The organism is Paenibacillus sp. RUD330, assembly GCF_002243345.2.
In the GTDB taxonomy this organism is placed as follows: domain Bacteria; phylum Bacillota; class Bacilli; order Paenibacillales; family Paenibacillaceae; genus Paenibacillus_O.
This window is the reverse complement of record NZ_CP022655.2, coordinates 770,001-827,671: the sequence shown is the minus strand read 5'-3', so window position 1 is coordinate 827,671 and position 57,671 is coordinate 770,001. Positions and strand designations below refer to the sequence as shown.

Here is a 57,671-nt window from a genome sequence, read left to right as displayed (position 1 = left end):
CATCGGGCCAGGGAAGAAGACGAAGCCTCCTCCGTCCTCCTTCAGCTTCCATTCCCCGCTCAGCACCGGGCTGTACTCCTTGCCCGCCTCGACGGCGATCGCCTTCAGCGTCGTCGTCGCCTTGAGCGTGATCGGCGCTTCATAGGCGGCGGACATCTCGCCGGGCTCGCTGCCGTCCAGCGTGTAGCGGATGACGGCTCCCGGCTCGGCCGCGAGCGCGACCTCGACCTTTTCCTTGAATTCCTTCTCCCCCGAGACGACGCGCGGAGCGGCTGCGGCCTGCGGCCAGCGCAGCTCCGGCGAGTTCAGGACGATGGAGCGGGCGAAGCCCCCGAGCTCGGCCTTCACCGCGACGGCGCCGCCGGCCAGCAGCTTGCCTGAGCCGGCTTGCAGCAGCGCGAGCGAAGCATCCGCGCTCCAGCGGAGACCTTCGGCCTGGCTGAGGCCGAAGCTGGATGTCAGGCGGTTCACCGAATCGCCTGCCGCCGGAACGGCAGCCGCGGCGGCCAGGCGTGCCAGCGCGCCGTCGGCCGGAGCCGGATAGAAGCCGGCTGCCGCCCTCCAGACGCTGCCGGACAATCCGGCCGGCAGCGAGCCGGAGGTCAGCTCGGCGCCGCCGAGCGCCCCTTCCGAGGAGATGGAGCCCGCGGCATCGTAGTAGGCGACGCCGCGCTTGACCATCTGCTTGTGGAACGAGGAGCCGCGGATCTCGCCGCCCGCCTCCAGCTTTCCAGCCAGGCCGCCGAAGAAGCTCCGGCCCGGCTGGATGGCGCCGTCTGCGGAAGCGACAGCCTCGCCGCCTGCAACGGAGCGCTCGACGAGTCCCGTCAAGCGGCCGGCGATGCCGCCCGCCCATGCGTGCTGCAGGCCGTCCGCCGTCGTCCGGCCGGTGGCCAGCGTGTCGGCGATGAGGCCCGCGTTGACGCCGGCCGCTCCGCCTGCGGCGGCTTCGGCGCCATGGGCGGATACGTCCGCCGCGCTGTACGAGCGCTCGATCGTGCCGCCCTCGCGGTTGTCGCCGGCCAGACCGCCGGCGCTTGCGGCGCTGTGCGCCTTGCCGGCTGCGCCCGACTGGGCGATGGCGCCTTCATTGACGCCGGCGATCAGGCCGGCGCTCGCTCCGCCGCTCACGCTGCCCTCGGCCGTGACGCCGACGAGCTCGCCTCCGGCCGAGTTCACGGCCGCGACAAGTCCCGCATGGCGGGAGGCGTTCACTTCTGCGCCGAGAAGCTGCAGATTTCGGATGCGGCCGCGGTTGACGAGCGTGAACGCCGCGTCGCCGCTTGCTCCCGCTTCGGCGCGAAGCCCGCTGAGGCGGTAGCCGCCGCCATCAAGCTCGCCGTCGAAGTCCTGGAGCGGCGTCCAGCCGAAGGCGGACAGATCGATGTCCGCCGCCAGCCGGATCTTGCCGCCCGAGCCGAGCGGAGAGGCTGCCGCCTTCCGGTCGAACAGGCGGAAGTAGGCGAGGCCGGTATCATTCCTCAGCAGCACGTAGCCGTCCAGCTGCTCCCGGCTGCCGATGACGATCTCGCCGCTGCCGGACAAGCGCAGAATCGAAGGGTCGACTGCGTTGCGCCAAGCGCCGGAAGCCAGCGGATTGCGGGCCGGGACCGCCTCGGCCGAGGCCGCGGCTCCGGCGTTGCGGCCGACAGCCGCGCCGCTGCCGGTATAGGCCGAGGCCGCAATGCGGCCGTCGCGGAAGTTGTAGCCGACGAGCTCGCCCTTGTACGAATCCGTGCCCTTGGCATTCGAGGCCAGCTCGCCGACGGAGGCATAGACTCCGTCGATGGTTCCGTCGTTGTAGCCGGCAAACCCGCCGGTATACGAGCGGGTCGTGCCCGCAAGTCCTGTCGTGGAGACGATTCCCTGGAGCGCGTACGAGCGCTTCACGGCGCCGGTCCGCTCCACGGCGGCGGCGAAGCCGCCCGTGCGCGTATCCTGGCCGGCATTGCTCACGCTGCCGGAAGCATAGCTGTCCTCGACGGCGAAGCGTTCGATCGAGCCGGCGAAGCCGCCCGCGTAGGAGCCGCGCTTGCCGGAAGCCTTCACCGCGCCGTCCGCGTACGAATAGCGGATCGAGCCGGCGCCTGTGCCGCCGTCTCCAAGCAGGCCGGCGAAGCCGCCCGCATACAGCGTCGTGTCGATGTTGGCATCCGTCACCTCGACCGGAATCGAGGCGGAGCTGCGCGTCACCTCCATGCGGTCGCCTTGGCCGACCGCGCCGCCCGCATAGGCGGCAGGCAGGTTCTCGCCGATCGTGACGGCCGTGCCGACGGCGATGACGGCCCCGCCCTCGGGCAGGACGCGGCTGTAATGGATCTCGCCGTCCTCGCCTTGGCCGACAAGTCCTCCGACCCTGTAGAGCCCGGCGCCGGAGGCGTCGATGCCTCCATGGGCGTCGGCATGGACGAGAACGCCGCTGCTGTAGCCGGCGATGCCGCCCGCAGAGAGCGTTCCCGCCGTGCCCGCGGCGATGGCCGCGCGGCTGTCCGACTCATAGACGGACGCCTGCAGCAGCCGTCCGACGAGGCCGCCGGCCAGCAGTTGCGAGTCGCCTCCGCCGGCAGCCAGCGCAAGCTTGCCGCTGTAATGCGTCTGGTAGAGGCCGCGATAGAGAGGATAGAGTCCGCCGAAGCGGAGCTCCGCGTCGCGATCCGACGCGCTCAGCTCGCCGGCGATGCCGCCTGCGGCAAGCGTGCCGGAAGAGCCCGCATCCAGCGAGGCGGCAATCGGTCCGGACATCTTGGCGTCCTGGATCGTGACGTCGCGCCCCGTTCCGACAGCTCCTCCCGCCGATAGGCTTCCGCCTTTGGCATTCAGCGAGGCTTCAATCTCTGCGCCATGCAGCGCTGCGCGCTCGGCGCGGCCGACGAGACCGCCGACCGACGCCTCCTGCGCGCCTGCCGGCGATGCGACGGTCAAGCCCTTGACCGTCGCCTGCCGGATATCCCAGGCTGCGATGCCGCGGCCTGTCTTCTCGCCGATCAGGCCGCCTGCGGAGCCTCCGCCCGTAACGCCCGGAGCGGACGATATCGCTTCGGCCTTGAGGCCGCTCAGCTCATTCCCCGCTTCCGAGATGCCGATGAGGCCGCCTGCAGCCGCTTCATCTCCTGCGGCGCGCACCGCTCCCGCCTCGCCGAAGAAGACCTCGAGCTTGGCGGCGGAGCCGTCCTGATAATGGCCGACAAGGCCGCCTGCGGCCGAGCCGGTGCCGGATGCCTCGACGACGAGGCGCGCCAGCTCCAGCTTCAAGCCCTCCGACGCGCCGCTCTGGCGGCCGATCAGGCCGCCTGCCGCCGCTTCGCCGCCGCTCGCCGCTATGCGGCCGGCGGCTTCGCCCGACGTCGTCAGCGTCCAGCTGCCGGAGGCGATCGCAGCGACGTTCTCGCCGACGATGCCGCCGGCCGCTCCGCGAACCGCCGCGCTCTCGACGCGGCCGCCCGCCAGCTCGACGCGCAGTCCCTCTGCGGCGCCTTCATTGCGTCCGACGATGCCGCCCGCGACGCCGCCGATGACGGCAGCCTGCTCCGGCAGCTTCAGCTCCACACCGTCGATGCGGCCGAAGCTGCGCCCGGCCAGAGCGCCTGCGTATGCAGAGCCATGGACGGATTTCGGCTCCAGCTTGAGCCCGCTCACCGAGCCTTTGGCGCCGATGACGCCGAACAGCCCTCCATGCTCGACCGTGCCGCTGACGGCATAACCGTCGATCAGATGGCCGCCGCCGAGCAGCTCGCCCTGGAACGGCAGCGTCTCGCTGACGCCGATCGGACTCCACTGGGCCGACTGGATATGGATCGGCCCCTTGATCTCGATGCTCCGTCCCTCGAAGCCGAACGGCTCGATGCCGACGAGCGTGCCGTTGACGATCGCCGCCAGTCCCGCCAGCTCCGCTTCGGTCCCGATCTGGAAGCTTGGCGCGTCTTTGTCCCGAAGGTACCAGTTCACATTCGTATTCACGCTGCCGCCGGTTCCGTCATCCCCGCCGCCGCTGCTCGCGGCTCGGTTCACTTCCGGGTACTGGTACTGGGCGCTCAGCGACCCGTACTTCCAGGCCGTCGCGAAGTCCCAGCCCGACAGCGCCGGGAACTCGCTGCGGTCCGCCAGCGTCGAGGAGAGGATCGTGCTCAGCCTTCCAAGCACGCTGAGCCAGCGGTACTGGCCGTCCGCGAAGTCCGGCAGGTCCTTGTTGAGGTTGAGCTTCTCGTCCTTGATGTAATAGCTCTTGTAAAGCAGCTCCTTGCTCGTGTTGTCGTACCGGCCGGCGAAGCCGCCGGCCCGCGCCGTCCCGCTGGCCGTCACCTCGGCCGCGGAATAGCTGTAGGACACCTTGCCGGAGGCGATGCGTCCGGCAAAGCCGCCCGCATAAGCGCCCGTGCCCGACGCCGTCACGCTTTTCGCGCTGTAGGCGTTTTTGACCGTGCCGCCCGACAGCTCGCCGATGAGGCCGCCGGCCTGGGCGTATGCGCCGGAAGCCGCCACCTTGGATGCCGCGTACGCCTGCTCGATGCCGCCGCTGCTGCGCCCTGCGAGGCCGCCGAGGAACACGGGCTGGCCGGCTGTGCCGTAAGCTTTCGAGGTCAGGTCGAGATCGGTGTAGGACGAGAGGATCCGGCCGGCGTTGTCGCCGACGAGGCCGCCGGCCAGCGTTCCCTGGCCCTCGATCGTCAGATTGGCGTTCGTGTAGACGTAATACAGCGTGCCGGTGCCGGCGTTGCGCCCGACGAGGCCGCCGACGACGGCGTCGGCTCCTTTGGAGGAGACCGGCAGCTTGTCCGTCACGCTGACATTGGCGATCAGGCTTCCGTTCTCGCCGACGAGGCCGCCGACCGTCATGCCCGGAGCGAGCGCCTGCACGCTGCCGGAGACGCGGCTGTTCGCGATGATGCCGAGCGAGCTTTGCGGATGCGCGGCCGGATCGCCGGCGCGCGCCTCCAGCCGTCCAGCGAGGCCGCCGACCGTGCTGCCGGCAGCGGAGGCATTCGCCTTCAGCTGCATCCCGGTGAACAGGTTGCCGCTGACAGACGGCTGCTCGCCGCCCTTATGCGTGCCGAGCAGGCCGCCCGCCTGCGCGTTCGGGCCGCTCAGCAGCAGGCTCGCGCCGCTGCCGACGAGACCGCGCAGCGTCGACTCCGAGCTGCGGCCCGCGATGCCGCCGGCCTTGGTCTCCGAGGCGGAGGAAGAAGCCGTCAGCAGCAGATTCTGCACGTTGATTCCCTTGCCGTCGCCCTCGATCAGGCTGTCCTCCGCGCGGCCGACGAGACCGCCGGCCTCGACGCCTGGAGCGCTCGCGGCAAGCGCGGCATAGTTCGGCGCTTCCGCCGATACGGCCGGACGGACGATGTCCGCACGGACGGCATAACCCGCCGCGCCGCCGATGCGCGCTGCGGCCGCCGTCGCCGTCACGGTCGTCTCTTCTCCGGCTGCCAGCGACGAATCGGTCAGGGAAGCGCGGCTGTCCGCCGCTCCCTGCAGCCGTCCGGCGATGCCGCCCGCTTCCGCGCCGGCGCCGCCTGCCTCGATCGCGACGCGGCTCGCCGCAACGCCGCTGATCGAGCCCCCGCTCAGGCCGGCCGCACCGCCGAGCCTGGCGTCGGCTCCGGCGGAGCGGATCGTGATATCCTCCGCCTCGCCGCCGGTCAGGCTGCCGAAGCTCTCGCCGGCAAGGCCTCCGATGCGTGCCGAGGCGCCGCCGGATTCGATCTCGAGGCCGCGGACGAGCAAGGCCGCCTGCACCGAGCCTTCCAGACGGCCGACCGCTCCGCCGAGCGCGGCGTCATCCGCCTGTGCATTCAGCGCAATGCCGGCGACGCGCACCGGATCGGCCGCCGTGCCGAGCACGGCATGCCCTTCGATGCGGCCCGCCGCGCCTCCGAAGGCATAACCCGCCTTGCCTGCGGGGAGGACGGCGGACAGCCGGTCCGCCCTGCTGCCGGCAACCGTCAGCTCGCCGAAGCCGCGGCCGAGCAGGCCGCCGGCAGTGAAGCTGTCGCGGCCGCCGGTCGGAGCGGCGATATGCGCCTCCAGGCGGATGCTGGACGAATCCTTCGCATCCGGATCGCCCGCCGAGACATTTTCGATCACTCCCGCCGCGCTGCCGGCGATGCCGCCGGCCGAGCTGTCCGAGGCGACCGCCTTCAGCACGAGATAAGCGGCCGAGGACTGCCGGATCGTGCCCTCGGCGCGGCCGGCGATGCCGCCGAGCTCGCCTTGCGCCGTAATGGATACGGGCGCCTCTGCCGTGCCGCCGGAGTGGACATCGTGGATGACCGTTCCTGCGGCTGCCCTGCCGGCGATGCCGCCCGCCTGCACATCGCCCTGCGCCGCCTGCGCTCTGGCGTCAAGCGAGCCCTTGAAGCCGGCCTGGCCGAGCATGCCGCCTCCGAGCTCGCCTACGATGCCTCCGGCGCGCACCTTGCCTCCGCCGAGGACATGGATGTCCCCGCTGGACGAGAATGCGCGGGATGAGGCTTCCTGAAGCTGGAGGCCGCCGTCCGCGGAGCCGAACAGGCCGCCCGCATAGACGTCTCCGCCGCCCTGCGCCTCGACCGGAGCCGACTGCGCATAACCCTTGGACCAGGACAGCATCGGGCCTACATGGCCCGCGATGCCGCCTGCATGGACGGTTCCGCCCGCATGGACGCCGACCGCTCCCGTCGCCGGCAGCGCCATCGTCACCTCGGGAAGCGATCCGTCGATCGAGCCCGCCAAACCTCCGGCATACACCTCTGCCGCCTTCGGAGCCTCCACCGTGACGGAGCCGCTGGCCGCTGTCTGGCCGGAGAACAGGACAGGAGCGCCGAAGCCGCCGGAGAAGCCCCCGGCATGCACGATGCTGCCCGCCGTAACCTGAACGGGAGCGGTATTTGCGATGACCGTATTCTGGTCGTTCATGATCAGAATCCCGGCCGTATAGCCGGTCAGGCCGCCCGCGTAGATGATTCCGTCCCCGCCGGACGTAACCGCCCCGCCGTTATGCGCCGTCTTCATCTGCAGGCTGCCGGAAGAAACATATCCGATCAGCCCGCCCGCGTAGGCGGAGCCTTCCGTCGTGACCGAAGCGCCGTTGGACACGTTCGCCACCTGGCCCTCGGCCGAGCCGACGATTCCGCCCGCATACGCGGTGCCGGCAAGGCTCTTGGCCCCGATGCCGATCTCGTTCTCGATGTCGTAGACGATGCTGTAGCCCGCCATCCTGCCGACCGCCGCGCCGGCATAGACGTTGCCGGTTACGGTGGAGAGGCCGATCGAGCCGTCTGCCGCGAAGCGGAAGCCGCCGACCGTGCCCCCTTCCATATTGCCGACCAGTCCCTGGTAAGGGATTCCGGCAGGAACGCGCATGCCGGAGATGCCGAGCATCGCCCCGTCCTTGGCGATCAGCGTGCCTCGGAACGGATGGCTCTCGGTGCCGATCGGCACCCAGTCCAATGCCGACAGATCCAGGCTCTGGTCCACTTCCAGAATTTTGCCCTTGAGACCGTCTACGCCTTCATCTTCATTGACGAGCTTGGCGATTCCCGCCAGCTTGGCCGGCGTATCGATCTTGAACGTGGTATACGTCGGATCGAACCAGCTCGTGTCCGCCGAGCCCGACCAGGTCTGGGCGTCGGCTCTGACCATCAGAGCCGTGCCGCCAAGCGCGCCAGCGAGCATGACCGCTCCGAGCGCGGCCGCTTTCCAGGCCGATTTCCTTTTTGCTGCCTTCATGTCCTGCCCCCCGCCTATTTTCCCGTCCTCAGCAGACAACCCGCATCACGCTTGGAGCATGATGCGGGCCTGCCGTCTGCTGCGGCCGATTATGATTTCATCCAGTCGTTCACCCGGACCGCGATCGCAGCCGCCTGGCTGCGCGTGAGCGGCTCGTTCGGGGAAATGCTGCCGTCGATGCCTTGAATGAGTCCTGCCTGCACGGCTGCCGCCAGCGCTCCCCGCGCCCAGGCCGGAACCGCCTTGGCGTCTGCGAAGGCGCCCAGCACGCGGGCGGTCTCCTCCTCGCCCAGCTCCTTGCCCGGCCGGGCGATCGCCATCAGCCGTCCGGCCATGACCATCGCCTCCAGGCGGGTGAGAGCCGCGCCCGGATCGTACCGGTCCGCGCTCTTGCCGCTGGCGAGGCCGAGGCCGGCGGCGATCGAGACCGTCCGTGCGTACCAGCTGTCCGCCGGCACATCCGCGAAGCGGGACGCTGCCGCCGGCTCGGTCATGTAACCGGCCGAGCGGAGCAGAATCGTCGGATATTCCGCCCGCGTCACCTTGGCGTTCGGAGCGAACTTGGCCGCCGACTGGCCGAAGACGAGCATTCTCGCCGAAGCCTGCCGGATCGTGTCCGCCGCCCAGAACAGCGGCGCAACATCCTGGAACGTCTTGCTGTTGCTTGCATAATAGAGGCTGCCGGAGCCGGTCAATACGACCTCTGCGGCCGCTCCGCCTGCCGCCGGCTTCCACGCCAGCGGCGTCCAGCTGCCGTCCGCCGCTCTCAGCAGCACCGCCGTCACATCCTTCGTCGTGACGCCCTCGGGCAGCGGCAGAACCGCGGCCGGAGCCGGCTTCCAGCCGGAAGCCGCGAGGCCCAGCTGCAGCTTGGTGCCTGCGCCGCCGCCCAGCAGCCTGAAGCCTTGGGCGAGCGCCGCCGCATCCAGCGCGGCACGATCGGCGTTGTCGTTCAGTCCGAACGACAACGTCAAGTCGTCCTTGCCGCCGCGCAGCTGCGAGGCGCCGAGCGAAAGGCTTGCCATCGGCAGCTCGATCCGCAGCGTCTTGCCTGCCGCCGCGAGCTTGTCGGCGAGCGCGCGGGCGACCGTGATCCGGTAGCCCTCAGCCGCTTCCGCCGAACGGAGCACAACGTCGGCCGAGCCGTCCGCGCTTGACGCATCGAGACGAATGACGGCAGTTTTGCCTTCCCATGCCGCATCGACGGCGCTGCCGTTCACGGTTGCCTGCGGCTTCGCGCCGGCAGCCGGCGCGCCGCCGCCTCCGAAGCCGAAGCCGCCCGGCATGTAGGTCCAGATGTTGGCCGGCAGCACCGCAGCCGCCATTGCCAGCTTGCCGGAGGAGGTTCGCTTCGCCAAGACGACGGCATCGCCGTGCTTGGCCTCGACGATGCCGCCTGCCGGCAGCACGCTCCATCCGGAGAGATCCTCCTTGAAGGCCGGCAGCTTGGCGCCCGCCCCATAGACGCGGTACGCCAGCTGCTGCCCGGTCATGTCTCCGGCGTCGGAGACGACGATGCGCGTCCTGTCGGCCGAACCGAGCACGCTTTCGGTCGAGGCTGCGAGCGACCCCAGCGAGGACGGCGCCGGCAGCGCCACGTCCGCGACGGACATCGCTTGCAGCGTCATGCCGTCCGAGACGCGGTAGCCCGCCGTAATCAGGCTCGCTCCGGCGCCAAGCGCCGTCAGCGTGCCGTCCTCGGCGAGCAGCACCGACTCGCCGTCCACGGTCAGGCTCAGACGGTCCAGCTCCTCCTTGCCTTGCAGCGCGACTTCCTTGAAGCGCGGCTTGCCGCTGCCGTCCTTGCCGTCCGCAACCTTCAGCACGGCCTGCAGCTTCACGCTCTCGCCCGGCTGCAGCTTCGGAATCGGCTTCAGCACGATCGCGCTCGGCGCCCGGAAGCCGTCGTTCGTGACGTTCACGACCGCCGAGTTCTCGTTGCCGGCCGCGTCGCGAGCCACGAACTTGAGCTCCGCTGCGGCTCCTGCGCCTTCCGGCAGCTGCACCTCGCTGTCGAAGCTTCCGTCCTCTCCGACCTTGACGGGCTGTCCGGCGACTGTGAGCGCGTCGCCGACAGTCGTCGTTCCGGAGACGCGGATGCGGCCGGCCTTGGTGCGCGCTCCGGTCGCCGGCCCGTCGATGTACAGCACCGGCGCGATCGTATCGACCGTCAGGTACAGCATCGTGACCGAGACGTCGCCGGTCGCTGTGTTGCGGGCTCTCAGCTCCACGGCGAACTTGCCGTCCGTCGAGAAGCGGTCCAGCTTCAGCGTGCCGCGGCTCGCGCCGCCCTCGGTGCGCATGTCCGCCTTGCCGACGAGCTCATCCCCGACATACGCCTCCACTTCCACATCGGGCTGGGTGGAGAGGAGCGTCAGATTCTGCTCCGTGCGGCTCGTCAGCATTTCCCAGAACTTCTTGCCTTCCGGCCTGGCCGGTCCGCCGCCGAGCGTCAGCTGCGGCTTCTGCGCGGCCGGCAGCAGCGTCGCGGCCGAGTCGGCGCGGTCCGCATAATGCGGATTGCGGTTTTTGTCATCCGCCTCGGTCGGCACAGCGGAGGCGCTCACGCCGATCGTGTAGACGTTCCCGGTCTCCAGGCCGGCATGGCCCGCTCCGCTTGCCGGAGCCGGCGTGCCCTCCAGACTGGAGGTGTTGACGGCATCCGAGGTCGAGACGGCAGCCCAGCCCCCGATCGGAATGCCCTCATAACGTCCGGAGGATGCGTTCCAATACGGCTTCAGCTCCGCTTCCGTCATCAGCACGGTGCCGAACGGCTCGTAGCTCTTCATCGCCTTGTCCTGCTCCTGCAGCGCCTCGATGACGTAGCTGCGCTCATAGGCCTGCTGGCCGGGTTTGACCGCGCCAGGCTTGAAGGACAGGTGGAAGTAGCCGTTGCCGGCCGGCTTCACGCTCACGCCCTCGACCTTGGCCGGAGCCATCGGGTCCTTGAGCTCGAAGCGCTGCGCCGACGTTTTCGTGCCGAAGGCGTTCTCCGAATGGAGCTCCGCCCGCACATAATAGCTTCCCTGGCGCAAGAGGCCCCGGATATCCTCCGTGCCTCCCGCCAGCGGGATGGAGGTCACGTCGATCGCCGCGCTGCCCGCCGCGGCCGGCAGATCCTTGGCGATCAGCAGTCCGGCGTCGCCCGTCTGCTGGACGAGCTCGCCGGTCGACAGCTTCTCCGTCTTGCCTGTCACCGCGTCGCTGGCCAGATACAGGCTGACCGTATCGCCCGGCTTGACATTGTCGACCTTCCAGGTCGCGCTGAACTTGTTGGCGTCCGCCGGATTCGGCGTCATGCCGACCTCGCTCAGCTGCGGCGCCGTCGGCACGTTCAGCAGCTTCGTCTCGACCGGCGCCTGCGCCGTCAGCGTCCATTTGCCGCCTGCGGCGGCTTTGTCAGCCGGCACGATGACGTAGGCCTTGCGCATGTCCACGCCCGTCGCCGACTGCTTCGCCGGCACGATCTGCGTGAACGCGTTCGCCGTCTTGTCCGTGTTCGTATTGTCGAACTTCACCGGATACAGCCTGCCGCTGCCGTCCTTGAGCGTAAATGAAGGCATGTCCTTGCTGTCGTATTCCATCTCGATGATGGCGTTGCCGCTGACTCCGCTCATCGGAATCTCATGCACGCGGCCGCCGTTCTTGACCGCGATGCCGCCGATACCGAGCGTCATGTCGCCGTTGTCGACGATCTGGACGCCCTTCTCGACCTCGCGGTATTCGACCGCCTGCGATTCCTGCTCGGAAGCAACCCTGGAATTCGCCACCGTCTCTACGCCCGAGCCGATGACGAGCAGGCGCGGTCCGCGCTCGGGATCCTGGATGACCAGATGCGCCAGCCCTTCCGGCAGCTGGTCGGTCGACGTGCCGAATTCCACTCCGCCTCCCCAGTAATACGTGATGCCCAGGGAGATGAACAGGATGCCGACGCTGCCCCACAGCTTGTCGTTGTTGACTCCGAGGAAGACGCTCGAGAGCGGCATGCCCCCGACGACCGGCACCGAGCCCGGAATCTGCACCTTGGAGCCGATGTAGCCCTCGAAGTCGGTGCGGTTCTTCTCCAGGTTCTGCCCGACGAAAATGCCGGCCTTGCCGACGATGATGTCCCAGCCGCCGATATCGACCTCGGCCTGAACGCGCACGAACCACGGCGTCACCCACTGCGCCTCCAGAAGCGCCTTGGTGATCATCTCGATGCGGTCATCCTCCTCGGCGTTGGCATCGGGCGAGTATTTCATCTGCCCCTCGATCTTGATGCCGGTCCGCTTCAGCGTCAGATCGATATCGCCGAAGAAATACGCCGGCGCCATCCCGAAGCGGATGCCGACGCCCGCCTGGATCGTCAGCGGGAACGGATCCTCCGCCGTGCCGCCGGCGATCGTGTCCGCCAGCTCGCGGACCGCGCCTCGGATCGCGGTCAGGTACGTCGCGCCGGTAATGAGCACGCCCGGGCTCTTCAGCTGGGTGCCGAAGGCGATCACATCCGGCAGGATGCGCCCGTCGTCGACCTGCTTGAGCGAGAACTCGATCGCGACCTCGGCCATGTTTTTCAGCTGCGCCTCGAATTCGAGGCCGTACTGGTTGTTGATTCCCTCCACCTTCTGCACGTAGTGGGTGACGCTGATGCTGCCGCTCGGCTTTTTCGGACCTTCGCTGTCCGCCTTCTTGTCCTCCTTCGGCCCGAACAGGCCGAGGCTTTCATTGAGATCGAAGCCGAGCTTGGCATCGATGCCGACAAAGCCTTTTTTGTTGTAGATGACATTGTTGATCTCCGCGTTCACGACCTTCAGCGACACGGTTCCGCCGAACGAGACGCCGCCCTCGCGGAGGATGAAGTCGTTCAGCGACAGGCCGAAGCCGTCGATGGAGAAGCTCGGCGCGCTGAACAGCGAGTGCTTGTTGAAATAGACATTCTCCAGCATGATCTGCCGGAGCGGATTGAGCCGGTCGCCGACGCCTCCGACCGCCCATTTGAGGCTGCCGTTCTGGCTGTCGTCCTCCGGATTCGTCCCGGACTGTTTGTTGGCGTCCTTGCTTTCCTCCTCCTCGTCATCGTCCTCGCCGCTGCCGGCGCGCGGAATGCCGTAGCCGTCCCCGCCGAGCGTCTTGTCGAAGCCGTTGAAGAAGTCGAGCGTCCATTCTCCCTTGTGGAAAATGAAGCCGCTGCTGGCGACGCTCAGAGTGCCGTCGCCCTTGACGAACATCGTATCGAGCAGCGGCAGCCCTTCCGGCTGCTTCATGCCCAGGATGTCGAGCTTGCCCCTCACGATGACGAGGTCCTTGCCGCTGTAGGCGACCGCATCGTTGATGATGGCGGGCTCGGTCTTCGTGTCGACGATGATCTGCTGATCGTCGCCGGTGCCGACCTGCTTGACCATGCCGCGCACGACGACGAGCGTCTCGCGGTCGATCTTGTCCTCTTCCGCCTGCTCCTCGAACGCCTCCAGATCCTCCTCGCTCTCGAAGATGCGGTAGTTGTAGAGCGGCGTCTCCGCCAGCGCCGATTCATCGGCGAACCCGCTCAGATCGAACTCGGGATCGACCGCCTTGCTGGCGGCTCCGATGAGCGCGCGCGTCTTTTTGTAGCTCGTCGCCGCGGCATGCAGGAAGCTGCCTTCCTTGAACGGATTGCCGGGGAACAGGCTGTTCAGCTGCTCGAGCCGCTCCGTACCGACCGTCGCGCCGTTGTCGAGGCCGCTCAGATCGACGACTTCCTTGTACAGCGCCAGGATGCCGGCCTCGCGGATGCGCGACTCGTCGTTGTCGGTGACGAGGACCGTCTCGCCCGCCGTGATGTCGTACATCGACGCGATCTCCGGATCGTCTCCGGCGGCCGCCTTGTAGTCGATCGCGATCTCGTACTCGCCGAGCGGCAGCTCAGGTCCGAGACCCTCCTGGATCACCTTGCCCGCCTCGTCGACCTTGTCGCCGCCCCGGTAAGTGATGCGCATATCGCCGGTCAGGCCGTCATCGGTCGGCTGCAGCAGCACCGATTCCTTCACCGGCACCCGGTAGCGGTCGCCGGTCGCCTTTTCGATCAGATACAGGTCGAAGTTCGGCTCCGTCCCCTCGCCGCCGGTCGTATAGGCCTCGATGTTGGACAGGTTGACCGTCATGTACTTCACATCCGTGCTGTACAGCTCCTTCGGAGAAACGCCGTACACATACGTCGGCGTCGCTTCTCCGACCGGCGGCAGCAGGATGAAGTTGGACTTGACGGACTCGTACTGGGCCTTGATGCCCTCGTCCTTCACGCCCTCCAGCTTGCTGAGCGTCTCCGGGCTGCGCGCCGTCAGCATGTACTGGCGCGTCGTCGGCCACGGCTTTCCTTTGGCCATCACCTTGAACGAAGCCGTCACCGTGTCGCCCGGCTTGTACTTCGGCTGGATGCCCTGCCGGGCTTCCTCCGGCGTCGCCTCCTTGCGGTACTCCACCTTCTTGCTGCTCACATTGTCCACGAGCGGCTTGCCGGAGGCGTCCCGCCTGATGTTGCCGCGCTCGTCGAGCTGCACGAAGCTGAGCCCGCTCTGGAGCGTCATCTCGAGTTCGATGCGGGAATGCTCCATGCCGAACGCCGGCAGGTTCTCGATTTCGGCCGTAATGTCGAAGATGCCCTCGTCCCGGTAAGCGCTGCCGTCGGCCAGCGTCGCGAGCTGCTGCACCGGATCGACGTAGCGGACCGAGAACACCTTGTCCGGAGCGACGATCTCGCCGAGGCCGTATACCGTCTCGAAGCTCTGCATGCGTCCCGGCTCGATCGCGTCCGGATTCCAGTAGAACGCCACGGCGGAGTCGGCGCTGCCGTAGTCGTTCGTATCGCGCGTGAAATCCAGGTTCGGATGGACCGTATAGTCCCATTTCGTATTCGCAAGGCCGTTCCAGTGGCCGACGACCATCTCGTCGACGATGTTGATGTTCTGCTCGGCCACATTGTTGAAGCCGTAGGCGACGACGTTCGTCGCCTGCGGATTTTCCAGGTCGAGCTTGTCGCGCATGACCCAGTAGGCCGGAAGCTTGTAGAGCGGGCGGTCCTCCTCGGGAATGCCCAGCTTCTCCGGCTCATGGGTGAGCCTGCGCTCCACCGACAGCGGCGCCTTGTACGCCGTGCCGACCTGGAACGCCGGGCCGTCGTTGCCGCCGACCATCGTATCGAGCAGGATGCGGCTGCCGACCTCGACCTTGACTCCGCTGCCGTTGACGACCTCGTAGCGGATGTTGACGTTGCCCGAGTTCGCCTTGTCCTTGCTGTCCGTATACAGCAGCAGGATCTGCTTGATCTGCACGCCCTTGAGCGTCCAGGTCATCTCCAGCTGCTTCGTGCCGTTCGGCTTCTCGAGAAGCACCGGCTCCGTCGTGCGCGACTCTTCGCGCCCGAACTTGTACTTGTTGCCGAAAATATAGTCCGTGCCGTCGATGCGGAACGTCGTGAACGACGTCTCCGGATCGTCCCCGCGGAAGATCAGGCTCACGTTCTGATCCTGCTTGCGGATCGGCTGGCCTTCGACCGTCCGGATGCCGTATCGTCCCGTCTCGTTGTCGACGGTCACCTTGATAAATTCATTCTGAATCGTCGTCGTGCGGCTCTTGCCCAGCTCGGCGGCCACTGCGTGGCCGCTCTCGAACAGGGCAGGAAACACCAGCACGAATGCCAGCAGCGACGAGATCGCGCGTTTGAGCAGCCTCACCAAGCATCCCCCAGTTCCTTCGTTCATGACTCTATTTGACCGATCCGACAAAGAAGCTCGCATACTCGCGGTCGCGCTCCTGCGTCCGCACGACGATCGTGTACCAGCCCGCTTTCGGGAAGGCGACCGTGTAGCCGCCGTCCGCCAGCTGCTGGTACGTCAGCTTGGACGCGATCGACTTCATCTGGCCCTCGCGGTACAGGCCCGGCTGGTACAGCAGCTCGAACGTGCCGGCCTCGTTGACCGTCTCCTTGCCGCCGACCTTCATCGTGTTGTAGCCGCTCACGCGGAACGTGATGCGGTTCGTATCGAACAGCGCCTGCTCGCCGGATGCGGCCGAGATCAGCGTGCCGTTGCCGAAGATGAGCAGGCCGCCGCTCTTGACGACGACGACGTCCTGGTAGGCGACCGCACGGTTGCCGACCTCGTCGATCGCCGTGTAGGCGACGCGCTGGCGTCCGAGCTTGCTCAGATCGAGCCCGCTGACCTCGACCTTGATCTTGTCCGCCGCCGACAAGTTGTCGGAGACGGCGTAGCCGCCGAGATCGGCCGCGGCGCTGAAGCCGGCTTTGTTCTGCACGATGCCGACCGTCGGCTGCTTCAGCTGGATCGCAGGCGCGGCATTGTCCAGTCCCGCCACCGTCACCGGAATCTGCGTGGCGTTGCCGAGCGCATCGGAGATCGACATCGCCGACGAGCCGTTCGTTTCAAAGATGCGGGAATACGAATAGGCTCCGCCGGCGCCGCTCACCTGATTGCTGTAGGCGCCCGGCGGCCCGATCGGCCTCAAGCCGGAGAAGACGGCGTTCGGCGCGGCGACCTTGCCGCTGAGCGTCACCTTCATCCTGCCGGCGGCGTACTTCTTGCCGCCGATCGTGACGATGCGGCTTGCCGGCAGCTCGGCACCCTGGCTGTCGACGAAGGCGTAGGAGACGCGCTCCGGCTGCGGGCCTTCGCTGACGACGCCTTCCACCTGCTCCTTGACGATCATCGTATTGCCGAGCGCGTCGCCGATCGTGAACGATACGGCGCCGTTTTTCGTCACCGCGACGCCGTTGTTCCGGCTGTGCACGACGAAGTCGCGCGCCTGGCTGTCCGCCTTGACGACCGACAGCGTCACGCCCGAGGAGAGCACGACGCGGCCGCTGGAATCGCGGAGAGTGCCGAAGCTCTGGCTGCCGTCCTTGCCGTAGGCGTAGGAGCGCACAATCTGCACGCGCGGCGGATCGCGGTCGATGTTCGACACGATTGCCGTCGCCTTGCCCGTGTTGCCGGCCGCATCCTTGAACTCGAATTCGAAGCTGCCGTTCTCCGTGAACGTGTAGACGCTCTTGCCGCCGTTGTTCGTCATGATGATCGGCTCCAGGCCGGTCAGCATCGCCGTCACATGGCCGTTCGTCTTGATGTTGTTGCTGACGGAGTATTGGATGACGCCCTCCGGCTTCACATCGTCGACGTTGTTCACGACGACAACGAGCGTCTCCTTGCGCTTCGCGTCGTTCAGGTCGGTCAGCTCGAACGTGTAGAAGCCGTTCTGCTTGACGTTGAACCGGTTGCCCGAGCGCGTCGGCTGATGCGGGTTGAGCTTGGAGATCGCAATCCGGATGCCCGGCGGCGGAGCGATCTCGAACGTCGCTCCATCAGCTCCGTTCACCGGCGTCAGCCCGGACATCGCCGCTACGGCATAGACCGGCTCGGCATCGGGATCGAAGCCCTTGGCGTCGACCGGATAGACGGCGCCGATCTTCCCGCTCGGCGAGCGGTATTTGACCTGCACCTGCAGCGCGGCAGCGTCGCCCGACGGCACCTTGAGGCTGACGAACGTCGTATATGGACGCCATTTCTGCCAGCTCTCGCCCCCGTCCGGAGAAACGGAATACTCATAGCCGGAAGGGTTGTCGGTCTGCAGCCCCAGCTTGACGATGGCGGTATAGCCGTCCGCCTCGTCGCCGGTCAGCCGGACAAGCGCCGATGTTCCCGGTGCGGCCGGCGAATCCTTGACCGGACCTGTCAGCTTGAACGTGCCTGTGGTGGCCGCGAGAGCCGTATTGCCCGCTCCATCGGTCGCCTTTACATACAGGCGGAAGTCCGCCGTCTCGCCGTCAGCCAGGACCTTTGCCCCTTCCAGCTCCGCGACACGGCTGTCTCCGAGAGACACCCAGCCGCCGGAGCTCTCCGAAGGCTCCGGCTCTCCCTCGCGCACCCACTGGTAGGAGGCGGTCAGGCCGCTCTTGCTGTACAGCTCGGCAAGCGTGACGAGCACGCTCTGCTTCGGCAGCGGATAGTTCAGGCCTTCCAGCCCGAAGCCGATCTGCGGCGGTTCATTGTCGAAATAGTACGCCCGCGAGTAATACTGCGTGCGCTCCCCGATTGCCGCCTTCACATGCACATAGCGGACGCCGCTCTTCTCCTCGTCCGGAATGGCGTACCCCGTCCAGCCCTCCTCGGCCGCGGCGTCCGGCTCCAGCGCCGCGAAGCCGCTGTCCGAAGGCCTCAGCGGGCTGTCCGACCAGACGTAGCCGACGTAGTCCGGCGACGCTTGGCCGATCCAGAACCTCACTTCGCCGCTGCGCGTATAGGCCGCGTTCGGCTCCGGCAGGAACCGCGTCGGCAGCGCCTGCTCCGTGCTGACGGCGACCGGCGCGTTCTGCGGCGTGCCGACGATGAGGTTGCCGGCCTGATCCTCGGCCTTGAGATAGAGCCAGTACGCCCCGTCCTCGAATACGTCCGTGTACGTCGACTGCGTCACCGTGTAGGACGGCGCCTCGTCTCCATATACCGCTCCGGCCACCGTCGCTGCCGGCTTCCACTCCAGCTCCTGCGGCTGGAAGCCGTCCTTGACCCACTGGTAGCCGATGCTGCGGATGCCGCTGTGCGGCTCCTCCACGAGCGCCTGCACGGTCACGTCCGCCGTGCCGTCGGCGGATACGACTGCCGGCTCCAGCTGCGGCTGCAGATTGTCGAGGCGCAGCACGCCGACCTCATGCGTCCAGTTGGAATCATCGTTTTTGAAGTCTTCCAGCTTCCATTCGTTCTTGTCGCCGTACTGGCCGACGGCCGCCAGCGCCTTGTTGTCGGCGTAGAAGGTTTTGTCCGCCTCCGAGCCGGGCGCCTCCGCCTTCCAGGCCTCATACTGCTCTGCGTGCTTGAGGACGTAGTCCTTCATCTTTTCGTATTGCATCAGCTCGCGCGCGGTATCCCAGGTCATGTCCGCCGTCCATGTATGGAGGTACCACTTGCCGCTGTTCTCCGGCAGCAGCGCCTCGGAAGGCGGGGAGATGACGTTCGTCTTGTTGTTGGCGGCCGATAGCTTGAGCCCGGTCATCTCCGGATACAGCTCCTCCGACGGCTGCTTCGCCGACAGGGAGTAGCGCTTCACAGCCGCATAGTTGTCGGCCTCCTTGCCCGCCAGCGGATCGGCCGGTGATTGGCTCCAGGCGTAATACACGAGGCCGATCGACGGCGCCGCCTCTCCCGTCATATTGCTCGGACGGTAGATGCCGCGGCTCGGGCGCTCCGCTCCCCGGTCCTGTACGGCCGGATCGAGCGCCGGGACGAGCAGGGACGGATCGTTGGCGTCGATCGTCACCTTGCCTGCCTTGGCATAAGCCGTGGCCGTCGCGCCTCCCGCCTCGTAGCGGTAGCCGACGAGCGGCTTCGTGTTGTCGATGAACAGATTCGCCCAGTCGATCTTGGAGTTCACGAGCGACGGCTCCACATCCATCGGCGCGTTCTCGAACACGCCGTCGTAGTTCGCCGGCTGGATGAGCAGGTTGCCCGCATAGTCCTGAATGACCGACAGGTCGGACAGAGCCGGCGTCTTGTTGTCATGAGACAGCGCGATCACCTTCAGCAGCGGCGTCTCCAGATCGACGGAATCCCCGATGACGGCGCGGAACTTCCAGACGCTCTTGCTGTATCCGGAGACGTAATACGCCCTCATGCCGTTGTTGAACAGCAGGTATGTGCCCGCTTCCTGGCCCTCCCAGATCCGGTTCACGACGCCGGGCTCCGTGAGCTGCACGCTGAAGTCGATGACGTCGCCTTTGTTCAGCGTCGTGCCGGTGAGAATCTCCGGCTGGATGCCGTTGCCGGACTTGGTGTACTTCGGCCGGACCGCATCCACGATGACCCGGTAGCCGCCGGCCTTGTAGTCGAACGGATCCAGCGTATGCCCTTTCACCTCCAGCAGGCTCGCGTCGCTTGCCTTGTTCGGGAAGCGCATCGTCGCGACGTTGCCCGCGGCGTCCGCCAGCACGGCCTGTTCCAGCTTCTCCTTGATCGACAGATCCATCGGAGCGGCGTTCAGCGTGCTTCCGTCGACCTTCGGCTCCAGCGGCAGGTTGCCGCTGTTGTGATAGGCCGAAGCGACGTACCGGTAGGCGATCTTGTCATGGTAAGTTCCGAGATTGGCCGCGCTGTAGGTCGTGTTTTGCAGATACTGCGTCTGCCCGGCCGCCGGCAGCCCGGTGCCGTCGGGATTGGTGAACAGCGGATGCCGCAGGAAGTAGTCCGAAAAGCCCGCCGTCACCGAGGTCGGCCGGACCGGCTCGCTGAAGTTGTAGGCGAGGTCGACGAATTCGTTCTTTTTCACATACAGCTCGGTCTGATGGATCTCATCGTTCACCCGCGTCGCTCCGTTGCCGGTGAATGTGTAGCCTTCCAGCACGGGACGCTCCTTGTCCTCGAACTTGATGTACAGGCCGCGCACGCCCGTCGGGCCGTCGTCGTCGTCCTGGCCGAAGATGCGGATCGTGATGACGGCGCCCGGCGTCAGCAGGCGTTCAACCGATTTGTTGTAGATCTGCGTGCTGCCGCTCGTGCTGTTCGTGTTGTAATACATGATTTCCTGACCGTTGACCTTGACTTCGATGCTGGAGTTTTCCGATCCGGAAAAAAACCCGTAGTTTTTTCGGAGCGTCCCGAAGCCGATCTTCATCGAAGCGTGGCCGCTCAGCGCCATCGCCGAGAGCAGCGGATTCTCGCCCACGCGCAGCGTATAGGTCGCTCCGGATTCATCCGTGAACACGTCGCCCGCGCCCCAGTCCGCGGACGTGGCCGAATCATGCTCCATATAGAAGCCCTTTTCCATGCTGTTGTAGAAATTGCCGAACGCATTCTGAGCCTCGTAGCTGAGATTGCCGATGCGGTTGCCGAATTTTTGCGTCACTTCCAGATCGGCCGCAGCCGCCTTGGCCGGCACAGCCCAGCCGCCGGATACGGCGCCGGCGAGCAGGCTCGCCGCCAGCAGCAGCCTCAATCCTCTTTTGCCTATTTTTCGCAGATGCACCACAGTGCCCCCCTTATCCCCTTGTCGAAGCCTGAACTCCAGACCTACCCCAATTTCGACATAATCCGAGTTCATTCTAGGAAAAAGGAATAAACGAAAAATAAACAAGTCATAAACAACACAAAAAAAAGCCAGGACTTTAGTTCCAAAGTCCTGGCTTATCGATGAAATTAAAAATGAGCGGCGTTCAGGAGCGAAGCGAACGAGCGGGAAGGAGCGGCTCCGAGATCGCGGGCGAGCCTCTCCTCCAGCTCCCGGTACTGTCTGGCCGCGTCATGGGTGCGGCCGAGGCGGATGTAGAGACGGATCAGCTCCACATGGATATCCTCCCGCAGCGGATCGAGCTCGATCATCCGCTGCAGCAGCGGAAAGGCGGCCTGAGGCTTGCTGTCCCGCAGCAGCAGTCTCGCCTTCCCTTCCAGCAGCTCCATCCGCTCCCGCTCCAGGCGCCGCGACAGCTCGCCCGCCCATTCGTACAGCTTGCCCGTCAGGAACGAGCCTTGCGCCGCGGCCTCCGCCTGGTCGAAGCGCAGCAGGTCCGGCGACGGCTCCGCACGGATCAGCTGGACGACGCGCTCGTACTCGTACAGATCGCAGTCCACCTGCGAGGCGTCGATCCGGATGTCGTAGCGTCCGGCCTGCAGCAGCGATTCCAGGCCGGCGTCCGACAGCGACCTGCGGATGTAATAGAGCGTGGAGTTGATGTTTTTGGCTGCCTTGTCCGGATCGAGCCCTTGCCACAGCGTATCGGCGACTTCCTCCCGGCTGACGGTCCCTTTGCACAGCAGGTAGACGAACAGCTCCTCGGTCTTGGGGCTGCGCAGCTTGATCGGCGCTTCCGCGCCCGTGCCGCCGCAGCGGAAAAAGCGGATGCCGCCGAACAGCCGAACGCCGAGCTTCGGCTGCGCAAGCGGCTCCCGGGACGGATTAAGGCGCTTCTGGAGACGTTCGAGCGTCTTGCCCAGCCGCTCCGCGTTGACCGGCTTGAGGACATAGTCCGCCGCGTCCTGCTCGAAAGCATCGACCGCGTACCGGTCGTAGCCGGTTACGAAGACGACCTCTAGCGACTGCTGCAGCTGCCTCAGCCGGGCTCCAAGCTCCATCCCGTCGATCTCGGGCATGTTGATGTCGAGAAAGGCGACGTCGACGTGATGGCTGCGGATGAACTCGCAGGCTTCCGCCGAACTGAAGAAGCTGCGGCGAATCTCCACGCCGCCGAGCTCGCCCGCAATCCGCGACAGCCGGCGTACCGACAGCTCCTCGTCATCCACGATAATCGCTTGCAGCATCGCGCTCATCCTCCTTTGTCATAACCGCGTGCGGCCCTGGCCGCGACCGGAACGCGGAAGGCCAGCCTCGAGCCTTGCCCCGCCCGGCTAGTCAGGTCCAGCTTCTCCCCGTACAGCAGCCGCAGCCGCTCGCTGACATTCCAAAGCCCGACTCCGCCGATGCGCTCCGGCTGCTGAAGCCGAAGCGACATCGCCTCCGCATCGAATCCGGCGCCGTCATCCTCCACCTCCGCATGCAGGAAGCCCTCCCGCTCGGAGATCGAGACCTTGACCTCGCCGCCCCGCCCTCTGGAAAGAAGGCCGTGGCGGATGGCGTTCTCCACGAGCGGCTGAAGCAGCAGTGGCGGGAAGCGCAAGCCCGGATCGGCGTCGCAGCGGAGGCTGACCTTCAGCCGGGAGCCGAAGCGGGCTTTCTCGATCTCGGCATACGCCTCGATCAGCCTCATCTCCGCTCCGAGCGAAGACAAGGAGTCCAGCTCCCGGAAGTCGAAGCTGCCGCGCAAATATCCCGATAGATGCAGCGTCAGCTTCTCCGCCTTCGCCGGTTCCTCGACGCACAGCTCGGCGATCGCGCCGAGCGCGTTGTACAAGAAATGCGGGTTGATCTGAGAGCGCAGGAAGGCGATCTCCCGCTCCCGCGCTTCCTTGACCGACTGCCGCAGGTTGACGAGGCTGCGCACTCTGGCGAGCAGCTCCTCCGCCTCGAAGGGCTTGGCGACATAATCGTTCGCGCCGAGATCGAGGGCGAGCTTGCGGTCCTCCTCCCGGCGCCGGCCGGTCAGCATCAGCACGGGAAGCTCGGAGGGCGAGAAGCGCTCCCGCGCTTCCTGAAGCGCTTCGTAGCCGCTGCCGTCCGTAAGCGACACGCCGAGCAGCACGAGGCACAGCTCCCGCTCCTTGCCGAGCGCCTCCCGCATCTGCTTCGCCGAATGGACAGCCTCGACCCGGAGGCCTTCCTGCTCCAGCAGCTGGGTGATGGCATGCAGGCTGGCGGCGTCGGGATCGGCCACGAGCACGGCCGGACGCTGCCTGCCGTCGCGGGCGGCCTTGAGGAAATGAACGGCGGCAGGCGGCTCTTTCTCTCCCGCTGCCTTCCGGGCCGGCTTGCCTGCATGCTCCGCCTCCAGCAGCAGGGCGAAGCGGAACGGCAGCTCCGCCTCTCCCGGCGCCGGCTGCAGCACCCGGCCTCCCTGCAGCTCGATCAGCCGGCGGGAGATCAGCAGCGCCAGCTCGGCGGCGTCCTCGCCGGGCAGGGGCGGATCGGCGACGAATCGCTCATCGGAGTGCATCGGCTTTCTTTTCCCGATGAACCGGATCGTCACGACCGCAAAGCCTCCCTGCTCCTCGGCATCGATCTCGATCCTGCCCTCCTCCGCCCGAAACGCGGCTTGTCCGACCAGGCGATGAAGAATCTGCACCAGCCGATCCTCGTCCGCATAAACGGCCGCCATATCTTCCCTTACCCCATTCAGCAGCAGAACCGGCCGGCGTCCCAGCAAGGACCGGTGCAGCCCAAGCACCGATTCCACTGCGGACCTCAAATCGAGGTTGCGCAGCTCCGGCTGGATGTCCTCATGCTTCAGCCGGGAGAAATCATGCAGATCCTGGACGAGATACCCGAGCTTGCGTCCCGTGCCGGCAATCAGCTCGAGGCTGCGCGCGGGTCCGGAGCCGGGCGGGATGGCCATGCTCTTGGCTGCGCTGTCGGCCAGGTGCACGATATCCTGCAGCGGCGCTCTCAGCTGATAGGTTGTCGAGGAGAGGAACTCATCCTTCTGGCGATCCAGCCGCAGCAGCTTGCGGTGCATATGGTCCATCTCGCGGAACGCCGAGTAGAAGCGGTAGACGATGATCAGAAAGACGACCAGGCTGAACAGAACGAGATAGATCTGGCCAAGCACCAAGGAGCCGAGCAGCGAAATCCCGAACAGCCAGCAGCAGATGGAGTACAGAATCAGCAGCAGCACCGCCAGAAGCAGCAGCAGCGCCTCATAACGCTTGGCGCGGGAGGCCCTTACGTAGCTCGCCGCCGCGCTCCACAGCAGCCAGACCATCAGCAATTGCTCGATGAAGATGACGACCCGGTAGACCGGCAAATACGCCTGGATGCTGAGAAAGGGGATGATCAGGAGGCCGGCCAGCAGCGACAGGCTGAACAGGCGCAGCCAACGGTTGGGGCGGTCTCCCTGCAGGAGCCGGAGCAGATAGACCGAGACGAGGAAGCCGGCCAGCGAACTCATATCCTTGATCGTATACAGCATCTGGAAGGGCAGCCCGTCCAGCAGCAAGGCAAGCGGCCTCTCTCCGAGCAGGCCGTTGAACAAGGTCAGGCACAAGCAGGTGAGGCCGAACAGCAGCAGCGGGTAGTCCCGCTGTCCGTACAGCCACACCGCGACGAACAGCACGAGATGGATAAGGCCGATGACAGCGAGCACGACCGCGATGACCGACTCGCCGATGAGGGTCCGCTCTTGGGCGGCTCCGACGGCCTCCTGCTTGCCGAAGTACAGCGGCATCGGGATGCCGGAGTCCAGATAGTCGTAATTGGATGCGTGCACGACGATCTCCGCCTCCCCGCTCCCCAGCTCGAAGGCGGCCAGTCCCGGAGAATTGCCCGGCTCATACTCATTCTCGCTCAGCGCGGGCACGCCGTCGGCCAGCACCTTTTTCCCGTTGACGTAAATCTCGCTGGCGAAGCGAATGTTCGTTTTCTTGATCGCGTAGACGCCGGGCTCCGGCACATGAAGAAGCCTCAGCCGGTACGTCGCCGCCCCGTAGGCGGGCTGCTCCTCGCCGCCTGCCTGGCTCCCGCTCCAGACGCCGGGCACCTCCATCCAGGACGGCGCTCCCTGCCGGGATGCCTCTCCCGGCGCAAGCAGCTCGTTCCAATAAAATTCCCACTCGCCGTCCAGCGCGACCCGTCCGGAGCCGTCCCAGCCCGCCAGGTCGAGCACGCCTTTTTCCGCCCGCAGCCGGTTCGGTTCCGAACCCCGCTCCGAGCTGATGCCGAGCGGTATCCAGATGCTTAGCGACACCACGAGGACGATGATGCCGACAACCCTCCGCATCAAAATATGCCTCCATCCGCCTACTTAAATATCAATATTTCTAGATTGTATTTATCGGTTGAAAAACAGCGTTCGTGAAGAGCGCGTCCGCTTCTCTATCGTTTCTTGGCGTCTTCCTGCTCGAATTGAATAAGATCGAGCACAAAAACAAAGCCGCTCTCTCCGCTTGGGAGAGATGCGGCTATGGAACAGCGTGTTCAAGCTAGGGGACAGGCTCCCCGATGAACAATGCCTGTCGGGCGCCTGCTCAGGTCAAGGGACTGTCAGCGGCGGCGGCTCAAACGACCGTATTGCTGATTACCTTCGAATAACCGTTCGAGACGGCCGAGTCCGTCAGCTTCGCCAGGGAATCTCTGGCTGTCTCGCTGAACGAATACCATTGGTCGCTCTTGGCGTCATAAATCAACACCTTTGCAAATCCTTTCAGCTCCTCAGCCGGGAAAGCCTCGACCAAAGAATAGACATCATACGACTTCACGCTGCTTCCCTTGCTGTCCAGAAAGTCATATTGCTTATTCTTGTAATAGGACCCAGGCACATCGATGTTGACCCTCCAAGCGAAGCTGGCAGGCGCATCGACCTTCTGGCCTTTGCCGCTTTCAATGAGCTTGTAGATGGAGCCGGCATAGGAATTCCCCGTGATCTGCTCGACGACGCCGCCCATGGTCATATGGTATTCGGTCTGAACGGTCTTTATTTCCCTATCCTCAAGGACCAGCGGCGGAGAATCGACCGTCACCGTGGAATGGCTGTAACCGACCGTGCAGCCGAAGGTCTCGGCTATAAAGCGAAGCGGAACGACAACTCGATTGTTTTTGACGTACGGCTTGGCGTCCAGCTGGACCTTTTCGCCATTTTTTACCGCAGTCGCGCTATTGGCCTTTAAAATCACCTTCATATCGTCCTTCGTCAGCGTCACTTCCGAATTGGACCACTCGACCGCAGCTCCCAAATTCTCGCTGATGACACGCAAAGGCACCATGGTGCGGTTGTTCTTCGTTTCAGGCTTCACATCCGAAGCGACCGCTACGCCGTCAACGTTGATGTGGCCGCTTGCCGCATGGGCTGCGTGCGGCGAGACGAGCACGGCCGCTGCAAGCAAGAGCCCGGGAAGTATGATCTTCATTTCAATCCATCCTTTATCAGTCAATTAGGACAAGACAGTCTTACAGACGGAACCCTTGAAAACAGGCTGCTCTCCGAGTCGTTACCCACAGACTGTGGATAATAACTCGGCTCCAGCTGTGGATAAGTTCGATTCGGCCTCAACAGGCCGGCCGCGCCGGATGAGAGCCGCAGCGTCTATTGCATGTGCGGCTCAATCCGTTCGAAGAGCCACTTTCTCTACCCAGTCGCTGTCATTCCAGATATCAGGATTGTCGATGCTCTGACTATGCCCGCGCACGATGGAATCGTAGCTATCCTTACCGCTTCCATACCAATCCACAATGACCGCCTTTCCATTTGATCGATGGACAAGAAACTCGGTAGGCTCCGCATAGCTGCCTACATCCTTTTCAACCCGCGCATCTAATTCCAAATAGATGTAGCTCTTGTCTCCTCCGGCGTACTCTGCCTTCCTGGCGCCAATAGCTACATTTGTCACGCGATTGTCCACAAGGCTGTTCTTGAGGAACAGCTCATATTGGGCTGCGATCTTCTTTTCCATATAGAGGTTAAGGCTGTTGTTGTCGATATAGGCGGCCAAATCGATTTCCGAGCCGTTCCAGACCGCCTTGTAATAGTCGGACAAAGCTTTCGCGCACAACTCATAAGCCGTCTCGAAATCCGAACCAGCCAGACCGCTTTCATCGACGGAAAAGCCGGGGGGATCTGTCGACCCCTTTTCCTTCGTGACGGGCAGTGCCGCTGCGCTTCCATTCCCCTTCGCGCTGCTGTTTTCCACAGAGGCAGAACTGTTTTTTTCGTCGCTGCTCTCACATCCGCACAGCGTAACCAAAAGCGCCAGCAGCAGGCAAGAACGTTTCATCGCGCTTCCTCCAGTCTGTGCAGCCGGATAGGCATGTTCACGGCAACCTCCCCTTTCTACTCAAGGAAACGAGTCGGAGCGTCCGGAAGGTTGCAAGTTGGCGGCCATTCGAATGAATTTATGGTGACCGTCCAGGTTGAATTGAAGTATGCTATACTAACCCCCGATAGAAAAAAACGGCATCGGCGGCCTTGTTTATTGGGAAACCAGTGAAGGTTTCCATAGGTTTCCTGTCCGTGGATAGGGCTCATCTATCCTTCATAGGAACGGCAATTGGCAACAGGAGGTTGTGAACAATGGCAAAGGCAAAGGTCCCTAAGCGTCCCACGAGAGACGAGTTCGTCCTGGAGGAAATAGGGAACCAAATTACCGAAGCGTATCAGGAGAATTCGGAAATCGTTCTGACGGTCTGGGGCCGGGAGGAGTTCGTGAGAGGGCAGATCGTGGTCATGGATTCCCGCACGGGCAAGGTTCATGTCCAGCAGGCACAGGATGTGGTCAAAATTCCGTTCATGGATATCATGTCCGTGGACTACCCAAGAGATTGAAGGACGGACCGTGATCAGAACCCAGAGCCATTTGGTCCTGGGTTTTTTGTGCTATGCGGCTTTCCCCGTCTCCTCCAGACATCCAGCCGCCGCTGGCTTGAGCTCGAAGCATCGCAAGCCAGCTCCTGACCATCAGACGATTCGGCTGGGCGAGATTCCGTGATGCTGCTTGAACAGCTTGATGAAGTAGCTTTTGTTATCGTACCCAAGCGAAAATGCCGCCTCTTCCACCGACTTTCCATTATCGCTGATGAGAGCCATCGCCCGCTCCATCTTCATCCGGTTCACGAACTCGATGAAGTTTTCTCCGGTCTCTTTCTTGAAGAGGCGGCTGAAATAACTGGGATTCAGATGCAGGTATTCCGCCGCCTCTTCGAGCGAGATCTTCCGGCTCAGGTGCAGCCGGATGTAGTTTTGCGCATCCACGATCTCGGTCTTTTTGCTGCTGCTCGCGATTCGTCCGGCCTGGGAGACGGCTTCCGCCAAAAACTTGGCCAGCCAGTCCCTGAGCTCGCTGACATGCATCATGCGGCCGATCTCCTGCTGCACCCTCTCCTTGTCGTAAGCCATTCCGAGCCGCAGCTTGAGCAGCAGGTCGAGGGCAAGCTTCCAGGCCAGCTGCTTGACGGCCGCAGGCTGGAACCGGCGTTCCGCCATCAAGCCGATGAACGCCTCCACGGCCGGGCCGACGTCGTCGCCCGTCTCCAGCAGCAGGCGGCCGAAGCGCTCCGCGTAGTGGAAATGATAGGCGAAGGGATCCTCCCGATTCCATTCCCGCTGCAGCTCAGCCTTCTTGACCGCGATCGGCCCTTCGGAATAGAACAGCCGCTCTCCGGCTTCCTGCAGCTCGATCAGCTGCCGCCTGAGGCTTGCTCCCGTCGAGGCTTCCTCTCCGATCGCAACGGAATACTCCAGCTTCAGCACGCCGGCGAACGCCCGCTGCAGCTTCCCGGCAGCGGAGGCGGCATGCTCGTAGGGATTGCGCGCCAAGTCTCTCCTGTACCCGTAGAGCAGGAAAAACGCGCTTCCCGCATGCCCCATGAACAGCATGTCCGGCTCGTCCCGCAGCAGCTCCTCGGCCGCATTCTCCACGATGAACCTGACGGCATCCTCCTGACGGTAGCGCTTCATCGCCTCCTGATTCCGGTGGGAGCGGAACATCAGCGGGATGAAATGTTCCAGGCGGGCGGGCAGTCCATGCTCCCGCAGCTGCTCCAGCAAAGTCGAAGGATCGGCATAGGCAGACGAGAGAACCTCTCTCAGCCACTGCTCCTTGGCTGCCGCCTTGCTCTTGCCCGCCTGGATGCTGAGCCGGTCCACCTTGATCCTCAGGCTCTGATCCTCTTCGATCTTGAGCTGAACCTTGCGGATCATTTCCGCGATGCCCTGACGGGTCAGCGACTCCTTGAGCATGTAATCCTGAACGCCAAGCTGAACAGCCTGCTGGGCGTAATGGAACTCATCGTGGCAGGACAGGATGACGAACCGGCTCTTGGCCCCCTCGGACTGCGCCCTCCGAATGAAGCTGAGTCCGTCCAGCTCCGGCATGCCGATATCGGTCATGATCAGGTCGGGGTATCCCCCTCGGCACGCATCAAGAGCATCCAGCGCGTTTCTATAGGTCCCCGCCAGCTCGAAGCCGAAATCCTCCCAAGGCACGAGCTCCTTGAGAAAGGCCAGCACGGCCACATCATCGTCCACCAGAATGGCTTTATGCATGGATGAGCTCCTCCCTGCCCTGCAGCGGAATTTTCAGGATGATTCTCAAGCCGGCTCCAGGCTCGCTCGTCATCTCCATCTCGAACCGGATTCCATACATGATCTGCAGCCGCTCCTTCACGTTCCTGAGGCCGATGCCGGACATCGGGGCGCCGCTGCGGAACCGCTCCAGCGCCTCTTCGGCCATGCCGATGCCGTCGTCGTGGATTTGAATGAAGAGCGTCGCCTGCCGCTTCCAGGAGGTAATGGCGATCTCTCCGCTCTTTTGGCGAAGGCCGTGGATGTAAGCATTCTCCACAAGCGGTTGCAAAGTGAACCGCGGAATCGACGCCAGCAGCGTGTCCGAGGCCAGATTGACGGTGAGCTTCGCCTGCTCATGATGCCGGAAGTTCATCAGCTGCATGTAATGCCCGACGGTAGCGACCTCTTCGTGCAGCGGAATATACTCGTTGTTGCGGTTGATCGTCATGCGCAGCAGCGTGGACAGCGAGCCGATTATGCCCCCGATTTCCTCTTCGCCCTTCAGAATGACCTGCATTCGGATGGAGTTGAGCGTATTGAACAGAAAATGGGGGTTGATCTGCGCCTGCAGAAGCTCGAGCTCGGCCATCCGCTTGCGGGTCTGCTCCTCCTCGATCTGCACGATCATGTCCGAGATGCGATCCAGCATGCGGTCGAAGGCAAGCCCCAGGAATCCGACCTCATGCCGCCCTCTGACGCCCGAGCGCTCGTCCAGAAATCCTTTCTCGACCTTGGAGGCCGTCCGCGCGAGCCGGATGACGGGCTTCGTCCATTGGCTGAGAAAATAGAGCAGCAGAAGGGCGAACAGCAGGAAGAAGGAAAGCTGCAGCACGAACGTCCGATTGAACATGCTGCCGATTCCGCTCGTGACTTTGTCGTACGGAGTGAGGCTGAGCAGGCTCCACCCGGCGAAGGGCAGCGCGTGGCTTACCGTCAAATAGTCGGCTCCGTTCCATTCGGAGCGGCCGTTCTGTCCCTGCGGCGGGGCTGATACCGGAGCCTTGGCCCCGATTTGCGACGGGTCGGTATGGGAGACGATCGTCCCGTTTTTATCCAGCAGCATCAGCACCGGGTCGCCTTCGTATCGAGAGAATATTTGCCGGAACTGGCCTTCGGGCTTGCTCAGGATGATATAGGCGCTCACGCCGTTGTTGTACAGCTGGAACTTGCGGATGATCGTGACCACATTCGGATATTTGTCGGCTTCCGATCGGATGTAGTTGCGCTGCGTGCCCAGCCAGGCGGTCGTGTTGCCCGGCTCGGCGGCCATCTCCTCCAGCCACTTCTCCTTGTACATGAAGCCAAGGCTGTTGTCGTAGGTCGAATAATTCGTGAAGTACAGGCCATTGGGCAGCAGAATGGTCACATAGGTCTCTCCGCCGAAAAAGGTGATCCGGTCCAGCTTCTCCGAGAGATGCCGGAACGAGAAGAAATCGACCTTTCCCGTTCCGTCCTGCTTGTATTTGTTCCAGGCGATGCGCATATCCGTAATCGTCTCGCTGTCGTATTGGATCGAGTTGAAAGCGTTTACCATATCCTGCATGATATTGGACGTATACAGCTCGGCCACTTCCAGCGACTGCTCCGCCTTCTCGACCGCCTTGGCCTTCAGCTCGTTTTTGGCATACAGCCCAAGCAGGATGAGGGTGATGACGGATGGCACGGCAAGACAGAGCAGAGACATTACGATCAGCTTCTGCCTCCAGCTCATCAACGGCATGCGCATAACGCCCTGCCTCCCGTCTGCGTTCCGAAATAAGGTTCATCGTCCCGCCCATTCAGACAGGATGTTTATAAGATGGAAAAGGGGATGCCGCAAGAGCATCCTCCCCCCCATTATAATTTTGGAGCTACTTGTTTGCATCTATAATTTTTTGCAGGTTCGCCTTGATGGAAGCCATCGTCTTATCGATGTCATTATTGCCGAGCATGTACGTGTCCGCTTCCGCAATATAAGCCTTCTCCAGATCGCCTGCGTAGGACACCGTGATCGGCGGGATCGGCAGCTTCGTCACGCTCAGGACGTTGATCAGCGATGCCTTGTCGATTTTGTCCGGCGACTGCGTCGCGCTCACGATCCGGTCGACCTCCTGGTCGATGTCGGCCTTCTTCCAAGCCGAGAACTGGTTGGTCAGCGCCATTCCTTCCGTCGACAGGTAGCGCAGGAACCGGTAGGATTCTTCCTTGTGCTTGGAATGGGAAGAGATGACGAGCGGATCGGCTCCGCCGAACGAGTAGACGTCGTCTCCGGCCGCGTTGGTCGGCCAAGGCGCGAATGCCGATACGAAGGTCGCCGGAATCTTGTCGGTGCCGCCGGCTTCGGCTACCATCCATGGTCCGGTCGGGAGCATGGCGGCTTTTTGCTGGAAGAACTGATTGCGGTAAGGGATCTTCTGCGTAATGACGTCCTGATAAGGCGTCGCTGACTTATCCGTCTTCTCCATCTCGTAGCGCAGCTCGAGCGACTGCTTCATCAGCGGGTTGTCGGCATTGAGCGTCTGGCCGTCGTCCTTCATGATGCCTTGATCCCTGGATGCGCTATAGAGCTTCAGCAGGAAATAATCCTTCCATTCATGGAAATGCGCGCCGTAGGTCTTGTTCGCGCCTTCGCCCTTGGTCAGCTTCTTGGCGTAGTCCCGGAATTCATCCCAGGTCCAGCTCTTCGGCACCTTGAGGTTCGCCGCGTCCAGCAGCTCCTTGTTCAGAAGGATCATCCACGGCCCGAACTTTCCCGGAAGGGAATAACGCTTGCCGTCCAGCTTCTGCTGCTCCGCCTTGTACTCGTCCTCATACTTGACGCCTTCCTTGGCCAGGTAGCCGTCCATCGGCTCGAGCATGCCGCTTGCGCCGCGCTGCGCGAAGGCTGGAGCCGAGTTGAGCGTGAAGACGTCGAAATCGTCGTCCGAAGCGTACATCAGATCGATCTTCTTGATCGTTTCGTTCGAATCGTTCTCGACGAGCGGAACATAGTCGACTTTGATATCGGGATTCGCTTGCTGGAAGGCGTCGATGGCGGGCTGATAGACGGATGCCTTCTCCCAGCCGAGGAACTTGATGGAGACGGGCTCCTTGGCGGCAGGAGCGCTGGAGCTCGGACTCGCGCCGCCAGTCTCCTTGGGCGAGGCTGCGCCGTTCGTGGATCCGTTGCCGCAGCCGGACAGCAGGCCTGTCGCCAGCAGCGCGGCCGCAGCGGCCGACAACCATTTCTTTTTCATTTTCCAACCTCCCGGTTCAGGTGCGTCTCTTTTTTGACAATCAAAACTTACCATAGTCCAGAGCGTGATCAGAGCTTCTATTTTGACTGATCCGGAATTATTTTTACCCTTTTACGCCGCCCGTCGCGATGCCTTCGATGACCTGCTTTTGCCCGATGACAAAGATGACGATGAGGGGCAGGATGGCCGAGACGGTCCCTGCCATGATTAGAGAATAGTAGACTCCGCTCTCCGAAGCGAATTTCTGGATGCCGAGCTGGATCGTCGAGAGGCGGTCGCTGCGCAGGAAGATGAGCGGATTGGCGTAGTCGTTCCAGGTCCAGATGAACCGCAGGATGCCGTATGTGGCCAGCGCGGGCTTCACCAGCGGCAGCGTGATCTGCAGGAAGATGCGGGCATGCCCGGCGCCGTCCAGCCTGGCCGCCTCCAGGTAATCCCTGTGGATGCCGAGAAAGAACTGGCGGAGCATGAAGGTGCCCAAGGCGCTGAAGGAGCCGATCAGGATGAGGCCAAGGTGGCTGTCGAACAGATGCAGCCATCGGAATAGGAGGAACTGCGGCACGATGATGGAATAGCTCGGCACCATGAACGTCATGAGCACGACGAGGAACATGACGTTCCTGCCCTTGAAGTCCACATGCGCGAATCCATAGGCGGCCATGCTCGACACCAGGACGGAAACGACCGTCGTAAGCGTGCTTACCTTGATTGTATTCCAATAATAGGTGCCGAAGGGATGCTCGCCGAACCACACCTCGCGGTAATTGGCGTAGATGTTCCAATGCTTCGGAATCCATTCGACCGGATAATTGAACACATCGATCTCGGGCTTGAACGAAGCCGAGATCATCCACAGGAACGGCGTGATGAAGGCGGCGCCTGCGAGCAGCATCACGATTGTGGCGGCCGTCCGGACGCCTCTTTGCTGTTTATCCATGCTTCACCCCGCTCAGTAGTTGACCCATTTCTTTTGCCCGTACAGCTGGAAAAGCGTAATCAGGAGGACAAATCCGAACAAGATCAGCGCCATGGAGGAGGCATAACCGGTCTTGAGATTTTCGAACGCCGTCGTATAGAGATAGTAGGTCACGACGGAGGTGGAGTAAGCCGGCTTCCCTTCGGTCAGGACCTTGATGATGTCGAACGCCTTGAAGGAGCTGATGAAGCCGGTGACGAGCAAAAAGAACGTCGTCGGAGACACCATCGGGAAGGTGATCCGGGTGAACCGAGTCCATGCGCCGGCGCCGTCGATGTCCGCCGATTCGTACAGATCCTTGGGGATGGATTGCAGAGCCGCCATATAGACGATCAGGCAGAAGCCGATTCCAACCCACACCATGATGATCATGACGGAAGGCAGCGCATAGTGGATATCCGCGAGCCAGGTGGGAGGGTTGCGCACGCCGAGAGAACGCAGAAATTGATTGATCGGGCCGTAGGAAGGCTGGAAGAGCAGCTGGAAGCAGATCGAGACGGCCACGATGCTGGAGATATACGGCATGAAGAAGACGATTTTGAAGAGGCCCTTCAAATAGACCAGCCTGTCGATGATGACCGCGAGGACCAGGGAAATGATCAGCTGGATAGGGACGACGAGCAGCAGGTAGAGGTTGTTCTTCAGCGATGTGAGGAAGACGTCGTCGTCGAACAGCCTGGAGAAGTTTTTGAAGCCGGTGAAGCTGAGCTTGTCGACGCCGGAAATAAAGCTCCAATCCGAAAAGCCGAGAATAAAGGTAAGAAGGGTCGGTAGGATCGTCAGAACCAGCAAACCCAGAAACATCGGTCCGATGAAGATGTAGCCCGAGAGCGTCTCCCTCCGCCGCGCGGCCGAACGGACGCGCGGCGTCCGCTTGGCCTTGGCCGTTTTTATGATCGTCTTGTCCATCGCTCGCACCCCGATCCCGTGATCTTGACTGCTTCCATCGTACCGAAGTTCGCCGATGACCATAAGATTGGATAATGACCGATTTGAAAATATTTTTACTTTTTAACGATGGGAATCATTGAGGCAGACTTGGCGTTCGGGCTTGCGGACACATCAAAACGGAGATGCGCAAGCGCACCTCCGTTCCCCGCAACATTTGTTTTTTTGATCTTCTTTACAGGAATAGATATGGCTTTTTAATGTAGTGAAGACGTTCAGCAGCAGGCGTTCCGGTTCCCTTCATGGCGGGAAAAGAATAGGTCTGCTCCGGATTTGCCGCGGTTTTTTAGTTTTGAAAATCGTCAACTTTTGAGTAGACTGCTTTTCTAATCCTATGAATATGCTTTTCAATTTTCAAAAACAAAGTATTAGACTAACTTTCCCTGGGCTCTTTTCGGATGTCTACAGTTTAACTAGCAAACCTCCATTTAAACCAATTAGTTCCCAGCATCTAAGAAATTAGGAAAGTATCTATAAATAGAATGATAGCGTTCAATATCCTTTTTAGGTATACCAATAGACTCTAAGTCAGTTAGATCACTTTGAGGAAATTGAGAGTTTAAATGCTTTAATTCTTTATATGTAAGCATAGGAATTTCAATTTTGAAGGGCTCTTCGTCTTCCTTTATAAAATTAAGATTTTGAAAACCACAAGAGGTAACCTTATCTGACTGCCCTTGATTGTAAAGAAGTCCTCCCACAGTTATCATTTTAGCACCATCAGAATAGTGAAAGTTATATAATTGCTTGTAACTCATTTTTTGAGTGCCAGGACGTGCCACATTTCTAGCTTGAAGGGCTTCTAGTATTTCATTGTTTATTATACGACGACAAACTTTTGCAAAGTCCCATCCTCTTAGATTTCGGTAAGTTACATCCGAAGGTAATTTATCCTCTCCAATTCGTTCCTTAAAACGCGAAAAAAATTTCGGGAAAGCCTGATCTAAATTTAATTCTCCTTCTTCATCTTGAAAGGATGGGGGGTCTGCTTTAACCGTCACGATTATTATGCTGCCAGAGCAAGATTTATTAGTTACTATTCGAATATCGTCGAGGATTTCTTTATTAAGATCGTAGTCATAATCCAACCAAGTTATCGTGCAAGTATCGTCCCAGTGAAATCGTGGTAATACATTAGACGACTCATCATAAAACATATTTATACAATTAAATGGTCTATTAAAATTTATTCTAATTTGTTCTTTTGGACTATTGGTATGTTCAATACTATTCATATCCGTTAAATTTAATTCTCTATGAAATAAACTGAAATCACTGAAGTATAGAGAACCAAATCCAATGTACCTATAAGACTCAATACTTTGAAACGTACTTAATTTCCTTAATGATTCATTTATCATTTTTCTTTCTATTGATTTAGCAGGCCTTAAATCGTAATTTATCTTGTTGTAGCTTGGCACTTAATCCTCACACTCCATCTTGAAGAAATAATCGAATGTTTTTTCTCCGATTTCGGTGTAGGTCTTTGCTTTCAGCTTTTTCTTTACAATTTCTAGTTCTTCTTTAGACTTTTCATACCTAATTTTTCCCATCTCAATTTTTATTATTTTGGATTCCGGTTTTGGTTGAGGGGCAATAAAAACTTGTTCAGTTTTAATTTTATCAACTTCAACAGTGACGGCTTTGTCCAATATAATTTCTAATTGGGTTGGGCTATCATCTTCTTTATTCTTCTTTTCACTTTCGAGTTTATTGAGAAAATCTATTATTGGCCTCATTAAATTTAACATTTCTTGTCTCGCAATAATAAAACTTTTTGATGTTACATCCAAACCAGTTTTAGTAGTGTTCCATGGCAACACTTTTGGGTCATCTGCATCAAATAAAATATATCCTCTAAATCTTGCAAATTGATTATGAAATCTTGGAATTCCGTCTTTCCATCCTGTAACTTCCGTTTTATCAGCCTCTAAAATAAGCCTTCCGTTACAATATACGTACCAGCCTGCCTTTTCTGGTTCTGATTTGCTTAAACCAGCGTAGATACTAACATTGAGAATTGATTCATCGATATTGAAAGTAGTACTCATATGTGCAGGTTGCAGATCCAAAGAACTAAGAAGACCTGTGGGTTCAAATGTCAACGGTATTCCATTTAACGTAATAACAAGACCGTTCTGCAAACTGATTTGATGGTCTGTTTGTAAAGTCATCTTAACTCTTTTTTCAAAATTCTCTAGAGCAAACTTTTCAGATACAGTTTCATGTAGCCGACTTACAATAATTGTCGTTCCGGTTTCCTCTCCCTCCCTTAAGGGAAAATTCTCTTTCATCTCTTTAAACTTAAAATCCCAATCTTCCTCGTCCTTAGCTAACCATTCATTAATATCTTCTTCAACCACAAAGTATGAATCTATAGTACGGGATTCGATTTTAAAATAATTTCCCATTTTAAATAATGCACGCTTCATTCCAACTCCAAAGTGACCAATAGTTCTTCCTTGTTTTTCTATAATACTTGGTCTTCCAAATCTAAAAGCATATTTTCGAGCAATATCTACGGGGATGCCACCGCAGTTGTCTTCAATCTTAAAATAACTTTTATTTAGTTCAATTCTAATATTCTTATCTATAAACTTACTTTCATTTGTTTCTTGAATTGCCCGAGCACCATCAACACTATTATCAACAAGCTCAGCAATTGCACTTTCAATTAAAATGTCTTTGGTTAGCATATATAAAAAGAACTCTTTAGTTGGCGAAGCTTTAATTCTCATCTCTTCATTTAGTTCATCCATTTTTTTCACCTCAAGAATGGTAGTAAATCTCATTGACTACGTTTTAAATAGATGTTCTTTTATACGATTCAAGATATGTTCCGCTACAATTGGGGAGACACTATTCCCAATCTGTCTAAAACTATGCCATTTGGTTTTATGAAACTGAAACCAATCAGGAAAACCTTGTAGTCTGGCCGCTTCTCTTGGAGTGATGACTCTATTCTGAGTAGGGTGTATGGGTCTTACTGCTTGATAAGAGCCTCTATCTTTATTAGTACCTGCTCTTAACGTAGGACAAAAGCCATCTTGTCTAAGCCTTGGAGCTCTAGAGACCTTATCAGTTTGTCCTTCCAATACCAACTCAAACCTCCGAATAACTTCTTCAGTATGCCTTGTTCCCACCATGCCAGATATTTCAGACTTAATGAGAAAACGTTCAATTGATGTTGGATCCCCTACTCCTTCAGGAATTAATTTTGAGATTTTAGTACTGTATGAATCCTGATGCTTCTCAGTATTAACCCAATTCTCTTCATTAAAATTAACTTCGTCCGTCAATCCAAAAAGCGCATCTCTTACGTAATTGTATTTTTCCAACTGAATTCCAAATTCAATTTTTGGTGCAGGCAATTTATAACTTTTTTTAATCCCAATAAAGAAAACCCGAGTTCGAGTTGTTGGTGCTCCAACATCTTTTGCGCTAATCATCACAGGTTGCAAAACTGTATACTTCTTTTTCAACAATGCAAACGCGTCTTCCCTAATTTTATCATATTTGGAATCAAGTATACCAAGGACATTTTCTGCAACAAAAAAGTCAGGTTGTAATTCGCTAACTATTCGGAAATAATGAATAAACAAGGAGTTGCGCGGGTCTTCAATATCTCTTCTCCCCATTGAACTAAACCCTTGGCATGGAGGACCACCAATTATTCCAATAGGCTCTCCACGATTTAATTTCAATTCGCGTCTTAAGTCGTCTCCGGTCAAGCTAGTTACATCACATTTTAAGTGAGTGCTCTTAGGAAAATTTAATTCGTGCGTTTCTATTGCGATTGGGTCTAACTCCACAGCACCGGCCATTGAAAACCCGGCCTTTGTCGCTCCAAGACTCATGCCTCCGACACCAGCAAATAAATCAATTACTTTCAAAGCTAATTCCACCTTATATTTTTCTTAATCGTACATTTAGTTGAATGATTTGTCGATCGCTAAATTATGAATAATGTGAGGTGCGCTGTAGTATGAGCGATCACGTTTCTAAAGAAAAAAGGTCGGAGATAATGCGTTCCGTTAAATCAACCCACACAAAACTTGAAGATCGCATAACCAAAGATCTATGGGCACAAGGATTACGTTTTAGAAAAAACACTAAAACGTTACTTGGAAAGCCAGATATATCGATTAAAACTAAAAAGAAAGTTGTTTTCATTGATTCCTGTTTTTGGCACGGTTGTCCACTTCATTTCAAATTACCAAAGTCTAATGTAGACTTTTGGAAGAACAAAATTAATAAAAATATCCAAAGAGATATAGCGTTTACCGATTTCTATAAGTCAAATGGGTGGAGTATATTGAGAATTTGGGAGCACGATATTAAAAGCGACTATCCGGCTACTCTAGAAAAAATCTACTTGTTCCTTCGTAACTAATTTCGACAAATCATATCGATTCCCTATCATAGTTAATAGTAAAATTATTTTCCCATCAGTCTATGGCCCACTCTTTGTTTGTATCACTTTGATAGTGCCCTACTCATTTAGCTATATTGATTGGGGATATCTGAACAACGGACATGTCCTTCTCAATCCATTTGAACACACAGAAAATCGTTTACCGGCGGCACTCTTAGGACTGACATTTTTATGCTTACTGAATAAAAGGACTTTAAAAACTCAATTATCTGAACGAATTGCTAAAGTCCTAAAGCATCATTAGCAGGAACGGTCTCCAAGGTTTGAAAATCAATAGGAAGAGTATCGCCTCCAACCATCCTATCTTGAGTGCTAACTCCCTGATTCCTTCGGATTTCTCGCCCTTTCCTGAAGATACAACCACTTAAGTTCCAGTGTTTGAAGTTCTGACATTAAGTTGACGAGTCTCCACCACAGGATAATTGATAAAATTCATAATCGTAGGTGGAGTTTCGAGAACGTCCTGGTTAATGTCCTCTTTGGCATTTCCACTTTGATCGTTGAGGACATTGTAGTAATTTTGAACTCTGTCTGTAATTTGAACTGTCTTATCCCCGGAATTCCATTCACGTTTTTTCTCAGAAAAATGCCGATAGAGAGAATTTCTTCTGACGATGCTGGGATCCACCAATAGCCAATATCTCTTTTACCAGAATATAATCAATTGAACTGAACTCCACGAACATGCAGTTCAAGTGGTCCGTTATCAGGTAGAGTGATTTCGCGCTTACGTTTGCCAAGACGAACACCTCCGAAATAAAAAAACGAGGCTACCCGAAGGAAGCCCCAATTAGATTCTGGATGTCGGCACATTAGACAGTACAAGAGGAGGTCAAAGCCGTCTCGCCTTCCTTACTCCACCGTCACGCTCTTCGCCAGATTCCGCGGCTTATCCACGTCGTTGCCGAGGGCTAGGGAAGCGTGGTAGCTCAGCAGCTGGAGAGGAACGACCGACAGCGCAGGCGTCAGCAGCGGAAGCGTGCGAGGAATCGAGAACACCTCGTCGACCGACTTCATCACTTCCTCCTCGTAGCCTGCATTGGCTACGCCGAGAACATGAGCGCCGCGAGCCTTGACTTCCTTGATGTTGCTCAGCGTCTTCTCGTACAGCTCTTCCTGCGTCACCAGAGCGATGACCGGAATGCCTTCCTCGATCAGCGCCAGCGTGCCATGCTTCAGCTCGCCAGCCGGGTAAGCCTCGGAGTGGATGTAGCTGATTTCCTTCAGCTTCAGCGATCCCTCTTGGGCGACGGCGAAGTCGAGGCCGCGTCCGATGAAGAACAGGTTGGCGTGCTTCGACACGGATTCGGCGACAGCCTTGAAGATGTCCGCCTGCTCCAGAATCTGCTCGACCTGCTCCGGCAGCTTCTGCATGGCGGCGATGATTTCCGCTGCCTGCTCCGCTTCGACAGTGCCGCGCTCTTGCCCCAAGTACAGGCCAAGCAGGTAGAAGGCGATCAGCTGCGAGGAATACGCTTTGGTCGAAGCGACCGCGATCTCCGGACCCGCCCAGGTCGTGATGACATCATCCGCATCGCGGGCGATCGAGCTGCCGACTACGTTCGTGATCGTAAGCACGCGCGCGCCGTTGCGCTTCGCTTCGCGAAGAGCGGCCAGCGTATCGGCCGTCTCGCCGGACTGGCTGACGACGATAACAAGCGTATCAGGTGTGATTATCGGCGAACGGTAGCGGTACTCGGAAGCGACATCGGTCTCGACCGGAATGCGAGCCAGGCTCTCGATGACGGTTTTGCCGACGAGACCGGCGTGGTAAGCCGTTCCGCAAGCGACGATATGCACGCGGGAGATGCCGCGGATCTGCTCCGTCGTCATGCTGATCTCCTTCTTGAGATCGACCGACTTGCCGTCTTCGCTGATGCGGCTCATCATCGTGTCGCGGTAAGCCTTCGGCTGCTCATGGATTTCCTTGAGCATGAAGTGGTCGAAACCGGCTTTTTCCGCGGTGACGAGATCCCAATCGACATGGAATATTTCCTTGGAAATAATGTCGCCCGAAGTCGTCATCAGTTCGACACCGGAGCGCGTCAGAACCGCCATTTCGCCATCGTTCAGAATGTACACGTTGCGCGTATATTCCAGAATGGCTGGAATATCGGAGCCGATGAAGTTCTCGTTCTCGCCGATGCCGATGACGAGCGGGCTCGCGAAACGCACTGCGACGAGCTTCTCCGGCTCATACTCGGTCAGAACGCCGAGGGCGTAAGCGCCTCTCATTCGTTTCACGGCACGCTGCACCGCTGCGACGATGTCTCCGTCGTACTCGTCTGCGATCAGATGGGAGATGACCTCGGTGTCGGTTTCCGACACGAAGGTATGACCTTTCGCGCCGAGCTCTTCCTTGAGGTCCATATAGTTTTCGACAATGCCGTTGTGCACGACCGAAAACTTCGACGAGTTGTCGGTATGCGGATGGGAGTTCACATCGGATGGCTTGCCGTGCGTCGCCCAGCGCGTATGTCCGATGCCGACGGAGCCTTGAATCGGCTCGCTGACGAGCTTTTCCTCCAGGTTCGCCAGGCGTCCCTTGGATTTGCGGATTTCCAGACCATTGTCTGTAAATACGGCGATGCCTGCGGAGTCGTACCCGCGGTATTCCAATTTCTTGAGTCCTTCGATCAGAACTTCCTTCGAGTCACGATTGCCGATATAACCAACGATTCCACACATAGTGAAATAAACCTCCGTATGCGGCGCCGGCCGCCCGGTTGGATGCCATAAGGACGCAGGCTTCCCCTGCGCCGATTCCGTTTTTGTCGAATCAGTGGTGGTGAGGCAGTCCCATAGGACGCCGATGACCTTAAGCAGCAGAGAACAGAACCCTGGATGTCGCCATCCTTGGCCTAGTATCCGCAGCAGCCCGATCCCTCATGCGCTTGGCGCATGTTATTGACGGGCATCGCAAACCTTCAGGGCGGCAGACCCGTCCTGTAGTAGTGTTGCTTCCAAAAAATCTATAAGGTCCAAAAGCAAGACGGCTACGCTGCCGTCAATGCCCTCTACGTTCCGTTCCTGCATGGTGCCGTTCGTTTGTAAGACCGGTTGCCCGCGTCCTTTTGCGATAACGGCTGTCGATGTCATGCCCACCGGAAGGTCCCCGCCGAATGTTTCGAACACCTTCACCTCGTCAGCTTGCTTCGGGATGCCTCAGGAATCCAAAGGTCGCCGCTCCTCGCGAAGCCGCCCGGTCCTGCCGCTCTCTGCCTGGATCTTCTATCCGGCGTCGACGGCTGTGGACCGTGCCCGAATCAATCGGGCTATCCTATGCTCCCGCTCCGTGGCCGGGAGTCCTGCCGAAAACCGGCATCCTTTCTTGCAAGCTCTGGCGCTTATATTGCCTGATCCAACCTCGATCCTCGCTTTCCTTCCGGAATCAAAATCAAAACCAATACCCTATATCATATTCAATGCGAGCTTGGAATGCAACTGAATGTCGGCCATGCTTAGTCAGCGTAAGACATTAACCCGGGAAGCGCCCGGGTTAACCGTCATCTGCTTTTTTTTGAAAAGGCGTCCGTTCTTAGCCGAGCTCGGCTTTTACAACGGTCACGATCTGGTCGACATAGGCCGCTACCTGATCCTTGTCCGGGCCTTCCGCCATGACGCGGATCAGAGACTCCGTCCCGGATGGGCGCACGAGCACGCGCCCGTTGTCGCCCATCTCGCCCTCCACCTGCGCTACGGCAGCCAGAATCGCCTGATTGTCGTTGTACAGCGATTTGTCGGCCACCCGCACATTGATGAGCACCTGCGGGTATTTGCGCATCAGGCTGCGCAGTCCGCTCAGCTTGCCGCCCGACTTCACCAGCGCATCTGTCAGCTGCAGAGCGGTCAGGATGCCGTCTCCGGTCGTATTGTAGTCCAGGAAAATGACATGGCCGGACTGCTCGCCGCCCAGATTGAAGCCGCCGCGGCGCATCTCTTCCATGACGTAGCGATCGCCTACCGCCGTCTTGGCTGTATTCAGGCCGAGGGCTTCCGCCGCCTTGAAAAAGCCGATGTTGCTCATGACTGTCGTCACGACCGTGTCGTTCATGAGCTTGCCTTCGCGCTTCATGGCATCTCCCAGGATGCAGAGGATGAAGTCGCCGTCGACTTCCTCGCCGTTCTCGTCGATGGCGATCAAGCGGTCGGCGTCGCCGTCGAAGCTTAGGCCGAGAGCCGCTCCGTGGCGAAGCACTTCCTCGCGCAGGTATTCCGGATGGGTGGAGCCTACGCCTTCGTTGATGTTGCGGCCGTCCGGCTCCGCTCCTACTGTAATGATCTCCGCCCCCAGCTCGCGGAACACTGCCGGTGCGAGTTCATAAGCCGCTCCGTTGGCGCAGTCGAGAACGATTTTGAGCCCCTCGAAGCGGGAAGATACGGTCGTCTTGAGGAAGTCGATGTACAGACGCTTCGCATTCTCTTCGTAGCTCGCCGTGCCGATATCTCCACCTGTAGGACGCGGCAGCTCGTCGGTCTCGGCGTCCATCAGGCGCTCGATCTCGTTTTCGGTCTCGTCCGACAGCTTGAAGCCGTCGCCGCCGAAAAATTTGATTCCGTTGTCCTGCACCGGGTTGTGCGAAGCCGAGATCATGACGCCGGCATCGGCCTTCAGCATCCGGGTGAGGTATGCGACAGCCGGGGTCGACACGACTCCGAGGCGTACGACGCTTGCGCCGATCGAAAGAAGGCCGGCGATGAGCGCCGACTCCAGCATCGGGCCGGAAATTCGGGTGTCGAGGCCGATGACGACGGTCGGCTTGTGTGCTCCGGCTGTCAGTACGTAGCCGCCGCAGCGGCCGATTTTATATGCAAGCTCCGGCGTGAGTTCGCTGTTCGCTACTCCGCGAACGCCGTCGGTTCCGAAATATTTGCCCATAGTGAGTGAAAAGCCCCTTTTCTGTAAGCTTCCTTTTAGCAAGCTTTATGATAGAAATGATCAAGGAGAAGAATGGTATTCATTATAAAGGGTTTATCCCATTAAAACTATCGCAACCTTATGCCATGGAAAATGGCTCCGGAATTCATCATACGCAGACCGAGCCCAGTTGGGTTCCGAATTGCATGACTGGAAAAATAGGGAGCATCCAGCGAGGCTTGGATGAAGGGCTGCTTCCCCTGCTTTGCCGCCGGCAATGTGCCGGCAATGATTCTTGCAAGCAGGGTATGTAGTCATGTTGCATATCTGTCATGTACATCCGGCTGTTGCCAGTCCAATTGCTCTGCCACAGCTTCGTGAGTCGATGCCAGTCATCTTAGTTTCGTGCTTGATGCACATCATCTTGTAATGTAGTTGGCGCAAGCCATCTTCGCAACTGCGGTTGATGCCAGTCGTTTTAGTAACGTAGTTGATTAACATCATCTTAGGAACGCAATATTGCAAGCCATCTTCATGACGACGAAGTTGGTGAAGTCATCTTATTCACGCAGTCCGTGCACAACATTCGTTAGTCATGCGCTCCATGGCTATGCCCCGTTTATAGGTTGCTGCTGAGCGTCCGCTGCTTCGCCGCTGCTCCGGTCACGGAGCATTGTTCCCTCCGTCGGCGGCATTGCCGTCAGCAGAGCCATCTCCTGCCGGATCGTTCCCCGCGCCGCCATCATTGCCGGGCGAAGGGCTGGGCGAAGGAGACGGACTGCTCTCGGGCAAGCCCGAGGCAGGCTCGCTGGCAACAAGCTTGACGGTCACGAGCGGCGGCTCGCCGACAGCTTGGACACCGTTCGGCAGCGTCAACGCGAGGCGCACCTCATGGGCGCCTTCCGAGAGATTCGCCAGGCTGGCGGCAGCGCGGATATCCGCGGCGGTCAGACGGCCCAGCACCTCCGGAGTCCCGCTTACCTGGATGTCTACGGTTCCGTCCCGAGGCGCCTCAAGCGTTGCATCCAGTCCCCTCGGCGTATTCTCGAAGGCGACAGGCACCTGGAGCGTCTTTGTCCCCGAAGAAGACAACGTAACCGTCACGGTGACTTTGGACGGCTCGACCGCCTTCAGTCCTTCGGGCGGCAGCAGTTCCAGCTCGACATCGCCGGAGCTGCGGATCTGACTGAGATCCACATCGGCAGCCAGCTGGTTGACCTCGTCGAGAAGCCCTCTCGGGCCGTACAGCTTGACCGTGCTCGACTTGGACTGGATTCCACCCAGCGTCAGGCCGCCGGGCAGACTGCCTTTATAACCGATCTGCAGAGGCACTTCCTTGCTTGGCATCGTCAGCGGCACCTCTACATCCAGAGTGCCGGGGTTCAGCGCCGCTCCTTTGATTTCATTGCCCGATTTGTCGAACACGGAGATTTTGGCCTTCTTCTCATGCACGGGCGCGTCTTCTCCATCGACATTGACGAAAACCTTGACGGAGCCGACGCGGGCAAGATCCTGAGCCGGCAGTGTGACCTCCACCGTGCTTCCCGGCTTGATGACAGGCGTTCCCAGCTCGTACCCTTCCGCCGGCTTGCCTTGCGTGACGACGCCAGCCTCGAACGTCCCCTTCTCCAGGCGGTCGATGACGACCTCCACCTGGCTCGGCGACAGCGTCACGAGCTCGATTCCCCTCGGCAGCTTGCCTACTGTCAGCGGTATCGTATATGTGCCCGGTCCCTTACCTTCCAGATTGACGCTGATGGAGTAATCGTCATTCGTCGTAAAGGCGAGCGCGGACCGGCTGCCCTTGACCATCATCTTGGCTACGCTCGGCTCCAGCAGCTTGAGCGAATACGCCGTTTCATCCAGACCGGTCGTCTGGATTTTCACGACATCGACGCTTTGGGTCTCGGTCGTGGAGGCGACTGTGTTGGGCGTCGATTCCGGATCGAAATGCACCACGGCCCAAAGCAGGATGCCGATGACGACCGACAGGATTTTGATGGCCGTCGGATGGCTGAGCCATTTATCCATTGGCATCGCCTTCTTTCTTTTTGCGCAGGCTGAATCTGGACCTCTGCTTCGCTTTCACGGAGCTTTGCAGCGTCAGCTCCTCGAACAGCTTGGAGATGAGAGACTCCTCCTTGATGTCCCGCACGATGATGCCGCCAACGGCAAGAGTAACCTGTCCCGTCTCTTCGGAGACGACGACGGATACCGCGTCGGTCACTTCGCTGACTCCGATCGCGGCGCGGTGGCGGGTTCCGAGCTCCTTGCTGATGAAGGGGTTCTCGGAAAGAGGCAGATAACAGGCGGCCGCCGTGATTTGCGGTCCCCGGATGATGACCGCTCCGTCATGGAGCGGCGTGTTGGGAGTGAAGATATTGATGAGCAGCTCCGAGCTGATGCGCGACTCCATCTTGATGCCGGATTCGATCAGCTCCGTAAGGCCGGTCATGCGCTCGAATACGATGAGCGCTCCGATCCGGCGCTTGGACATGAACTGAATCGCCTTGATCAGCTCGGTGATCCGCTCGTTGAGCTGATCCCGATCGGCCGACGAGGTGCGCGCGAACAGCTTGCCCCTTCCGAGCTGCTCCAGCGCCCGGCGCAGCTCCGGCTGGAAGATGACTAGCACCGTGACGACCCCGAAGGTGAACATTTGGTTCATGAGCCACTTCAAGGTGTACAGATCCAGCCAGGTGCTGATGGCCCAGGTCGCCACAAGCATGAAGATCCCTTTGATCAGCTGTACGGCCCGGGTGCCCCGTACCAGCAGAATTAGCTTGTATATGATATAACTGACGATGCCGATGTCGATCACGTTGCGGATCCAGCCCTGCCAAGTCATTTCCGTGAAAAATCCCATGTTTGATACCCCCGCCCGCTGCCTGCCGGATGTCTTTTTTTCTGTTGTCCGCAGGCTGACCCTGAGTGTTGTGCTAACCCTATTCTTTTCTAGTTAGCTTACCACAAATCCTTGTCAAGCAAAAAAAAAGCTCCCTTGCGCAGGGAGCGTGGCCTGTAGCCTTCACGGAGTGCTTCCGAAAGTCTGGGTCACCTTGTACCAAAGCCGGTCCAGCAGCTGGTCGATCTTGCGTGTCTGACCGGCGATGTGAGCCGTGGAGGCCGTCAGCAGAGAGCCGTCCACAACCGTGACGCTGCCCTGCACGTCTCCCCGCACGTCGGCGATGCCGTTCTCGACCGTCAAGCTGCCCTTCAGATGGGCGCCTTCGGGAACGATGACCGTATGGCCGTCGATGACGACCTGTCTCAGATCGTCGCCGCGCACGATTAGCTCGGAACCGTTGTTGACGGCGGGCGCGAAGCTGGCCAGCATGACCAGCACGAATACGGCCGCTGCCGTCAAGGCAGGATGTCTGCGAATCCATCCCGTCCAATCTCTATGACGAGCCGGAGGGGGAATTTGTTTTAAAATTCTTTCGGTGAGCGCCGCCGAAGCCGCAGGCTCAAGCATCGGCTCCCTCGGTTCCGTCATGGCGGAGGAGAGCAGCGCCTCGGTCTTCTCGAGCTGCTCGAAGCGTGCCCGGCATCCCGGACAGGAAAGCAGATGCTCCTTCAGAACGACGGCGTCCTCGCGGGGCAGCTCGCCGTCTATATAGTCATGCATCCAAACGATGGCGACATTGCATTTCATGGCAGCCAGTCCTTTCTTCAGGGAACGGGTCGTTTCCCGATGACTTTTGAAAAACGCGCTGATCGGCGCTCTACTTCATAGCTTACGTTGCGAGATCGGGTTGTGTTTCGTTTTTTTGAGCCTGTTATGAGGAGCCCTGCGGCTTATAATTTGTGCTCAAGCTTCTTGCGGAGGAATTCCCTTCCCCTATGGACGCGCGTCTTGATCGTCGTGACCGGCATGTCGAGCACATCGCTGATTTCCTGCAGCGACAAATCCTCCAGATAACGCAGCACCATGACGGATTTGTACTTTGGGGGCAGCGTCTCGATCGCCGCGCGGATGATCCGTTGGGTCTCCGACAGCAGCACCTCGTCCTCGGGGGATGCATCCTCGCTGGCGAACATGGAATAGCCGTCCAGCCCGTCATGCTCCGGCACCTCCGCGTCCAGCGAGAAGCCCGGCTTGCGGCGGCGCAGCCGGTCGATGGCCAGATTGGTCGTGATCCGGTAGATCCAGGTCGAGAACTTCATCGACTCGTCATACCGCTCCATATTGCGGAACACCCTCAGGAACGTCTCCTGAACGGCATCCTCCGCTTCCTGGCGGTTGTACAGCATCCGGTAAGCCAAATGGTATAACTTGTCCTGATACATGCCAACCAAATCCGCGAACGCTCGCTGGTCTCCCTTGAGCGCGAGCCGGATCAGGTTGGCTTCGATGGATTTCACTGCATTCATTCCTCCAGACTTGCCGGACTTTCCTTGGCGGGAACCTTCTGAGCCAGCGCGATGCCGGCCAGAATCGCCGCGATGCCTCCCAGCTGGAGAGCGCTGAGCGTCTCTCCTCCGATCAGCCAGGCCGCCGCTGCCGCTACGGGCAGCTCCATGGCCCCAAGCAGCGCGGCGAGGCTGCTCCCAATGCGCGGAATCCCGATCGTGAACAGCAGAGTGGGGATGACTTGCCCGAGCAGCGCAAGCACGGCCGCCCACAAGATGAGGCGGGGTTCTGCCTCTCCCGCCCATGCGCCTCTGCCGAACAGCGCCAGGACCAGTATAAATCCGAATGTGACCATAATAGCTGAAGCCGCGGCGGGATCGAGATCGCTCCGGAAACGTCCGGTTCCCGCCAAATACAGGCTGTAGGTGAACGCTGCGCCCAGTCCGCACAACAGCGGCAAGGCTGCGGCGTGCGGCCCTGATACTCCGCCGATTCCAAGCGCGAGCACCGTGCCGGCAACAATGACCGCCACGCATCCAAGCCTTCCCCAGCCCGGAAGACGACGGTTCCAGATACTGTCTAGCGCAATCGTAATCCAGGTGAACTGAAAAAGCAAGACGATGGCAAAGGAGGCCTTGAGCCCTTGCAGGGCTTGATTGTACAGCACCGTCGTCATCGCCAGTCCCGCCGTGCCGATGAGCGCAAGCCCAGCCCATTGTCCCAGCGAAAGGCGAGGGCTCAAGGAAGCGCTGCTGCGCTTCCTTGCCGCTCCGGCCGCGATCCACAGCATCGCAGACCCGGCAGCCAGCTGATGGACGACGACCTGGCTGAACGTATACCCGAATCCATACACATGCTTGATGAGCGGCGACATCACTCCGTAGCTGGATGCCCCGAGCAGCACGAACAGCACAGCTGTCCAGTAGCTCCCTCTTGCCCGTCTTCCCATAGCCTCAAGACGCTCCTTTCAGATCGGGCAAGGCAGCAAGAAGGCCGCAGCGCTCATAACTTGAGCAGTGCGGCCGCTTGCTGATTCGCCTTCAGATGAACTAGTCACCCTGGTATGGATGCCATGCTTCCGGTTCAGCCTATCAGCCTGTATTGCGGAGGCCTGAGGCGATTCCGTTGATCGTGAGCAGCACTTCGCGCAGCAGGTGGGCGTTGTCGCCCTCTTCCCGGCGCAGCTCCGTCAGCAGCTCGACTTGCAGGTAGCTGAGCGGATCGACGTAAGGATTGCGCAAGCGGATCGATTCCTGAATGACCGGAACGTTGTCCAGCAAGTCCTTTTGTCCCGTGATGTCGAGGATGAACTTCAGCGTCAGAGCGTATTCCTCCTCCACGAGACGGAAGATCCGGTCACGGACCTGTTCGTTCTGAATCATGCCGGCATATTCTCTCGCGATGATCAGATCCGCTTTGGCCATGGCCATTTGCAGGTTGTCGACGAGCGAGCGGAAGAACGGGAAGTCCTTGTACATCTCCTGAAGGGTCTGGAGCCGCTTCTCGTCCGCTCCGGCATAACTCCGGAACGCGGTTCCCGCGGCATACCAGGCCGGAAGCAGGTAGCGGCTCTGCGTCCAGGCGAACACCCAGGGAATCGCGCGCAGATCCTCGAAGCGATCGCTGTTCTTGCGCTTGGACGGACGCGACCCGATGTTGAGCTCGCCCACTTCGGACAGCGGAGTCGTTCCCTTGAAGAACTCCATGAAGTCCGGATCCCGGAAGATGAGATCCTGGTACTTCCGCTGCGCCGTCTCGGAGATCTCCTTGGCGATCTCATCCCACTCCGGATTTTCAGGAGCCATCTGCTCCGGATGCATCGCGAGCCGCGCCGCGGTCAGCAGCGCCCAAGTCGCCTGCTCCAGGCTGCGGTACGCGATCCCTTGCATGGAATAGCGCGACGAGAGCACCTCGCCCTGCTCCGTGATCTTGATTCCGCCTCCGATCGTATGCGGAGGCTGAGCGAGAATGCTGCGGCCGAGCGGCATGCCGCCCCGGCCCAGCGCGCCGCCCCGGCCGTGGAAGAACTTGAGCTTGACGCCGTATTGCGAGCCTGTCTCCGTAATGTCGTTGAGGGCCATGCGCAGCTCCCAGTTCGCCGTTACGACACCGCCGTCCTTGTTGCTGTCGGAGTAGCCCAGCATGATCTCATGCTGGTTGCCTCTCGCCTCGACGGCTTTGCGGTACAGCGGGAGCTCGAACAGCCTTTTCATGATGTCCGGCGCGGCATGCAGGTCGTCGATCGTCTCGAAGAGCGGCACCGACTGGAGCGTGCATCGCACCGAACCGTCCGCTTCCTTGCGGAAGAGGCCCACTTCCTTGGCGAATACCATGACCTCGAGCATATCGCTGGCGCCTCGGGTCATGCTGATCAGATAGCTGGAGATGCAATCTGTCCCAAACTCCTGCTGGGCGCGGTAGACGGTCTGATAGACGTCGAGGCATTCGCGGGTTCCTTCGGAATATTCCAGATGGCCCGACGTAAGCGGACGAGGATCGTCCAGCAGCTTGGCGAGCAGCCCGATCTTCTCTTCTTCGCCCAGCGCCGCGTAGTCCTCGACGATATGCATCTTCGCAAGAACCTCCGCCATGGCGTTCTCATGCTCCTGGCTGTGCTGGCGGATGTCCAGAGCAGCCATATGGAAGCCGAACAGCTCCACCTGGCGGATCAGCTTGCGGACATGCGTATCGGCCGTATAATCCGCATAATGCGAACGCAGGCTGCGGTCGATGAGCAGCAGGTCCTCCTTGAATTCATCCGGATTGCCGTAGCGCTTGGAAGAGCCGCGAAGGGAATCGTCCCCCGTATTGACGAGCTTCTCAAGCATGTAGCTGAGCTTGATCTTGTACGGCTCCTTTGTGTTGCGCCATCTGTCGGCGCCGCGCAGCTCGACGCTCTGCTGATCCTTCGCGATGGAATCCATCAGCTCCGCCGGCACATCCACGATGTTCGTGCTGAAGCTGAGGATCTCCATCCATTGCTTCAGGACGGTCTCATACTTGCGGAGCGCGAGCTGCTTGTGCAGCGTCAGCGTCTCCCAGGTCACCTTGGCCTTGACGGAAGGATTGCCGTCCCGGTCGCCGCCGATCCACGAGCCGAACTTCAGGTAAGTCGGCACATGCCAATGCTCTTCCGGATAATATTTGTGCAGGCAGCGCTCCAGCTCCTCGTAGACGTTGGGAAGAACCTCGAACAGCGTTTCGTCGAAATAGTAAAGGCCGTTGCGCACCTCGTCGATGACCGTCGGCTTGCGGTCGCGCAGCTCATCGGTCTGCCACAGGATGAGCACTTCATTGAGCAGCCCTTCGCGCAGCTTCTCCCGCTCCCGGTAGGTCAGGTTCGGATTGTCCAGCTCCATCATGCCGACAGCGATCCGCTTGTGGATGTCCTGCACGACGCGGCGGGTAGCCTCCGTCGGATGCGCCGTCATGACGAGCTCGAGGGAGATGTCGTTCAGCATGGATTTCACGTCGTCGATCGAGATGTGGCGCTCCTGCAGCCCTTGGACGGCCGCTTCGATCGAGCCCGGCTGCACCGCTTCTCCGGCTGAGCGCTCATAGTCCCTCTTGCGCCGGATCCGATGGTTCTGTTCCGCGATATTGACCAGCTGGAAATAGATCGCGAACGCGCGGACAACCTGATGGCGGATATCAGGGTCCAGCGTCGTAATCGTCTGCTTGAACTCATCGTACAGCTCCGTGACGAATTCGGCGCGCAGCGCCTTGCTCATCTCGCGGATTCTCTCCACGACTTCCAGCAGCTCCTTGCCGCCCTGGTGAACGAGTACATCCCCTAGAATATTTCCCAAGAAACGGACGTCGCGGCGCAGCAGGTTATTGGATTGCGGGCGATTCGCCGCTTGGGCGGTTACAGCCTGTTCCGACATTCTGTTCCTCCTCCAGGTTCCTTGCCCAAGGCGGGCGGAACCGCATCGTTAGCGTAGAGTGCATGAAATGGCTGATTTTGCAAACACGGCAAGCGCGGCTGCTCTCCTGCCAGCCCCGCTCCGGTTACCGGTACGCTGAATAACAAGGCGTCGTATCGAGGCGTACGGCAGGTTCATGCCATTACCTCAAACCCTTGCTGCTCAAACGTCATGTACGGCCGGACCTCTGGTCCATCTTACCCGCTAACCGGTGCCTAAAAATCGCTTTAATCATCATACTACAAAACCTTTTGGGATAGAAGACTGTCGAAGCCAGTATTTTTTGGTGAGTCACAGCGGTGAAGCAGCGGCATCCATCTCCGGAATGCAAGAAAAAAGCCTTGAGTGACTCAAGGCTTTTCGGCTTTGTTCCATATCGGCCGGCTGTCGTACCGGATCAGCTCGCTGACGGTAACGAACCGGTATCCCTGCTTTTTCAGGCTGGGGAGAATCTGTTTCAGCGCCTCGATTGTCTGCATGCTGTGCTCCACCCGGTCATGGAAAAGGATGATGTCTCCGCTCCGCACGTTCCGCATGACTTTATTCACGATGGCGCTTGTGCCCGGCCGAGCCCAATCGCGCGTATCCTGATGCCATGACCAGAGAATCGTCATCATCCCTTCTTTTTTCATCGCTTGCAGCATCCGTTCGTTGTAGATGCCTCCCGGCGGACGGAACAGCACCGGCTTGATGCCCGTAATGGCGGTCAGCACCGCCTGGCTGCGCTCCACCTCGCGGATCAGCTTGTCCACTTGAGGCGGCTGTCTCATCAGATGGGTATAGGTGTGATTGGCCACTTCATGGCCTTCCTCCGCTTCCCTTCTTACGACATCCGGATACTTCTCCGCATTTTTGCCGATGACGAAAAATGTAGCCTTCGCTTCGTATTCCTTCAGTACGTCGAGGATGAGTGCGGTCTTTACCGGGTCAGGTCCGTCGTCGAAAGTCATCGCGATTACTTTTTGATCCGATTTCACTTCCCATAACGCCTGGCCCGTCGACTCGAAATAGTCTCTGCCCTTCTCCCCCTGAGGCGCCGCGTACCCGGTACCGATAATCGCTGCTATGCCGAGCAGCATCCAGCGCGGCTTTTTCGCCGCACCGACAAATCTCTTCGTAGGCATCTTGCAACCCCCTTGCATGGGCTAGGCAACCCGATTCTCATTCCGATTCAGGTTTCCCAAGGGGGGCGCAATCCATCCCAAAAACAACAATCAAAACAAAAAATCCCTGCCCAAGGGCAAGGATCTGAAAGGTTATGTAAGATATGGAGCGGGTGATGGGAATCGAACCCACGCTATCAGCTTGGAAGGCTGAAGTTCTACCATTGAACTACACCCGCAAACTAAATGGTCGGGATGACACGATTTGAACATGCGACCCCCTGGTCCCAAACCAGGTGCTCTACCAAGCTGAGCTACATCCCGATATTTAAATGGCGTGCCCGGAGAGATTCGAACTCCCGACCTTTTGATTCGTAGTCAAATGCTCTATCCAGCTGAGCTACGGGCACACACTATGGAGCGGAAGACGGGAATCGAACCCGCGACCCTCGCCTTGGCAAGGCGATGCTCTACCGCTGAGCCACTTCCGCTTGTTGTCATCGCTTTTGTTCAGCGCGACAAGTAATAATATATCAGCTTGCCCAAAGGAATGCAAGTGTTTTTTTGAAATTGTTTTTCTCTCTTTTAAACCTTCTGCATCTCCCGGATTTCCTGGATCATTTTGTCGCGTTCGGAAGCTTTGAGCCTTGGACAAGTATAGCAATACTTCGCGAAATCCGTCATGTAAGCCAGGCAGCATGAGGCCCGCATCATGCTCTTCTCTCCGGGCTTGTACGGATTGTCCACGTATCTCATCGGAATTGCCAGCGGATTGCGGTCCAAGCCTACCTTCTCGCCAGGCATTTCAGTCAGCGCATAACGGAAGTCCGATTCCAAGAACATGAATTCATTGTCTGCGGGCGAGTCTGCAAGAAGTGTCGCCTTGGTATAGTTCAGGTTCGTCGCCATGAGCCGCCACAGATCGTTCTGGCGAACGCCGGACACATCCGCGAAGGTTCGGAAAATCGGTGCGATCAGCCCACCGTACAAACGGTCCATGACCGTCTGCGGGTCGATAGCCGAGCCGTCCCTTTCCACCGCGACAAGCGCGTCGGAGGAAGGCATGAAGCTGATGGAAGCGTACGCTCCCGGCTTGGCAAGCACGACGGTCCAATCCTGCGGATCCACCGACAGGCAGCCGCTGCGGCTGGCCAGAAGCCAGTGCACCGCGCTTGTGAGGCTTCTCGCCCAGGAACAGAAGTATGTAGCCGAAGGCTCAATCGATGGGGACGGAAGCAGGCCGGCATACAGCTCCAGGAACCGGGAGGCTGTATCTGGCCGCGCCAGCTCCTCTGCGGTAGCGGTCATATGAATTCCATCGGGAAGCTCCCAAAGCAGTCCATGCTTGTCTGAGAGCTTCTGCTTGATATCTGCGTTCATGGCTCATCCCTCGATTCCTAAACTCCGTTGCCTAGGCGTCCTAACGGCTCGAAACAGCCGCCTGCAACACAGGCTGCGGCTCCAATGCCGCTGCAGCTACCGATTCCATGCGTTCTTCTTTTGGCGCCAAAGCATATGGGAGGCACAGAGGCACCCCTGTACGGGGATCCGATACGATATCCGCCTCGATGCCGAATACATCCCTCATCACGGCAGGAGTCATGACTTCAGATGGCGCGCCCTCGGCCAGAACTCGGCCTGATTTGATCGCGATCATATGATGGGCGAAACGCGAGGCATGGTTCAAGTCATGGACGACCATGACGATCGTCCGCTTCGCCTTCCCGTTCAGCTCTTCAAGAAGCTGCAGAACGTCGAGCTGATGAGCCATGTCAAGGAATGTCGTCGGCTCGTCGAGGAAGAGAATGTCCGTCTCCTGCGCCAGCGCCATGGCAATCCATCCCCGCTGCCGCTGTCCGCCCGACAGCTGGTCCACAGGACGATCCGCGAACTCCGTCATGCTCGTCGCCTGAAGCGCCCAGTCCACGATCTCGCGGTCTTCCTTGCGCATGGAGGCAAATCCCTTCTGATAAGGGAAACGGCCGTAGGAGACAAGCTCCTGCACCGTCAGGCCGTCGGGAGCCGTCGGGTTCTGAGGCAGGATCGCCAATTCCTTGGCGACTTCCTTGGTGGCCTGCTTATGGATGGACTTCCCGTCCAGCAGCACCTGTCCGTTTTGAGGAGACATCAGGCGAGCCATCGTCTTCAGAATCGTCGACTTGCCGGAGCCGTTAGACCCTACCAGAGCCGTAATTTTCCCCTGAGGAATGCTCAGGTTGAGGTCACGGACAATCTGTCTCTTTTCATAGGCTATATCCAGCTGGCTGGTCGTCAATCGAACCATGGCTGCAAGCTCCTCTCTGCTTGTGCGGATCGCTGCGACCCGATTATTTGATAACGATTATCATTATACAATGTATGATAACGGTTCTCAATTGAATTGTCAAAGATTTATCGTTTCATCCGCACGCGACAATTCGGCCTAATAGACGGAAAAACAAAAAAAACCTTGATTTCTCAAGGTTTTGTCGATGCGCGTAGAGGGACTTGAACCCCCACGCCGAAGGCGCCAGATCCTAAGTCTGGTGCGTCTGCCAATTCCGCCATACGCGCAAATAAAAAAAAGTGAGCCATGAAGGACTCGAACCTTCGACACCCTGATTAAAAGTCAGGTGCTCTACCAACTGAGCTAATGGCTCGCAAATGGCTGGGGATTCAGGGATCGAACCTGAGAATGACGGAGTCAAAGTCCGTTGCCTTACCGCTTGGCTAATCCCCAACAGGCATATGGTGGAAGCTGAGGGGATCGAACCCCCGACCCTCTGCTTGTAAGGCAGATGCTCTCCCAGCTGAGCTAAGCTTCCTCAATAATTTGCCCAATGAACCATTTACTATGTAAAAACAAAAAAAATGGTGACCCGTAGGGGATTCGAACCCCTGTTACCTCCGTGAAAGGGAGGTGTCTTAACCCCTTGACCAACGGGCCACGCTTGTGGAGCTCTCAACCGGGATCGAACCGGTGACCTCATCCTTACCATGGATGCACTCTACCTACTGAGCTATGAGAGCAAATGGCTCCCCGAACAGGACTCGAACCTGTGACAACTCGATTAACAGTCGAGTGCTCTACCAACTGAGCTATCAGGGAATATGCGTTTGCATTCAAAGCTTGCGCCTTGAAAACTGGATCGAACCAATAGGATGGATGCTGAGTCCATTTGCTTTTTCTTACATGGCCAGTGAATCGTATTCGGATTCATTCTCGCCATGTCTCGCCCACGTTCATCGTCTTGCGACGATCTCCCGTGATGCTTGATCCATAGGATAAGCCCTCGACCGATTAGTATTCGTCAGCTGCACGCATTGCTGCGCTTCCACCCCGAACCTATCAACCTGGTCGTCTACCAGGGGTCTTACATACTGGGAAATCTCATCTTGAGGGGGGCTTCGCGCTTAGATGCTTTCAGCGCTTATCCCGTCCGTACGTAGCTACCCAGCGGTGCTCCTGGCGGAACAACTGGTACACCAGCGGTACGTCCATCCCGGTCCTCTCGTACTAAGGACAGCTCCTCTCAAATTTCCTGCGCCCACGACAGATAGGGACCGAACTGTCTCACGACGTTCTGAACCCAGCTCGCGTACCGCTTTAATGGGCGAACAGCCCAACCTTGGGACCTACTTCAGCCCCAGGATGCGATGAGCCGACATCGAGGTGCCAAACCTCCCCGTCGATGTGGACTCTTGGGGGAGATAAGCCTGTTATCCCCAGGGTAGCTTTTATCCGTTGAGCGATGGCCCTTCCATTCGGTACCACCGGATCACTAAGCCCGACTTTCGTCCCTGCTCGACTTGTAGGTCTCGCAGTCAAGCTCCCTTATGCCTTTGCACGCTGCGAATGATTTCCAACCATTCTGAGGGAACCTTTGGGCGCCTCCGTTACATTTTAGGAGGCGACCGCCCCAGTCAAACTGCCCGCCTGACACGGTCCCTGTACCGGTTTCACGGTACCAGGTTAGAACTCCGATACGATCAGGGTGGTATCCCAACGGTGCCTCCACCGAAGCTGGCGCTCCGGCTTCTAAGGCTCCCACCTATCCTGTACAGATCGTACCAAAGTCCAATATCAAGCTGCAGTAAAGCTCCATGGGGTCTTTCCGTCTTGTCGCGGGTAACCTGCATCTTCACAGGTATTAAAATTTCACCGGATCTCTCGTTGAGACAGCGCCCAAGTCGTTACGCCATTCGTGCGGGTCAGAATTTACCTGACAAGGAATTTCGCTACCTTAGGACCGTTATAGTTACGGCCGCCGTTTACTGGGGCTTCGGTTCACAGCTTCGGGTTGCCCCTAACCGCTCCCCTTAACCTTCCAGCACCGGGCAGGCGTCAGCCCGTATACTTCGCCTTACGGCTTCGCACAGACCTGTGTTTTTGCTAAACAGTCGCTTGGGCCTTTTCACTGCGGCCCCCTCGGGCTATTCACCCTACCGAGGCACCCCTTCTCCCGAAGTTACGGGGTCATGTTGCCGAGTTCCTTAACGAGAGTTACTCCGCGCGCCTTAGCATGCTCTGCTCGCCTACCTGTGTCGGTTTGCGGTACG

28 protein-coding genes, 11 tRNA genes and 1 rRNA gene (2 of these 40 cut by a window edge) are annotated in these 57,671 nt (G+C 59.4%); 2 read left to right on the top strand and 38 right to left on the bottom strand.

Annotation, left to right across the window (positions count from 1 at the left end; genetic code table 11):
* The 7 genes from CIC07_RS03740 to CIC07_RS03710 all read right to left on the bottom strand — a co-directional run.
* Positions 1 to 7,704: the 5' portion of a chitobiase/beta-hexosaminidase C-terminal domain-containing protein gene (locus tag CIC07_RS03740; RefSeq protein ID WP_076358596.1), read on the bottom strand. 879 nt of this gene lie to the left of the window's left edge; 7,704 of the gene's 8,583 nt are visible here — the first part of the coding sequence; it begins with the start codon at positions 7,702 to 7,704; its stop codon lies beyond the left edge, outside the window.
* Positions 7,705 to 7,793: 89 nt separating this feature from the next.
* Positions 7,794 to 15,392: an S-layer homology domain-containing protein gene (locus tag CIC07_RS03735; protein WP_159442445.1), complete on the bottom strand. Its 7,599-nt coding sequence runs from the start codon at positions 15,390 to 15,392 to the stop codon at positions 7,794 to 7,796.
* A 31-nt stretch (positions 15,393 to 15,423) separates the two neighbouring features.
* A complete protein-coding gene (locus tag CIC07_RS03730; protein WP_076358594.1) occupies positions 15,424 to 20,682 on the bottom strand; it encodes a hypothetical protein in 5,259 nt (1,752 codons plus the stop codon).
* Between the two features lie 170 nt (positions 20,683 to 20,852).
* Entirely contained in the window at positions 20,853 to 21,971 is a 1,119-nt protein-coding gene (locus tag CIC07_RS03725; protein WP_159442444.1) for a response regulator, read from the bottom strand.
* 5 nt (positions 21,972 to 21,976) lie between these two features.
* Positions 21,977 to 25,039, bottom strand: a complete 3,063-nt coding sequence (locus CIC07_RS03720; protein WP_076358593.1) for a hybrid sensor histidine kinase/response regulator — start codon at positions 25,037 to 25,039, stop codon at positions 21,977 to 21,979.
* Positions 25,040 to 25,316: 277 nt separating this feature from the next.
* Complete coding sequence (locus tag CIC07_RS03715; RefSeq protein ID WP_076358592.1) at positions 25,317 to 26,165, bottom strand: copper amine oxidase N-terminal domain-containing protein; 849 nt, start codon at positions 26,163 to 26,165, stop codon at positions 25,317 to 25,319.
* Between the two features lie 192 nt (positions 26,166 to 26,357).
* Positions 26,358 to 27,029 carry a hypothetical protein gene (locus CIC07_RS03710; protein ID WP_076358591.1) on the bottom strand — a complete coding sequence of 224 codons (672 nt, stop codon included), beginning with the start codon at positions 27,027 to 27,029 and terminating at the stop codon, positions 26,358 to 26,360.
* A gap of 296 nt (positions 27,030 to 27,325) precedes the next feature.
* On the opposite strand from CIC07_RS03710, the gene CIC07_RS03705 reads away from it, so the two are divergent.
* The gene (locus tag CIC07_RS03705) at positions 27,326 to 27,577 is read left to right on the top strand and encodes a YolD-like family protein (RefSeq protein ID WP_076358590.1); all 252 of its coding nucleotides are present in this window, start codon (positions 27,326 to 27,328) and stop codon (positions 27,575 to 27,577) included.
* A 132-nt stretch (positions 27,578 to 27,709) separates the two neighbouring features.
* Here the strand turns inward: CIC07_RS03705 and CIC07_RS03700 are convergent, their stop codons facing one another.
* The 8 genes from CIC07_RS03700 to CIC07_RS03665 all read right to left on the bottom strand — a co-directional run bounded on the left by CIC07_RS03700 (position 27,710) and on the right by CIC07_RS03665 (position 38,349).
* Complete coding sequence (locus tag CIC07_RS03700) at positions 27,710 to 29,296, bottom strand: helix-turn-helix domain-containing protein (RefSeq protein ID WP_076358589.1); 1,587 nt, start codon at positions 29,294 to 29,296, stop codon at positions 27,710 to 27,712.
* Positions 29,289 to 31,043, bottom strand: coding sequence for a cache domain-containing sensor histidine kinase (locus CIC07_RS03695; RefSeq protein ID WP_076358588.1), 1,755 nt, complete (start codon positions 31,041 to 31,043; stop codon positions 29,289 to 29,291). Before CIC07_RS03695 ends, CIC07_RS03700 begins: the two co-directional genes overlap by 8 nt.
* A 124-nt stretch (positions 31,044 to 31,167) precedes the next feature.
* Positions 31,168 to 32,532 (bottom strand): ABC transporter substrate-binding protein, encoded by a 1,365-nt coding sequence (locus CIC07_RS03690; protein ID WP_076358587.1) that lies wholly within the window; start codon positions 32,530 to 32,532, stop codon positions 31,168 to 31,170.
* A 103-nt stretch (positions 32,533 to 32,635) separates the two neighbouring features.
* The gene (locus tag CIC07_RS03685; protein WP_076358586.1) at positions 32,636 to 33,469 is read right to left on the bottom strand and encodes a carbohydrate ABC transporter permease; all 834 of its coding nucleotides are present in this window, start codon (positions 33,467 to 33,469) and stop codon (positions 32,636 to 32,638) included.
* 12 nt (positions 33,470 to 33,481) lie between these two features.
* The gene (locus tag CIC07_RS03680) at positions 33,482 to 34,417 is read right to left on the bottom strand and encodes a carbohydrate ABC transporter permease (protein WP_076358585.1); all 936 of its coding nucleotides are present in this window, start codon (positions 34,415 to 34,417) and stop codon (positions 33,482 to 33,484) included.
* Between the two features lie 476 nt (positions 34,418 to 34,893).
* Positions 34,894 to 35,877 (bottom strand): O-methyltransferase, encoded by a 984-nt coding sequence (locus CIC07_RS03675; protein ID WP_076358584.1) that lies wholly within the window; start codon positions 35,875 to 35,877, stop codon positions 34,894 to 34,896.
* Complete coding sequence (locus tag CIC07_RS03670; protein ID WP_076358844.1) at positions 35,878 to 37,215, bottom strand: ATP-binding protein; 1,338 nt, start codon at positions 37,213 to 37,215, stop codon at positions 35,878 to 35,880.
* Between the two features lie 36 nt (positions 37,216 to 37,251).
* Positions 37,252 to 38,349, bottom strand: a complete 1,098-nt coding sequence (locus CIC07_RS03665) for a DNA cytosine methyltransferase (RefSeq protein WP_083688500.1) — start codon at positions 38,347 to 38,349, stop codon at positions 37,252 to 37,254.
* Positions 38,350 to 38,441: 92 nt separating this feature from the next.
* Here CIC07_RS03665 and CIC07_RS03660 point away from each other — a divergent pair, with 92 nt between their 5' ends.
* Positions 38,442 to 38,849, top strand: a complete 408-nt coding sequence (locus CIC07_RS03660; protein WP_076358582.1) for a very short patch repair endonuclease — start codon at positions 38,442 to 38,444, stop codon at positions 38,847 to 38,849.
* A gap of 894 nt (positions 38,850 to 39,743) precedes the next feature.
* Here the strand turns inward: CIC07_RS03660 and glmS are convergent.
* From glmS to CIC07_RS03545, 23 genes are all read right to left on the bottom strand, one after another.
* Positions 39,744 to 41,579 (bottom strand): glutamine--fructose-6-phosphate transaminase (isomerizing), encoded by a 1,836-nt coding sequence (glmS, locus tag CIC07_RS03655; protein ID WP_076358581.1) that lies wholly within the window; start codon positions 41,577 to 41,579, stop codon positions 39,744 to 39,746.
* Positions 41,580 to 42,429: 850 nt separating this feature from the next.
* On the bottom strand, positions 42,430 to 43,770 hold the full coding sequence (gene glmM, locus CIC07_RS03650; protein WP_076358579.1) for a phosphoglucosamine mutase: 1,341 nt from the start codon (positions 43,768 to 43,770) through the stop codon (positions 42,430 to 42,432).
* A 642-nt stretch (positions 43,771 to 44,412) separates the two neighbouring features.
* Complete coding sequence (locus tag CIC07_RS03645; RefSeq protein WP_076358578.1) at positions 44,413 to 45,780, bottom strand: CdaR family protein; 1,368 nt, start codon at positions 45,778 to 45,780, stop codon at positions 44,413 to 44,415.
* Complete coding sequence (gene cdaA / locus CIC07_RS03640) at positions 45,773 to 46,615, bottom strand: diadenylate cyclase CdaA (protein WP_076358577.1); 843 nt, start codon at positions 46,613 to 46,615, stop codon at positions 45,773 to 45,775. The genes CIC07_RS03645 and cdaA overlap by 8 nt, the downstream gene beginning before the upstream one ends.
* Positions 46,616 to 46,777: 162 nt before the next feature.
* Positions 46,778 to 47,404 (bottom strand): zf-HC2 domain-containing protein, encoded by a 627-nt coding sequence (locus tag CIC07_RS03635; protein ID WP_076358576.1) that lies wholly within the window; start codon positions 47,402 to 47,404, stop codon positions 46,778 to 46,780.
* Between the two features lie 143 nt (positions 47,405 to 47,547).
* Positions 47,548 to 48,123, bottom strand: a complete 576-nt coding sequence (gene sigW, locus CIC07_RS03630) for an RNA polymerase sigma factor SigW (protein WP_076358575.1) — start codon at positions 48,121 to 48,123, stop codon at positions 47,548 to 47,550.
* Complete coding sequence (locus CIC07_RS03625) at positions 48,120 to 49,052, bottom strand: EamA family transporter (protein ID WP_076358574.1); 933 nt, start codon at positions 49,050 to 49,052, stop codon at positions 48,120 to 48,122. Before CIC07_RS03625 ends, sigW begins: the two co-directional genes overlap by 4 nt.
* A gap of 142 nt (positions 49,053 to 49,194) precedes the next feature.
* Positions 49,195 to 51,990, bottom strand: a complete 2,796-nt coding sequence (gene ppc / locus CIC07_RS03620) for a phosphoenolpyruvate carboxylase (protein WP_076358573.1) — start codon at positions 51,988 to 51,990, stop codon at positions 49,195 to 49,197.
* A gap of 389 nt (positions 51,991 to 52,379) precedes the next feature.
* On the bottom strand, positions 52,380 to 53,153 hold the full coding sequence (locus CIC07_RS03615; RefSeq protein ID WP_083688496.1) for a polysaccharide deacetylase family protein: 774 nt from the start codon (positions 53,151 to 53,153) through the stop codon (positions 52,380 to 52,382).
* Positions 53,154 to 53,297: 144 nt separating this feature from the next.
* Positions 53,298 to 53,371, bottom strand: a tRNA-Gly gene (locus CIC07_RS03610).
* Positions 53,372 to 53,379: 8 nt separating this feature from the next.
* A tRNA-Pro gene (locus CIC07_RS03605) sits at positions 53,380 to 53,456 on the bottom strand.
* A 9-nt stretch (positions 53,457 to 53,465) separates the two neighbouring features.
* Positions 53,466 to 53,542, bottom strand: a tRNA-Arg gene (locus CIC07_RS03600).
* A gap of 6 nt (positions 53,543 to 53,548) precedes the next feature.
* Positions 53,549 to 53,623 (bottom strand) — tRNA-Gly (locus tag CIC07_RS03595).
* Positions 53,624 to 53,717: 94 nt separating this feature from the next.
* The gene (locus CIC07_RS03590; protein ID WP_076358572.1) at positions 53,718 to 54,512 is read right to left on the bottom strand and encodes a (2Fe-2S)-binding protein; all 795 of its coding nucleotides are present in this window, start codon (positions 54,510 to 54,512) and stop codon (positions 53,718 to 53,720) included.
* A gap of 40 nt (positions 54,513 to 54,552) precedes the next feature.
* Positions 54,553 to 55,416, bottom strand: a complete 864-nt coding sequence (locus CIC07_RS03585; protein WP_076358571.1) for an ABC transporter ATP-binding protein — start codon at positions 55,414 to 55,416, stop codon at positions 54,553 to 54,555.
* Between the two features lie 188 nt (positions 55,417 to 55,604).
* Positions 55,605 to 55,685 (bottom strand) — tRNA-Leu (locus CIC07_RS03580).
* A 13-nt stretch (positions 55,686 to 55,698) separates the two neighbouring features.
* Positions 55,699 to 55,771 (bottom strand) — tRNA-Lys (locus tag CIC07_RS03575).
* A gap of 5 nt (positions 55,772 to 55,776) precedes the next feature.
* Positions 55,777 to 55,851 (bottom strand) — tRNA-Gln (locus CIC07_RS03570).
* Between the two features lie 9 nt (positions 55,852 to 55,860).
* Positions 55,861 to 55,936 (bottom strand) — tRNA-Val (locus CIC07_RS03565).
* 47 nt (positions 55,937 to 55,983) lie between these two features.
* A tRNA-Glu gene (locus CIC07_RS03560) sits at positions 55,984 to 56,058 on the bottom strand.
* A 7-nt stretch (positions 56,059 to 56,065) separates the two neighbouring features.
* A tRNA-Thr gene (locus CIC07_RS03555) sits at positions 56,066 to 56,141 on the bottom strand.
* 3 nt (positions 56,142 to 56,144) lie between these two features.
* A tRNA-Asn gene (locus tag CIC07_RS03550) sits at positions 56,145 to 56,220 on the bottom strand.
* A 172-nt stretch (positions 56,221 to 56,392) separates the two neighbouring features.
* Positions 56,393 to 57,671 (bottom strand): 23S ribosomal RNA (locus CIC07_RS03545) (it continues 1,649 nt past the right edge of the window).

What these genes read in the sequence shown, in the direction of transcription:
- CIC07_RS03725 (WP_159442444.1), bottom strand. Translation starts at nt 21,971, where the DNA reads ATGCTGCAAGCGATTATCGTGGATGACGAGGAGCTGTCGGTACGCCGG.
- CIC07_RS03720 (WP_076358593.1), bottom strand. Translation starts at nt 25,039, where the DNA reads ATGCGGAGGGTTGTCGGCATCATCGTCCTCGTGGTGTCGCTAAGCATC.
- CIC07_RS03715 (WP_076358592.1), bottom strand. Translation starts at nt 26,165, where the DNA reads ATGAAGATCATACTTCCCGGGCTCTTGCTTGCAGCGGCCGTGCTCGTC.
- CIC07_RS03710 (WP_076358591.1), bottom strand. Translation starts at nt 27,029, where the DNA reads ATGAAACGTTCTTGCCTGCTGCTGGCGCTTTTGGTTACGCTGTGCGGA.
- CIC07_RS03705 (WP_076358590.1), top strand. Translation starts at nt 27,326, where the DNA reads ATGGCAAAGGCAAAGGTCCCTAAGCGTCCCACGAGAGACGAGTTCGTC.
- CIC07_RS03700 (WP_076358589.1), bottom strand. Translation starts at nt 29,296, where the DNA reads ATGCATAAAGCCATTCTGGTGGACGATGATGTGGCCGTGCTGGCCTTT.
- CIC07_RS03695 (WP_076358588.1), bottom strand. Translation starts at nt 31,043, where the DNA reads ATGCGCATGCCGTTGATGAGCTGGAGGCAGAAGCTGATCGTAATGTCT.
- CIC07_RS03690 (WP_076358587.1), bottom strand. Translation starts at nt 32,532, where the DNA reads ATGAAAAAGAAATGGTTGTCGGCCGCTGCGGCCGCGCTGCTGGCGACA.
- CIC07_RS03685 (WP_076358586.1), bottom strand. Translation starts at nt 33,469, where the DNA reads ATGGATAAACAGCAAAGAGGCGTCCGGACGGCCGCCACAATCGTGATG.
- CIC07_RS03680 (WP_076358585.1), bottom strand. Translation starts at nt 34,417, where the DNA reads ATGGACAAGACGATCATAAAAACGGCCAAGGCCAAGCGGACGCCGCGC.
- CIC07_RS03670 (WP_076358844.1), bottom strand. Translation starts at nt 37,215, where the DNA reads ATGGATGAACTAAATGAAGAGATGAGAATTAAAGCTTCGCCAACTAAA.
- CIC07_RS03660 (WP_076358582.1), top strand. Translation starts at nt 38,442, where the DNA reads ATGAGCGATCACGTTTCTAAAGAAAAAAGGTCGGAGATAATGCGTTCC.
- glmS (WP_076358581.1), bottom strand. Translation starts at nt 41,579, where the DNA reads ATGTGTGGAATCGTTGGTTATATCGGCAATCGTGACTCGAAGGAAGTT.
- glmM (WP_076358579.1), bottom strand. Translation starts at nt 43,770, where the DNA reads ATGGGCAAATATTTCGGAACCGACGGCGTTCGCGGAGTAGCGAACAGC.
- CIC07_RS03645 (WP_076358578.1), bottom strand. Translation starts at nt 45,780, where the DNA reads ATGGATAAATGGCTCAGCCATCCGACGGCCATCAAAATCCTGTCGGTC.
- cdaA (WP_076358577.1), bottom strand. Translation starts at nt 46,615, where the DNA reads ATGGGATTTTTCACGGAAATGACTTGGCAGGGCTGGATCCGCAACGTG.
- CIC07_RS03635 (WP_076358576.1), bottom strand. Translation starts at nt 47,404, where the DNA reads ATGAAATGCAATGTCGCCATCGTTTGGATGCATGACTATATAGACGGC.
- sigW (WP_076358575.1), bottom strand. Translation starts at nt 48,123, where the DNA reads ATGAATGCAGTGAAATCCATCGAAGCCAACCTGATCCGGCTCGCGCTC.
- CIC07_RS03625 (WP_076358574.1), bottom strand. Translation starts at nt 49,052, where the DNA reads ATGGGAAGACGGGCAAGAGGGAGCTACTGGACAGCTGTGCTGTTCGTG.
- ppc (WP_076358573.1), bottom strand. Translation starts at nt 51,990, where the DNA reads ATGTCGGAACAGGCTGTAACCGCCCAAGCGGCGAATCGCCCGCAATCC.
- CIC07_RS03615 (WP_083688496.1), bottom strand. Translation starts at nt 53,153, where the DNA reads ATGCCTACGAAGAGATTTGTCGGTGCGGCGAAAAAGCCGCGCTGGATG.
- CIC07_RS03590 (WP_076358572.1), bottom strand. Translation starts at nt 54,512, where the DNA reads ATGAACGCAGATATCAAGCAGAAGCTCTCAGACAAGCATGGACTGCTT.
- CIC07_RS03585 (WP_076358571.1), bottom strand. Translation starts at nt 55,416, where the DNA reads ATGGTTCGATTGACGACCAGCCAGCTGGATATAGCCTATGAAAAGAGA.